This is a genomic window from Phytoactinopolyspora halophila, assembly GCF_003287285.1.
GTDB lineage: Bacteria > Actinomycetota > Actinomycetes > Jiangellales > Jiangellaceae > Phytoactinopolyspora_A > Phytoactinopolyspora_A halophila.
On sequence record NZ_QMIG01000006.1, the window covers coordinates 112537 to 170207 of the forward strand.

A 57671-nucleotide genomic window follows, 5' to 3' on the forward strand; every position below is an offset into this window, starting at 1 on the left:
CTGGTCAATCCGCCCGACGACGGCTCCATATAAGACGACGAGCAGCCGACGAGGAGCCATCAGCTTTCCTTCCGAGCCGCGAGAGCAGCCAGCAGTGCCGCCTCGCCTTCGGACGTCTTGGGCGTGGCGAGCTCGAGAGCAAGCCCGAGCGCCCGCAACACCAGGAAGACCTGCTCGACACTGGCTGCAGGATGGCCGGCCTCGAACCTTGCGAGCCAGGCGCGAGACACTCCGGCATGCGCAGCGAACGACACCTGCGACATCCCGCGTCGCTTGCGTTCAGCACGCACTGCAGCGCCAAGTTGCCGCGCATCCGTGATACTCGCCATCGACGCCTCCTGTCTGCGTACGCAGACATTCAAAATTGTCCACGTACGTAGATACTACTAAATGCCTGCGTTCGTAGACAATCGTCGAAGTTGAGGTAGCGGGATCGAACAAACCCCCGCGAACTCGACCTACTCAACCAGGCCTGACCACTGGCATCACTCCAAGCCAACCTGCTCGAACTAGCCCGCCACCACGGGCAAATCGAACACCGCGCCAAGACCAACCACGTCTATCCCAGCCGACGCAAGATACCCACCAACACCCGGGCATCTTGACGTCAGGCAACAGGGCCAGATCAAGCCGCCACCGCCGTGGCTCGAATACCGGTACGATCAACAGCGCGAAGATAGACTGTCCCGAGCGGCGTTGCTCACAACGTCGAAGCAGGTCTCCTGCCCGACCACCCGCGCCTACGTCGAGCGCCGCACCGCTGAAGGTCGCACCAAGCCGGAGATCCGCCGCTGCCTGAAACGGCACATCGCACGCCAGCTCTTGTGACAGATGTGCGCTGGCGGCTTGACACGAGCCATAGAAGCGTCACTATGAGGGACTCAACTACGCACCGCGCCGGTTCTCAATGTGCGCCGTGACGAGCTCCGAGATCCGCGTCGGGCACTCCAGATCGCATCGTGCCGGTAAACGCCCGCTCTGCATCCGTGCGAGAGTCGCCCAGCGGTCCATCACTTAGTTCGGCTCGTCGACGCCGACGGCGGAATTCGTCGTCCCACTTCGTCGAGCTTCTCGTGTGCCGCACTGACGAGATCGACGTCAAGAACTGCAGCCAGACGAACGAGGTAGTTGGTGACATCCGCGAGTTCCGAGCGGATCCGCGCCGCTCTTGCGGGGTCGTGGGACATGACGGCGATCGACTCATCGGGTGTGAGCCACTGGAACTCGGCCAACACCTCTCCGGCCTCTCCGGCAAGCGCCATGGCCAGGTTTTTCGGTGTGTGGAATTGTTCCCAATCCCGCTCGGCGGCGAACGCCTCTAGTCGCTCAGCGAGTTCGGTGAGGCGGTCAGCTGCTGCACCGCCGCCAGAGGTCGCAGGATCTTCTTCACGTTTCCCGTCCACCGTCCATTCCTACCAGCTGCCCCTTTCGAGTCCAGCCAACGATTCCGAGACCTCAGTCATGATCCCGTCGCGGAAGCACGATCACGCCGACGCGGGCCTGCGCACGCCTTCAATGAGCTCAGCCAGAAACTCGCGCGTATGCCGATCGGTCGCATAGACGACTGTGCCGACCATGCCACGCGTGAGGAGCACCTTGTAGACGTTACGGACGTTCCGATCGAACTCCGCGTCGCTCACAGAGTTGCGGTTCCGGAATGCCGGATCGCGGTTCTCACTTCGCACTGAAGTCAGCTCACCGTCTCGGGCCACCAGGTCAGGACCAATGATGACGCCAGACCAGTCGTATTCGAATCCTTGAGCCGTATAGATGCAGCCCACTTGGCCGAATCCCGCCGGGTCAGTCGCCCAGTAAGAACGACCCGGCGCCCCGCCAACGGAGCGCTCGCTCTTGACGTTCCACGGGCGTGCCCAGTCCCCGATCTGCACGTCAGCAACGAGCGAACCGTCGGGTCGCGGGTTACTCCACGGCCAGCAGAAGCCGGCGGACATCCTCGCCGAATAGCCTTCATCCCGCTTGGTGGCCAGGATGGCCTCGAGATCAGACGGCGAATCCGCGACTTGTACCTCGAATCGCTCGTCCCCCTCCCACGGAGCCGGGCCACCTGGCTCAAGGCCAAGCAGGCGCTTCACCCAGCGCTCATACACCGCGCTGCCGCCGCATCTGAACTGTCCCTCGAGATCAACAGGGATCACTTCAAGACCGCGACGCGCTGCGGCCTCCTCAATGGCTTCGTAGGTCCCGATCTCACCTGGCTTGACGACCTGGTGCTCGTCGAGCAGGAACACTGGCACACTCGCGACGGAGATGAGTTCCTCCACCTGAGGTCGTCCGGTACGGTCCGAGGCCTTGGTGAATCTGTTCTCTGACGTTGCCCTGATGCGATGCGCCTCGTCGGCGATGAGCACATCGAGGCTGTTCGCCGACTCCTTCATGAAGCTGTTGAAGTACCTGAACAGGTTCTTGAGCCGCGTCGACCCCTTGCCCGCGTACTTGCGCAGCGTCTCAGTGAATGATTTCGAGCCCGTCGCGTGCACGACGGTGCGGCCTCGGCGAGAAAGCTCGCCGAGGATCGAGAGTGCGATGACGCTCTTCCCGCTACCAGGGCCGCCCTTCACGACGATGACGCGCTTGCTGTCCTGCTCATGTGCATGCTCAACGGCGTGGAGGACATGCTCATAGGCCACCCTCTGCTCGTCCAGAAGCGTGAACCGTTCCCGCTCCTTGATCTCCTCCGCCGCGACAGCCAACAGTTGCCGGCTGGGGCGGATCGCACTGGAGAGAAACCGGTCCGCCGCGGGCGCACCCGGCGCAGGAGAAAGGTGTGTCTGCAGGTAATCCAAGAACTCACCCCGACGCTGAGCGGTGAACACTCGACTGTGTTCGTCCTGGCTCTGGTCAAGCACATCCCTGACCGCATGGTCGGTGGCGTTGTGGAGATAGGCCACGCCCTTCACGACATCAGAACGACCACGCAGCGACGCCGTGAAGTCCGCGATGAGCTCACAATAGCCGTGCACCTGAGTAGCGGGATTTAAACGTGGTCCCCGATGCCGGCCTTCAACGAGTACGAGTTCGTCATTGTCCTCCCAAGCTTCAGCACTGCTCCACTGCTTCAGTTCGACTACGACGTACGAGTCCTCGCCAGTCCGTGGATGGACACCCGCCACGATGGCGTCAACGCGCTTACTCGTAAGAGGAAGCCGGTGCTCGACAAGGATCTCCACCGAGCCAAGACCAGCGTCGACGAGATCGCGAGCGAGTACCGGCAAGCTACGTTCCCAGGACCGCATCTCCGCATCCGACGCCCGCGCTCCTGTTGCGTATCGGACATGCTCAGCGATCCGAACCGGCAATGTACTCTCCAGCGCCAACGCAGCCAAGCTTTCGGCGGATGCGCGAAACGCCGACATCGGCGACAGAACCCCCAGGGCAGCACGAAGTCACTCGTGCGGGTGGGGGCATGTCCGCCAGAGGCAGAAGCCCGTCGGGCCGCATCATGTACGGATTCGACCTTAGCGAACCGCGTGATCAGATCAGACATCTGCGTCAGCACGGCCAGTCTCCGGAAGCCGCCAATCGACGGTCAATCGGTGACAGTTCTGTACGGAGTGGCTTCTACGGTGTCGCGATCCAGCAACGAAAGGTGCTGTTTCACCCGTCGCCGTGTCGTTCACAGGACTATCGACTTCTGTCCGGCGTTTCATGAAACGATCTTCTATTCGGTCGGATGATTGCCGAAAGCTCAGCGCCCCTTATGAAAGCTAAAGTTAGCCCCCCTGCACGTTTCTGCTGGTCACAGGATTATCTTCTTTTATGCGGCGTGGTGCACGAGCACGGTGCTTGCCGTAAAGAGCTAGATGCTCATGCCTGCGTTGTCTCTAGCCACGTCGGGCGAACCGCCAGTCACGACCATGCTGGTGCGCGCCTCAGGCAACGATCAGCTCATCTGGACCGCGTTCAAGCCGGCCGGAGCTGAGGCCCAGCTCGATAGCTCGGTCCAAGCGCTCACTGACGCGTTCAGTCATCCGACGCCCACCGAAGATGTTCATTGCCTCGCGTTTCAGCTCCGGTTCGAGCATGCCAGCTGACTGGGTACACAGCGCTGCCATCGCGTTGATCATTTCGCGCAGGCTGACGTGATCGAACTTGCGCTCGTCACCGTCAACACTGGCGCGGAAGCCGGTCCAGGTCCGATAATCCAGTGAACCCGGCCACGCTACACTCTCCGCCGAGTCCGGCATATATCTCTTCGGAAGCTGCTGAAGGATCGCATCGCGACGGCTGGCGTGGACCTTGCTGAGCCCGAACGCGCTCGCCACCAGCTTCACAAGGCGGTCGATGTGCACCGGACCCTCGGCCTCGATCACCTGCTCAAGGACCGCTGCGACAGCGTTGTTGCTCGCCGCGGACCGACCAAGCCCGTCGAGAGTCTCGACCGTGCCGAGGATGCGCGGTGTCCATGGCACGTATGTGGACTGTCCGGGGAGCGCACCAGGTTCAGCTGGCAAGGACGACCGCGGCTCAGAATCAACGACGGCGGCGGACGCGATCGGGCTGGCGATCGCTGGCTCAGCCTCGGCGCGCCATTCTACAGCCTCGTCGACCACGTTGAACTCGTTCGTGGAAGGACGGGCTGGCTCCGGGTTCGCAGGTGCCGAAGGCTCGGCAGGACCGAACGAGTTCTCATCGTTGTCATTACTCTCCCGCCGCGTGCCGGACAGTACGTCGTCCACAGCACGCACGAGACGGTCAACGACGGCATCCGGGCCGTCGAGCCACGCTGGAAGCCACACCCGCTCCACGGCAGGCCAGTGCAGCAGCTGGACCAGCACCTCCGACGGCAGCCCGTCCCGGTCACCCACGGTCCGTCGGGCGGCCCACGCCGGCCCGTCCAACAACACCGCGAGAAGCGCATGCTCCGGCGCGTCCGCACTCGCCACGCTAATGTCCACCTTGAAGTCCGAAAGACCGACGTTGGTGATCACCGCCAGACCACGGTCGCGCAGGCGGGCCGCGATGTCCTCGGCGTGCCGGTCCGCCACCGTCGCCGCGTACGGGTTGTTCGGCAACGTCGCCGTTCCCTGTTCCGCCATGTCCAGGTATGCGCGCAGGTGCTTGATCCCGACCGACGACGTCTCCTCCGCGCGCAGCTGCGACGGGTCGAACGACGAGAACACGATCACCCGGCGGCGCGCTCGGGTTATGGCCACGTTGAGCCTCCGTTCCCCGCCGGCCCGGTTCAGCGGTCCGAAGTTCAGCGGCAGGACACCACGGTCGTTCACGCTGAACGCCGTGGAGAAGAGAATCACATCTCGCTCGTCGCCCTGGACATTCTCCAGGTTCTTGACGAACAGCCCTTCCTCGTCAGATCCGTCCAATGCCTCCGCCAGGCGCGGATCGTCGCTGTCCCGGATCAACGCCTCGATGTATGCACGCTGCTGCTGGTTGAACGTCACCACACCCACCGACGGGGCCGCGTCGGACGATGCGTCGAACCGTCGCTGGATCTCGGCCACAACGGCCTCGGCCTCCACCGGGTTGGTCCGAAGCAGCTTGCCCTTCCCGGTGCGGTGGAAGTGACCGTCCACGCGCTCAAGAGTGACACCGTGGTCCGCGCTTCCCAGCGCAGACGGCGCTGGGAAGGTCGACAGCTTGTTCTCGTAGTACTGGTGGTTGCTAAACGCGATCAGCGACTCGTCCTGGCTGCGATAGTGCCATGAGAGCCACTGCTGCGTGACGCGCGCCTGCACGCACTCGGAGAGAATGCTCTCTTCGTCCTCCACCGCGCCTTCAGCCATGCTCTCGTCATCGTCCCCGGGCGTCGACGGCTCGGCGAACGACGTCGGCGGCATCTGCTTGCTGTCACCCACCACGACGACGGACTTAGCCCGCCCGATGGCACCGATCGCGTCCGCGACTCGGATCTGTGACGCCTCGTCGAACACCACCAGGTCGAACTGCGCTGCCCTCGGCGGGAAGAACCGGGCCAACGAATCCGGACTCACCAGCACGCACGGCATCGCTCCGGCGACCAGGTCCCCGTACTTCTCCATAAGCTTGCGGACGCTCAGTCCGCGCCTTTGCTTTCCGATCTCCCGCCGCAACTCACCAACGCGTCCTAGGCTCGTCTCCGGGTCGAACGGACGCGCTCGGATAACGTGTGCCGGGGTCGCGTCGCTCATGGCGTTGCGGACGGCGCCGGCTGCCGTGGTGAAACGGCTGATCGCCCGCTCATGTCCGTGCGCGTCGAAGTCCACCAGGCCGGTGGCTGCCCTACGCTCTTCGACCGACGACTCGGCGATCCCGCGCTCGAAGGCCTGCACTGCGTCATCGGCGTCCACTGCACCGGATAGCAAGGCCCGCCGCGCGTCCATCATCCCGGTGACGCGCAGCGGCTCGACGTGGGCCAGCAGGTCGAGCCACCGGCGCAGGCTCCACATCTCCGGCGACGCCGTGTCACGCCCGTCGCGTGTCTGCTGCCACCGTGCGACGAGTCCATCACCGCCGGACCAGGCCGCGAGACCTGAATCTTCGATGAGGCAGACATCCGCCAGGCGCGAGGTGGCATCCCGGAGGCGAACCGCGAGCTCGGACTCGGCGGAGGAGAAGGGATTCGACTTCAGCGCCTGCCTCAACGCCAGGATGAACTCGCCCGAGGGATCGCCGTCCGCACGCTCACGGATGGCACCACCTACCCACCGCAGCCAGTTCAGCTGCTCATCGACCAGGTCACGACCTTCGTCGGTCAACGGATTCCATGTCGCGGGCAGCAAGATCCCGGGTACGGTCGCTGCGTCGGCCGCCAGGCCCTGCACGGCGGCCTGCACGCGCAGGAGCGCTTCTGTCAGTGCAGGCAGTTGCTTCGGCTTCACCGAGCCGCCACGCCGCATGACCCCCTCGAGCTCGTCTCGCACGGCGACCAGCCGCTTCTTGCGTCCGAAGAAACCGGAGGCCGCCGCAGCCTGCGCCCGCGCATGAATATCCGGCAACGGCAGGTCGAGCGCTGCTGCTGTCACCGGGCCTAGCGCCGGCGTGTGTGTCGCGGCGAACTGCGCCAGCTGCTGTGTGAAGGCGGCCGCGGCCGACTCCCACTGGGGAGACGGCACCTGGTCGAGCACCTCCAGCGACCTGTGCGGCGCGGATGCAAAGGCGGCTAGGACGACGAGGTCGTCCATGGTACGAACGGCGCGCACCACGTCAGCCAACGGACCCGTAGCCGGTATGGAGTCGACCGCAGCGTCCAGCTCGAGCACCGCGTCCCGGACCGCCGCGACGTCGATCGATCCGGCCTGCGGGCTGTCGATGAACCCCCATGGATGGTGTGGCCGTGGACGCGCCACATCGGCCACCTCCGGCAGCCCGTTCAGCACATGCCGTATTTCGGCCACCGTGTCTGCAGCCGACGATGTCAGCAGCTCACGCGGCACGTGCAGCGCTGGAACGGAGGAGTCCATGGCCAGGCGCTGGGTGTGCGCGCTGTAGAGCGACAGCCCTGCCGCGTTCTCCTCGTGCAGGTATCGCGCGTAGCGGTCCAATGTCCGCCGCGCCGAACGCAATTCTTGCTCGCGGGCGGACAGACCCTGCCAGTCGACCGCCACCGAGTGTTCCAGCGCCTGCTTGATCTGTGCCCGAACTGCCGCCGGTTTGCTTCCCTTGTCGTGCAGGTCGAGTGAGAACGACGTCATGCCCACACGGTCCAGACGCCCTTTGACGACGTCGAGCGCGGCCCGCTTCTCGGCGACGAACAGCACCCTCTTGCCCTCCGCGACGGCGCGGATGAGGAGGTTCGTGATCGTTTGCGACTTGCCCGTTCCCGGTGGGCCTTCCAGCACGAACGTCGCCCCGCCGACGGCTGTCGCCACCGCCTCGAGTTGGGACGCGTCGCCGGGAACGGGACAACGCTCGGCGACCTGGTCCAGGTCGACCTGTTCCGCATCGAACGCGCACGGATCCTCGAAGGGATCCATCGGCGATTTGACCAGGTGCGAGACGAGCGGACTCTTCGACAGCTCCTGCCAGTGCTCGTCCAGGTCCTTCCAGAGCCTGAACTTCGAGAACTGCAGGATGGCCAGGTGAGCGGTGGGTTCCACGTGGAATGGGAGTCGCCGTTCGGCCAGGGCCACCCGCATCGCGTCGAACGCGGCGTCCAGATCGATTCCGGCGCCGTCCTCACTCGGCTCGGCGAGGCCGGGGATTTCCATACCGTGCCGCTGGCGCAACTTCTCCAGCAGGCAGTAGTTAGGTGTGCTGGTGCCACTGTCATCCAGCTCGATCCGGTAGACGGTCTGGCGCGACAGGGTCGTCAGCCTGACCGGCACAAGCACCAGCGGTGAGCGCAGGTCCCGGCCGTCCAGCGTCCACACGAGCGAGCCCAGCGCGAGGTAGAGGTTGTTTGCGCCGGTCTCCTCGATGATGGTTCTGGCCTTGTACGCGAGGTTGCGCATTCTGGTCCGGTACGCGGCCGAGCTCACGTCGGTGTACGTGGCTCGCTTGGCCGAGAGCATTCCGGCGAGATGGTCGGCGGGCAGGTCGCGACCTGCCCGGGCCCCGCGCTCGTAGTGGATGCTGTCGAACTGGTCGCTCGGGAGAAGCTGGACGGCCGTGCCTTCGTGCAGCATGTCCTCGACCATCGGCAGGTGGCCATCGGGAACGGCGAGTTCCAGGGCCGTCCGCTCGGTGAAGTTGATCAACCGGTTCCGCAGGCTCAGGTCCAGCAGCGAGTTCTTCCACGCCTGAATCCGCTGCGGCACGGCCGGACCCGTGGATGTGCTCTGCTCCGGCCGCTGCTCTGCCCGCGCCGGTGCCGGAGTCGCGTGTTCGGCGGCACGGTACTCGACGACGGTGACCGACCCACCGGCGTCACGCACGCGGGCGGGCAACGGGACGATCCCCGCCAGGCGCGCCTGCCGCACGTCGGTGATCCCGATGACACTGGAGAGATCACCAGTGAGGTACGTCGCGGCAGGTGTTTGGTGCGTTGCGGCGAACGGCACCGCACCGTCGCTCGCGGTCACGGCCGTCGTCTCGACTAGGCGGATCATGCCGAGATGCATGAGGTTGACAGCGTCTCCGGCATCGGCGGAGGCGGCACCATCCAGCGCGTGCTCCTCGCGCCAGTAGCCGAGGAACGCATGCCCGTCGACGATCCACAACAGCGGGCGGACGCCCGCCTGCTCGAGCGCCGCTGCCATGACGACGACCAGGTCAAGGCAGGTGCCGACCCGATCCTCCAGAACCTCGCTCGGCGTCCGAATCTTCTGACCGACGTCCGACCAGCTCGCCGGCGGCTCGCTGTACCGGATGCCGCGGGCCTGCATCGCCTCGTAGATGGCTTGAGCGATCGCGTCGACCCGTTCCGGACCGCCTTGGTAGCCGTCGACCGATGCCCGGCCGGTCCGCCGTTCCAGGATGTCCGACGCCTCGGAGACCAGCTGCGCCACGGCGGGATGGTTGGGCATGACGAACGCGGCGAGCATTTCGAGCGCCAGGGAAACCGGTTCGGTGCGCCACTGGTGTGCGGCCAGCATGGTGACCTGGATCTGTCGTTCCGCCAGTGGCGACCCGTCGTCGTACAGCGCCAGCCGGATGGCGGCGGGACGCTGTTCTTCCACCTGGAGCATGGCCGCCGGATCGACTGTCAGATCGAGATCCGTGAGCACCGACGGCCCGGAGGCGTCGAGGTCGACCAGCCTGTCCTGCGATGTTCCGAGTACGCCGTCGGCGTCACGGATCTCCATCCGCATCTTTGCCCCGCGGATCGTCGTCGTCGCGCCGCTTACGGTGACCCGGTTCACCACCGGAACCTGGTTGTGAGCCATGGGGTAGCTCAGAATGGACGCGGCTTCGGCGTCGATCGTGATCAAGCTTTGTGGTTCCACCCGTTCTTCATCCGCCAGGGGATCGGGGAGGCCGGATGCCACACTGATCTCGTCGGGCGATCCACTGAGTCTGCGCTCCAGCATCCGCGCAAACGTTGCTTCGTCGATGATCGGTACCCCCAGCTCCCGTGCTCGCCGCGCCTTCCCTGACATCGTGTCGGTATCGGCAGCCACCATCATCGTTGTACTGGAAGTGACTGCATCCTCCGGACGCAGGCCGTGAAGAGCGGCGCGCCGCTTCCATTCGTCGCGACTCAACTCCATCTGACCGGTGAAGACAACACCATCGCCGGGTCGCAGCTCGAAACGCCCGTGCCCGGATTCCGGCTCGGCCATGTCCCGAGCGGCCGATAGGGCGTCGTCCACGGACGCGTCTGCTAGCCCCAGCAACCACGCGACCGCGACCAGGTCCTCTCGCTCGTTATCGGTCACGACACCGTCGGCCAGTGCGGCCCTCGCCAGGTCCGTGAGATACACGTCGTGCAGCTGCTCGACGGCGGCACGAGACAGCTCGAGTTCTGCCGCCACGTCCAGCAGAGCGTCGGCCTCGGTGACGGAGATATGTCGATCGAGCAGAGCTTGGTCCAGAACGGTCAGATAGGCGTCGGCGTTGGGCATCTCAGCATGGCGTGGCAGATGCTCGGAAATGCGAGCAAGGAAGTGCTTGGCGGCGTGTTTCGAAGCCGCTCCACGCTTGACCGGCTGAACCGGCGCGCCATCGATCGCAGGCCATGCGTGCGGAATACCGCCCAGCTCGCCGTTGCCGTTGCTTCGGCCAAGGCGGATGTAATGGGAAAGGAGCAGGGCCGCGGCGAGCGCGTCGGCCTCGGCAGCGTGCCAGGGCGCAGGCTCGATGCCCGCTGCGGCACAGCAGTCAGCCAACGTCCGACCGCTTCCCGGCAGGTACGTCCCGGCTAGCTCCATGGTGCAGAGACCGTGCTGGCGCGGTACTGGAACGGTGTACCCGATCCGCCCGTACTCGGCGTGCATGAATCCCAGGTCGAACGTGATGTTGTGCGCCACAAAGATCCGCGACGAGAGCATGTCCGAGACGTGTCCGGCCACCTGCGAGAAGGTCGGCGCGTAGAGAACATCACTCGCCGAGATTCCGTGAATGTGCTGCGCACCGAGATCGCGTTCAGGGTTGAGCAGGGTGCACCATCGCCGCTCGATTTCGCCATGCTTGTCGACGAGAACGATCGCTAGTTCGACGATGCGGTTTCGCTGCGGAGAAAGCCCCGTTGTCTCCAGATCAACGACTGCGTACACACCGATACACCCCCTGCCAGCACGGAACACTATCCTGTGCCTGCTAACTCCCCCTCGACCTATTCCACCCTGCGCCCTGAATCACCTCGGAACGGCCCGACGCAGAATATCGGCCACCCACGACACATGGAATACGTTCGTGCGCTTCACTCAGCTATTCGCTTGTCGGACATATCCCAGCCAAAGGCGCCGAATAGTCCAGCACAACACTGACGGTCGGTGCATCGCGGCATGTCATGACCGCCCCTCGAGGATGATCGTCAGGCCGTTGTCCGGGTGATAGCTCCACGACGCGGCCACGTCGTCCCAGGACGCATCAAGAGTGCCGTCCAAGGCGCGCGTCGACGTCATGCGCGACACCGTGGACTCCGGCACCGCGAGCTCGTCCAGCACGCAGAAGACCTCGTCCAGCGTCGCACCCGGGCGTTCCTCTCCCGCACCGAGGACCTCCAGCGCTGATCCGTCGTCAAGCACAGTGATGTACGACGACTCCGCCGCACACGCATCTTTGGCAGCTTCGAACCTGCTCGACTCCGCTGCAGTGTCGTCCGCGGACTCGGCTACTGCGAGGTCACCCTCCGTATCGGAGTCGAACGCCGTCGCACCGATAACCAGCCCGATCCCGATGCCGACCACCATGACGGCACAGGTAACCGCGATCAGCGCCTGCTGCGTCACCCGCCCGTCGCCGGCCGGCTCGCCCGCCGTCCTACCTGTCTGGTCATGCTCATCCATGGCCAGCTCCCCTCGCCGTCGTAACTCGCCGCAACGTCCACACGCCCGCGCGGCATCCTTCGACGGCGAGCATGGCACCAACCCCGGACACAAACGCTCCGCATAGCCATCCGGATCACGCACAACAGTGACGCCATCCAGATACCAACCCCATCTCGCATTCAGTCTTGATACACAGTCGACGGAGTACTCGAACTAAATGCTGTGTTTATTATCGATACATGCTTGACGGCGCAATGGCCGACGATGGCACGGCTGGAGACGATCATCCACCGGGCCCGCGCAGTCTGGCGCACTGGCCCATTGCTCATGACCAGCATGGGTGACCACCGAAAGGGCTGCCGACCTACCCCCTGCGACCGCGCGACACAGCAGCGGTCGCAGGGACCATCCCCCGTCAACATGCAGATCCCTACTGGGATATGAGCAACAGAGCCCCTGCTATGGTGTGCCGATGTCATCGATCAAGCAGTTCCAGGTCACCTTCGACTGCGCAGAACCTGAGCGTGTCTCGTTTTTGGTGCGAGGTGTTGGGGTACGTCGTACCGCCGCCACCGGAGGGGTTTGCTACGTGGGACGATTTCAATCGCTCGCTGCCGCCTGAGCGTCGGGATTCAGCGTTCGCCTGCATGGATCCCTCAAGTGTGGGCCCACGATTATTCTTCCAACGCGTTCCCGAAGGCAAGGTCGCCAAGAATCGGCTGCATCTTGACGTGCGGGTCGGTACCGGGCTCGTGGGTGAAGAGCGCCTCGCCACACTCGAGGCGGAGTGCGAACGACTGGTCGCGCTCGGCGCGGTACGCGTGCGACTGCTACCTGCCGATGGCCAGAACGAGTCGTGCATCGTGATGCAGGACATCGAGGGCAACGAGTTCTGTCTCGACTGAGCATCCTCCTTCCAAACTGGTAGTTCGATCTGGCCGCGTTCGCAGCGGTGGAGATGATCAGGCCGGTGTCCCGATAGCCGCCGTCCGCGATGACCGTGGTCCGGCCGACTGCGACCTTCCCACCGGACAGTTCCCACGCCTTGCAGCCGTTGCGGTTTCCGGCGACCGGCTGGCGGACGGCCCACGACGAGTCGGGTATGGGCGTCGATGACGACCTGGTGGCTGGTCGACACCACCGAACGGCTCATTGAACGGCATGTACCACGAGTCCCAGTCATATGACTGGGACGACAGAGTACGGTCGCGAGGTCGCGTCGGCACAGACCGTACTCGACCGCTCTCGAGGGGCGCACGAACAGCAGCACGCTGCAGCTCACCCGCTCTCCACTCGCGTCGGCAACGGCCCGCGCGTACACCTCCAGCTGCGTTCCATGCGCTGCGATCGCTTCGGCACCGGTCGACGCGGCCGTCTTGAAATCACGATCACCAGCCCCACGTCGCGGAACATCAGATCGGCGTAGCCCTCGACCAGCACGCCGTCCACAAGCGTCCGGACATATGCCTTCCGCCAGCGCAGCGAACCGGCGGCCGCACCGGTGGCGATCCGTACGGCGAGCTCGATCTTGATCGGCTCAGTGTTCTGCAACTCATCGAGAAGCAACCGTTGATACCGCCTGATCAGGCGATCCCGCGTTTCCGCGTCGCTTCCGACCAGCCGCCGGGCGGGCACCAGCAGATCATGGAAATGCAGTGCTCCGTCAGCCACTCTGCGCTCGGCCGCGTCGAGCGTGGCCAGCGACCACCGCAGAACGTTATCCACGAATTCCGCGCGGATACGGGCGACCATCTCGGTGAGTTCGACGAAGACTGTACGGATCTCGGCCACGGGACACACAGGTCGGCGTCGTCCTCGCCCAGACGTGCCACCCCCATAGCCGATCGCCATGTCACCTGTCAGCGATACGAATAAATGGCCGATGGGTATCGACTTCGACCCAGGCCCCATGGCATGATCGCTCTTTCTTATTAATCATCAGGGGAGAGCGCCACGGTGTCCATGTCGAGCATGCTCACCGGCCAGCCATCTACGCCGGATCCTCAGCTTGTAGACGCACTGACAAAGGGAACCTTCGCGGCCGTCGACTTCGAGACAGCCACGTACGCAAGAGCCTCCGCATGCTCCTTGGCAGTTGTCACCGTCGACGACGGTCAGATTACTAGCGAGCAGAGTTGGTTCATCCGACCTCCAGACAACCGCTATTACTCTTTCAATACCGCCCTTCACGGCATCGGTCCCGCTAACACGGAAAGTTCCCCACCATTCGACCAGGTATTTCCGGAAGCATATGAACACATCGCAGGTCGTCCGGTCATCGCTCACAACGCAGCTTTCGATATCGGTGTCATCCGAGACGAACACGTGCGAATTGGGGCGTCGTGGCCGGAAATGCGGATCGGATGCACGCTCGTGCTTTCCAGGCGTGCTTGGAGAGGGCTGTCCTCCTATGCGCTGCCGTCCGTCGCACATTTCCTAGGGCTCGACAACTTTGCCCATCACGACGCTGCAGCGGATGCAAGGACGTGTGCGCACATTGCCCGATACCTCATCGCCGTAACCGAAGCTCCTGACCTGGACGAAGTTGCCCGTACGCTGGGCGTGAATCTCGGCATGCTCGATCCCGCCGACTACCGCTCCTGCCATGCGAAAGGCTACGGCACGAACGGATGGGGTCTTCTTGCGCCGGACCCTGCCGAGATCGACCCTGATCATCCGTTCGCTGGAGCGAAGGTCGCGTTTACGGGTTCCCTATCGTCCATGACGAGGCAAGAGGCAGCCCAACTCCTAGTAAACGCAGGCGGCGAGTTCACGCAAGGTATTTCTCGGTTTACTAGATACCTGGTGTTCGGCCAGCAGGATTTTTCAAAGTTCGTCGATGGCCAGAAGTCCGCGAAGACGCGCAGGGCAGAGGCCATCATTTCAAACGGTCACACGCTCCAAATCATCAGCGAAGATGATTTCTTGCGAATGCTGGGCTGATGGCTGAGCCACCAGGTCGTTCTTCTCGCCCCGGTTGAACAATTCGACCACTCTGTAACCCCCATCCGGCGCGGCAGAACGACACCTTCCATCTTGCCTTTACTTGTACGTGACGAACCTCGACGCCACCGCCGAATTCGTCATCAACGCCTACCACGGGCTCTTCCAGATCGAGAAGTCCTTCCGAATGTCCAAGCACGACCTACGCGCGCCCGTTCGACCACCGTAAACGTGGTTCGATCGAGGCACACCTGACCATAGTGTTCGCCATACTCGCCGTGAACAGATCGATCGAACACGCAACCGGCTGGTCAATCAAGAGTTTCGTGCGCACCGCACGTCGCTACCGCACTATCCAGATCCAAGCCGGTGCCCGGACCCTCACCACCGCCGACCGCTACCAGACGATCGCCGCGACGCACTCGAGCAGATCAACCGGCACTCAAGTACGCACCAAATGATAACGTCGGGTCACTTTTCGCCCGAGTAGACCGGCAGGCGACGCTTGTGCGTGGCATACGACGGCGGATCCACACCGGCCTCGTCCCAGAACCCGCAGGTCGTCCTGCTTGCTCGTCGACTCGATGATCCGAGCCAGCACCGACGCCCGGAACACCTCGTCCCTGTCGGTCGCGCGGTCGAAGACGAGTACCTCATACACCGAGGCCAGCGCGTCAACCTTGCGACCACACGATCTTCCGGTCCGAGCTTGGCCATGACGAACACATTTCGAGCATGAGTCAAACCCGCCGAAATAATCACAACCTGATCACGAGGCCAGATTAACGGCTCCCGGGGTGGTGACGTCGAATGCGGCCACGGTCTAGCCTTTCTGAAATCCACGCTGGTGGCCCATATCCGCCGAGCGTCGACGTCATACCCATGGACGGCGGCGCCCAGGAGACCGACCGATCTCCGAGACGAACAGGGAGGGCGAACATGCGTATCACGAAACTACTGGCGCCGTCGCTCGTCGTACCGGCATTATTCCTTGCCGCATGCACCGACGACGGCGGCGGCGACAACGGCGAGCCCGCCCTCCCGGATGACGAGATGGTCGAGGGAGCCGACGAGGACGCTCCTGGGAACGAGGACGGGGACGATGCCGGTTCCTCCGGGGGCACGCTCGCAGAGGTCCGCGACCGGGGCGTTCTCAACTGCGGCATCAACGGCGCCGTACCCGGCTTCGGGTTTGTGACACCGGAGGGCGAATACGAGGGATTCGACGTCGAATTCTGCCGCGTCGTTGCGGCAGCTGTCCTCGGTGACGCCGACGCGGTTGACTACACGGAGCTGACCGCAGAGACTCGCTTCGCCGCGCTCCAGGCCCGTGAGATTGACGTGCTGATCCGCAACACAACGTGGACCTCGTCGCGGGACGGCAGCGAGAGCGGCAGCTTCACCACCACGACGTTCTACGACGGCCAGGGCATGATGGTCCGCGCCGACGACGGCTTCGAGTCGCTCGACGATATGGATGGCACGGCCATCTGCACGCTGTCCGGAACCACTACCGAGTTGAATCTCGAATCCGCCTTCTCCGCCCGGGGCCTCGATTACGAGCCACTCACCTTCGAGGACAACGACACCCTCCGCGAGGCGTTCCTGGCCGAGCGGTGCGACGGGTGGACGTCGGACAAGTCGCAGCTCGCGGCCTTCCGGGCTGAATGGCCCGAAGAGGAAGGTGGCTCCGAGGCGTTGACTGTCCTGGACGAGACCATGTCGAAGGAACCGCTCGGTCCCGTGACGCTCGACGGCGACGACGAGTGGCACGACGCCGTGCACTGGGCCGTCATCGCCACCATCCAGGCCTGGGAGTTCGGGATCGATTCGTCGAACGTGGAGGACTTTCTCGACGCCGACCCCGAGGAGGACCCCGAGATCGCGCGTTTCCTCGGTATCGACGACTTCGACCCGGGCCTCGGGCTCGATCCGGATTTCGCGGTGAACATCCTGGAGCAGGTCGGCAACTACCAGGAGATCTACGAGCGGACCGTCGGCCCGGACACCGCGCTCGGCCTGGAGCCCGGGCTGAACAACCTGTGGACTGAGGGTGGCCTGCTGTATCCGCCGCCGTACCGGTAGACATACCGAACCCGGGAGGTCAAGAATCCGGATCACCGTCGTGTGATCTGCTCCTGCGGGGCGGCTCCCTGCCGCCCCGCAGGGCGAAGCGAGGCGGGCCGCGTCCCTGAGGAGGCAGGGTGAGCGAGGAACGGCAGGTGACGACCACGAGGACGAGACCGCCGCCGTGGCGAGACGAGCGCGTGCTGCGGATCGCCGCTCAGGTGATCTTCCTTGCTGCCGTGGCCGCACTGCTCTGGGCGCTGGGCAACAACCTCGTGCGCAACATGCAGGCACAGGGCATGCGCACCGATTTCGGCTTCCTCGAGCAGAACGCCGGGTTCACGCTCACCGGTTCTGAGTTCTCCTCCAGGGATTCCATCGGCGACGCCCTGCTGGTGGGCTTGCAGAACACGATCACGGTTTCCATCTGGGGCATCCTGCTGGCGACGGTGATCGGGGTGATCGTCGGGATCGCCCGGCTGAGCACCAACTGGCTGGTACGCAAATGCGCCGCCGCATACGTCGAAGCGTTGCGCAATGTCCCGCTCATCGTGTTCCTGATGTTCTTGTACCTGGCCGTGCTGCAGCAGCTTCCCCGCATCAGCGACGCCATCGATTTCGGCGGATTCGTCTTCTCGAATCGCGGCCTGTACACGCCGTGGATCGAGGTGGCCGAGGACAGCGGGCTCTTTCTCGCGATCTGCGCCGCAGCGGCGGTGCTCGCCGTCGTCGTGGGAGTCGTGCGGACGAGGCGCTTCGACGCGACCGGCGAGCCGCACCACCGGGTGCTGTGGGGCGGCGGGATCTTCCTGCTCATCGCCGGTGTCGCCTGGGCACTGCTGGGGCGCCCGGTGAGCGGCACGCTCCCGACGCTGGACGGGCGCAACGTCAGCGGGGGCTACGAGCTGTCCGTCGAGTACGGCGCCCTGCTGCTGGGACTGGTGCTGTACATGGCGACGTTCATCGCCGAGATCGTGCGTGGCAGCATCCTGGCGGTCCCGAAGGGCCAGTCCGAGGCGTCGAACGCGCTCGGGCTCAGCGGGTTCCAGCGCTACCGCTACATCGTGCTGCCGCAAGCATTGCGGATCGCCGTGCCCCCGACCGGCAACGAGTTCATCAACCTGGCCAAGAACTCCGCGCTCGGCCTCGCGATCGCCTTCCCGGAGCTGCTCCGCGTGACGCGCCTGTCCATCAGCCAGGGCCAGCCGGCGCCGCAGCTCATCGGGATCATGATGCTCATGTACTTGGCGATCAGCCTCCTCCTGTCGCTGCTCATGAACATGATCAATCGCCGGCTCGGGCTGAAGGGGGCACAGTGAGCGATACCAACGTCCCTACATCCGAGTACCGGCCGCAAGCCTCCGAGCAGCCACCGACGCGCACCACATCGCCCCGCGAATGGGTGCGACTGAACCTGTTCAACACCTGGTACAACTCCCTGCTGACCGTCGTGCTGGCGCCGCTCGTCGGCTACGTCATCTACCGCGCCCTCCGGTTCGTCTTCGTCACCGCACGCTGGGAGATCATCGAGGTCAACCTCACCAATTTCATGGTGGGCACCTTCCCGCGAGGCGAGCTGTGGCGGGTGTGGGGCGCCATCATCATCCTGGGGCTCGTCATCGGGCTGGGCCTCGGCGTTACCTCCCGTGCCAGCGCGGAAACGGCCAGGGCACGCGGCGTCGCCGCCGGCACGTCGTGGTCGCTGGTTGCCCGGCGTGCCGCTCCGGCCCTGCTACTCCTGGTCGCGCTCGTGGTCTTCGTGCGCACGGCCACGCCTCTGCTGCTCCTTGCCGCCGCCCTGGCCGTGGCTGCCGGCGGCTACGTCGCCGGCCGGTGGATCCCGCCGCAGCATCGACGATGGATGCATATCGCCGTGGTGGCAGGGCTGGCCGGCTCCTACGTCGTCATGACCCAGTTCGGCGGCGTCAACCTGGCGCATTGGGGCGGGTTGATGCTCACCGTGTTCCTCGCGGTTGGCGGGATCGCGCTGGCGTTCCCGGTCGGCATCATCGTCGCACTCGGGCGACGCTCCAAATTGCCAGCCATCCGTGTGGTATCGATGCTCTACATCGAGCTGATCCGTGGCCTACCACTCATCGCGCTGCTATACATGGGCTGGCTCATCCTCCCGTTCCTGCTCCCGATCGGCTTTCCCACACCCGGGCGGACCTGGCGAGCGCTGATCGTCCTGCTCGTGTTCACCGCCGCCTACGTCGCCGAGATAGTCCGCGGCGGCCTGCAGAGCATCCCGAAGGGCCAATACGAGGCCGCGCAGGCCCTTGGCCTGCCGGCGTGGAAGATGATGCGGCTGGTCATCCTGCCTCAGGCGCTGCGCAACGTGATCCCGGCGCTGGTCGGCCAGTTCATCAGCCTGTTCAAGGACACCTCGCTGGTCCTGCTCATCGCGCTGACCGATCTGCTGGGAGTTGCCCGCCGGGTCACCCAGCAGCCCGAATTCCTCGGGCAGGGCCTGCATGCCGAGAGCCTGCTGTTCGTATCGTTCATCTACTGGGTGGGCTCGTATTGGATGTCGCGCGAGAGCCAGCGGATGGAGCAACGACTCGGTCTCGGTGAGCGCTAGATGCACGAGGAGGATTCCCCATGACGGACACCAGCACGTCGCTCATCCGCGATGCCTGGAAGGCGGGCGGCACCGGTGAGGAGATGATTCGCTGCGAGACCGTGGACAAGTGGTTCGGCGCCTTCCAGGCGCTTCGCCAGATCGACCTCGTCGTCGGCCGGCAGGAAGTCGTCGTGGTGTGCGGGCCGTCCGGCTCGGGCAAGTCGACACTCATCCGGTGCATCAACCGGCTCGAGAAACACGACGCCGGCACCATCGTCGTCGACGGGATCGAACTCAGCGACGACGTCCGCAACATCCAGGAGGTCCGTCGCGAGGTCGGCATGGTGTTCCAGCAGTTCAACCTGTTCCCGCATCTGACGATCTTGGAGAACATCACGCTGGCCCCGCGCCAGGTCCGCCGCCTCCCGAAGGACGAGACTGACAGCCACGCGATGGAGCTCCTCGAACGTGTGAAGATCCCGGAGCAGGCGCACAAGTACCCGGCGCAACTGTCTGGCGGGCAGCAACAACGCGTCGCGATCGCCCGTGCGCTAGCGATGAAGCCGAAGGTCATGCTCTTCGACGAGCCGACATCGGCCCTGGACCCGGAAATGATCAAAGAGGTGCTGGACGCCATGGTGGAGCTCGCCGAGTCCGGCATGACGATGATCGTGGTCAGTCACGAGATGGGTTTCGCCCGGGCGGTGGCGGACCGGATCGTGTTCATGGCAGACAGCGAGATCGTCGAGGTGGGAACGCCAGAGCACTTCTTCACCGATCCGCAGGAAGAACGCACCAAGCTCTTCCTGTCGCAGATTCTGTAACGCACGCCAGCGCAGACATCCGCCGCATCTGCTGGAGCAATGGGCGCGAGAAGCCGCGAACTCCGGGCAGCCCAGCCCGCGCACCACGACATTCGCCAGGACCGACGTCGGCAGCCACTACACCTCAGGGCGTGCGAGTCTCGAAGAGGTCGCTGGCCGTGACGAGTGCGACGCCGTCGCGCTCGGCACGCTCGCGGAGTCGATCGGTGAAACCATGCCTGGCGAACAGGGCGAGTTTCGCTCGGGCGGCCTTGGGACCGATCTGGTCACGCGCCTCGTCGAGCTGGTCGAGGACCCGCTCGTCAACGGTGGCCTTCCACTTGACCGAGCCCAAGAACGTGTAGCGGTTGTCGCGATGCGCGGCGATGTCGACTTCGCTCTGGCCGTCTCGGGTCCACCATGCTCCGATCCCGTCGAACGGGCCAAGGATGTCGGCGGGCGCGTACTTCGCCACCCACGTCCGGCAGCAGTCCTCAAACACGAAGCCCATGTGATTGTCCAGGTCTTCGACTATCTCGTCAGCAACCTCCCGCACGCGTCCGAGCTCGAGACGGCTGCGGTTCGGAAAGACGTATCGGTACCAGAACCGGAAGTATGGATCGGCGATCCGGTAGATACCGCGTTTCTCTTTCGCCTGGGGATCACTAGGAACGCAGAACTCGACATATCCAGCTTCGATCAGCCTCTCCAAACGCTGAGCCAAACCCGCCGCATTGGCACCAGTACGGTTGGCAATCTGGTTGAACCTCGTGTCACCCCGCGCGATCGACCAGAGCACGGACAAGTAGGAACCCGGTGAGCGGATCGCTTCACCTTCTCGCAGGAGATGTAGTGGGTCGTCATAGAGCGGCACCCCACGCGTGAGGATTCGATCGCTGACGATCTCCTCGAGCGGTCGATCCCCCGCCCACACCTGATACTGCGGAGTACCGCCGAGGACCGCGAAACGCCTGAGCAAGGATTCCGGATCAGACATGCTGGAGAATTTCGCCGCTTGCCGATAGTCGAGCGGTTCGAGCAGCGGCCGGTACGTCGCCCGGCCATAAAGCGGCGAGCTATGTTCGAGTAGACCTTCCATGAACGACAGCGCGCTGCCCGCGAGAGCAACCACGATCGGCACATTGTCACGCTGCCAACGATCCCAGTGCCGTTGCACGATCGACGGCAACGCCGGCTGCGCCCGACACAGCCACTGGAACTCGTCGAGCACCAGGCACAGTGGCTCTGCCCTGGCCTGGGCGTCGACAAACCGCAACGCCTCATCCCACGAGTCCAGGGCCAACGACGGTGTACCCGGAAGCAGGCGTGAGGCCTCCCGCGCGAAAAGATCGAGATGGGCCGGCTCGTCCTGCTCATCTGCCTGCAACGCAAGGACGCGCTCGTTGGCGAACGCCTGCGCGAGAAGGAAGCTCTTGCCCACCCGGCGACGTCCCCGCAGGACGACCAACGCTGGGCGCTCATTCAGCGCGGCATTCAGTCCAGCTAGCTCGTCTGCTCGGTCAACGACCGACTGCCGGATCGCTCCCATGTGCACTCCATCCTCATCACTATGCTGTAGCAAACTACAATATAGTTTAGTTAACTACAGTATAGTTATTAGGTATCCGGTGCAGCGCGTCACTGACAGCAAGACCGCGCTCTTCCGGTCGCTGGCCAGCGAGCTCGCAACGCACCTCGACCGGCTACTCATCGACCGGATAACCGGGCACCACGACTCCGCAGCACACATGTTCCGTTCGTGCGTGACAACACTCCGAGAATCCCGCCGTCGTCTCGAACAGCCCGTCACGATGCCAGACGGTCGTTGCGCCTCAGAGTGTCGCAGCCTCGATGTAGTGTGTATTACACTTCTTCGTATGTAATACACACAGGAAGGGCAAGGCGTGCCAGCCAGGGATGAGGAGTACAACGGTGTTCGCTACGAGGACATGATTTTCGATGACGTCGACTGGTCCGAGGTCGGCGAGCACGATCCAGCGCGGCGAGCACAACGTAAGGGAGCTCCCGAGGAGAACATCCTCACCGGCTGGGCCGATGAAGCCGTGCGCGACGAACGACGCTGGGTCCGTTCGGCCGGTAGCAGGTCAGGAATCACGGTGAAGGTGACGGGCTACAGCCCTACCGCTGGCCTCATCATCACCGTCATCGTGGCGCCCAAGGATCAGCCGCCCCGATGGCGCTGGTGGGGCGCAACAGCATGGAAAGCGAAGAAGGCTGAGCGCGAGAGCTACGAAGGAGAGAGATGAACGACACAGTGCGAGAGCAACTCGCTCGTGAAGCCGATGAAGCCGAGGCACGTGCCGAGGCGGAAGACCGTGGCACGGTAGAGGCGGCCCCTGGTCAACGTCCCCGGCCGAAAAGCCAGGGAGAAGGCTCGCAAGTCTACAGCGTGCGCCTGCCTGCCGAGGCTATCCGGGAACTTCGGGCGCTCGCCGGACACTTTGACGAACCGCCCACTGCTTTGCTGCGCCGCTTCGCGATGGAGCGCCTCTCCGAAGAGGAGGAAGCGCACAGCCCCAAGGACCCGATCAGCTCCGTCGTCGACGGTTTGATGCCGCTGCTCAGACAGCGGTTGGTGGAGCAGCTATCGCGATCCGAGTGCACAGAACGGCCGCACGCGACGAGCGCTCCCGTTGACGCGGCTTCCGACCAGCAGGACGACTCTCCCTACCTCGGCCACCCGCGGCGTCTGCGTCGTGCACCGAAGGACGAAAAGGAGGCGGTGGGATGAGTCGATACCTACCCGTACTGAAGGGCAGACAAGCCGAGCTCGACGCGTTGCGCGACGCCCAGCCGACGACGGTGGCCAGCATTCTGCCGCTCGTAGAGATCGTTCCGACTCACGACGTTCAGGACCAGAGCAGCATCGCGGCAGACTGTCGAGACACCATGGCGCGGCTTGCCGATGCCTGGCCGTCCGGGCGGCCGGTTCTCGTCGATGGTGGGCTACTCGATCTGTCCGTTGATTTGCACGGCAACGCTCGGGGGGCCTTGTGGGAGCTCATCGCGCAAGCACGGGACAAGGAGGTCGAGGCGATTCCTGTATTACACCTCGGCGACGACGCCCAAGCACTGTCGGATGTCGCTGCAGTCTGCGAGCAGGAGGACAGCGGCATATGCGTCCGGCTAAATACAGATGATCTCGACGATACGCCAAGCGACCTCGAAAGCATGCTCGGACAACTCATGTCCGAAGTCGGCGTTGAAGCTGGCCGCACGGATCTCGTTTTCGACATCGGATACGTCGACGGAGACGTCACCGTCAGGCACGGCGTACGTCTGGTGCAGGAGGCGTTGGATGAACTACCGGACATCGACGGCTGGCGAACGATCACGGTCTTGAGTGGCGCGTCACCCGCGGACCTTTCCGCCGTCACGCCTTGGGAGATCGTACGGCATCGGCGCTACGACGCAATCTTGTATGACCGCGTCGTGAACAGGAGCCAGCACAGACCACTGTTGTATGGCGACTACACCACGGCCCATCCAACGCTATGCGCGGGCACCCCCTTCCGAACTCCACCTCATCTTCGATACGCGACCACCGAGGACTGGCTCGTCATCAAAGGCCAACGCAATAGCCAGCGAGGAGACGATCAGTTCTACGAGATCTGCGATGTGGTCAGCGAGCATCACGAGTTCGCGGGCGCCAGTCTCGGACATGCTGACGAACGCATCGCAAACGCGCGAGCATACGAGCCGGAAACGGAGGTGACCTGGCAACAGCTCGGAATGACACACCACCTCGACTTCGTCGCCAGCCGATTCGCCACCTTCGACGAACCGTGAACTGTCACCATGGTTGAGCGCGCCTCGACGTGACGCCCGACATCGTGGGCTCCGGCACCGCGAACTCGTCCTGTACGCAGAAGACCTCGTCCAACGTCACACCCGGGCTCTCCTCTCCCGTATCGAGGGCCTGCAGCGCTGATCCGTCGTCAAGCGCAACGTCCACACCCCGGGCGCGGCTGCGACCACCGACCGCTCTCGTCACCGGCACCTGGGCACAACAAGCGTGACGGCCATCTCGGCACGAACAGCCGACCGGAGATGCCAAGGCAATTCGATGTTCCGGCCGAAATACCTGAAGGATAGTTGTACGATAGTTCAATTAGTACGATTGTCCAACTATCTGAAAGGAATCGACTGGTGGTATGGGTGCTGCTCGTCGCGGCGATCGCGGCGGAAGTCGTCGGCACGTTGGCCACGGGCCTGTCGGACGGGTTCACCCGTCCATTGCCGACGGGCGTGGTCGTCGTGGGCGTCGTGGGCGCGTATTTCCTGTTGTCGCTCGTCACGGCCCGAGGCGTGGCCATCGGCGTGGCCTATGCGATCTGGTCCGGCCTCGGCGTCACCGCCGTGGCCGTGCTCGGTGCCGTCATCTTCGACGACACGCTCACGTGGGGACAGGTCGCAGGGATGGTGCTCGTCGTTGGCGGCGTGGCCGCCCTGGAAATGGGAACGGCTCCCGAACTTGCCGGTGAGGGCGGGACGGCAAGCGAGGCTCACCGATGATCGCGGCGCTCTTTCTCGCCGCTGCGATCAGTTCCGAGGTGGCTGGCGCGATCGCCACTCGCATGTCGAACGGCTTCCGCCGGCCGGGGCCGACCACCGTCGCCGTCACGGGCGTGCTCGGGGCATACTTCTTCCTCTCCCAATCGCTCGTGCGCGGCATGAACATCGGCGTGGCCTACGCTATCTGGGCCGGTTCGGGCGTGGCCGCCGTGGCGCTGATCGGTGCATGGGCACTCGGTGACCGGCTCACCCGCGTGCAAGTGGCCGGCGTCGTGCTCGTCGTCGGAGGCGTTGCCACGTTGCAGCTCGCGTAGCGCTCCGCAGTGCAGCCCGCAAGAGAGGTAGCCTGATCTCGAATCGAACAGGCTGGAGCGGATCCGAACCGTGCAGGACGCGACAAGCACCGACCCCCCGAGCGCCACCCGCGACGGCCGGCGGGCTCGCGGCGAACGGCGCCGCGCCGAGATCATCGCGGCGACTCTCCGCGTGGTCGAACGTGACGGGGCCGCAGGTGTCACGCACCGCAGTGTCGCACGCGAAGCAGAGGTTCCCACCAGCCTGACGACGTACTACTTCGCCACGCTGGACGAGCTGCTGGTTGCCGCCCTGACGGCGGTTGCCGATGATTACGAGCGGCAATTGCGGGAGATCGTCGACAGCGCCGGGAACGCCCTCGATGGCCTGGCAGAGCTCATCGTGTCCGCCGCGAACGAGGGACACCGCCGGGCGGTGGCCGAGCGCGAGCTGGTCACTCTGGCCGCACGGCGACCCGCGATGCGGGACGTGGCCAACTACTGGCGACGAGCGGTCGCCGAGATCGCGCGGCAATATACCGACGATCCCGTGGCCGTCGAGACGGCTGTTGCCGCTGCGGACGGGTTGTGCACGCGGATCCTGCTGGACGGCCAGTCCCTCTCGCGACGTGACGTCCGGGCCGTCCTGGAGCGTGCACTGGGTGTCAGCCTGCCGGGCTGATCACCGCTGATCGACGGACGTTCCGGGTCGAGCCGGAGGAGGCGCCTGAACTACGCTCCAAGAGGCGCCGGACGACACATGGTTGGCAGCGTTCATTCGGCCGGATCGGAGATGCTCGTGACCGACACGCGACTCACATTGCCAGAGGAGCTGATCCTGCTCGGTTGGGACGACGGGCGGGGACGTAACCGCTACACACAGAACCTGCCCATGCTGGTAGCGGGGGCAAGCGTCCTGGAGCTCGTACTGCGCGACGCTCTCACCATTGAGAAGGATCGAGTGCACGCCTCCAATACCCGGCTCGACCACCACGCCCTCGATCGAGTATTGCAAGAGATCAGAGAAGACTCGAAGCAGCGCAGCATCAAGAACTGGGTGCAGCGCCTCGGACATAGCCGGTGGCTACGAGGCATGCTGCTCGAACAGCTCACCGAACGAGGGATCGTGCGGGACGAGTCGAGCCGGGTGCTCGGCTTGTTCCCGTGGTCGCGCCATCCAGTGGCTGACAGCGCGACGGTCACAGCGTTGCGCGAACGCATGGCGCGCGCACTCACGCAGGAGGAGCCCGTCTCCGACGCCCGGGACGCGGCGCTGGGCGGCCTGGCACATTCCGCGGGTGGATCGTTGATCCGTCGACTCGTACCCCGCGAGCAACGCCAGGCTGCACGCCGGCGCGCCAAAGCCCTGTCCAAGGGCGAGGCCGTCAGCGCGGATGTCGCGAAAGCGATCGGCGAGACGAACGCCGGAGTCATGGCCGCAGCCGCAGCAGCTGTAGCGGCAGCTTCCGCTTCGGCCGGCGGCGGTTCGTGATTCCGGCCCCGTCACAGGCATAGGGCTCCCCTGGATTTACACCACACCCACGGGTGTGCGATATTCACACTATGGCTGCGGTCGAGACATGGGAACAGGTGGGCACACGGGTGCGCGAGGCACGCGTGTCCGCTGGGCTTAGTCAGGGCAAGCTGGCCGAACGCCTCGGCATCGACCGCTCGGCACTGGTGCGCATCGAAGGCGGTCAACGACAGCTCACGGCGCTGGAGCTGTTCCGGCTGTCCGACATCCTCGACGTGCCGGTGACACACTTCGTCAGCACTCCGCCACCTGCGATCGTCTCTCAACGGTCTGATCTCGACGAGGACGCACAGCCCGCGACGCGCAACCGATTCCAGTTTGACGCCGCTCTCGAGGCGCATTCACGAGACGCCGAGTTCCTGCATTCTCATGGTTACCTCGACGCCTCCCGCGCGACGCTGGCCGAAATTCGAGTGACTGACCACGATGCAGCACGCGCGCTCGCACATGCTGCTCGTCGCGCTTCAGAGACAGGAGATGCCCCTCTCGCCAGTTTGACCGACGTCAGCGAAACGTTCGGCCTGTACCTCCTCGTACTCGATCTACCTGGCGACGGCGCTTCCCTGCAACTCGAACAAGGACTCGGAGTCGGCGTCATCGGCCAGGCCACTCCAGGAAGACGTCGCTTCGCTGCGGCCCATGAGCTTGGCCATCATCTGCTAGGCGATGAGTACCAGTCCGACATCGGTGTCGCTGTCAGCCGCTCGGAACGCGAAGACCTTATCGACACGTTTGCCCGTGAGTTCCTGTTGCCCTCCGATGTCGTATACCACGAATGGGCAAGCATGCACGGCGGGAACCGTGAGCGACTCATCAGGCTCGCCGCCAGGTATCGCGTGTCCTGGCGGGTCGCCGTCAACACCGCTCGGCGGGTAGACGTCATCAGCGACGAGGAGGCGCGCACGCTCCGCGCGGACACGCCTCAACGCGGTGACCTACTAGCGGTCTGCGGATACGAACCAGTCGAGGACCTTCTCCCTTCACAAACCGGCCCGGCATGGCGTCGTGCAGTGCTTGCCGCCTATCGCGACGCCACGATCACACCTGCCCGAACCATCGAATTACTGCACAGCGCGATCGACGAACAAGATCTGCCGAATCGTCAAGTGCAGGATCGTCCATGACCCAAGTACCAGGAGTGGACATCAGATCCCAAACTCGTGCTCGATCACGGAGAACGAAGCGCCCGTACCGACGACGCGGACACCGCCGCCAGGGCACGCCCCGCCAGCTCACGACATTCGCCCAGATCGAGTTCCCGCACGGCCTGTTTCACCTCCGGCACGGCGTACGGGCCGACGCTGAGCTCGTCCACACCCAACCCCAGCAGCAGCGGCGCCGCCACCGGGTCCGAGGCGATCTCGCCGCACACCGCCACCCGCACATCGCTGCCGGACACCGCCCGGCACACGGCGCTCACCAGCTGCAACACGCCGGGATCCAGCGGATCAGCCAGGGACGCCAGCGCGTCGTTGCCCCGCTCGGCCGCCAGCGCGTACTGGGTGAGGTCGTTGGTCCCGATGCTGAAGAAGTCGACGTACGGCGCGAACGACGCGGCCTTGAGGGCCGCCGACGGAACCTCGATCATCATCCCGACCTCGAGCCCGGGTAGCGATCGGGCCCCGTCGGTATCTCCGTGACCGCCCCCGACGACGCGCTCCTCGCGCAACACGTCGTCCAGTATCCGCCGGGCGGCCAGCACCTCGTCCACCTGGCTGACCATGGGGAACATGATGCTCACCGGGTGGTCGACAGCAACCCGGCAGAGAGCGCGCAGCTGGTCACGCAGCAGTTCCGGGCGTGCGAGCGCCAGCCGCAGCCCGCGCACGCCGAGGAACGGGTTCAGCTCCGCCGGTTGCGCCACGTAGGGCAATGGCTTGTCGCCTCCGACGTCAAGGGTGCGCACCACGGCACGCCGCCCGTCTAGTGCCTCGACCACCGCCCGGTATGAGGTTTCCTGTTCATCCACCGACGGCGCGGAGTCGCGCTCCAGGAACAGGAATTCGGTGCGCACTAGCCCGGCCAGGTCGGCCCCGTGCGCGGCAGCCGCCTCGGCATCGGTCACGCTGCCGACGTTCGCCGCCACGTGCACCTCGACGCCGTCACGGGTGACGGCGGGCTGGCGGGCTACCTGCAGGGCCTCTTCGAGCCGCCGCTCCCGCTCGGCCGCCTCGGTCTTGAACTCGACGAGCGTGTCCGGATCGGGGTCGATGACCAGCCGTCCGGTGTCGCCGTCGAACGCCACCGTCGTCCCATCGGGCACGGCCAGCACGTCCTCTCCGGCACCGACGACGGCTGGGATGCCGCGCGAGCGGGCGAGGATGGCGCTGTGCGAGGTGGGGCTGCCGTACGCGAGGACGATGCCGACGACGACGTCCCGGTGCAGCGCCGCCGCCTGGGCCGGGGTGAGGTCGCTGGCGACGAGCACGCCGTCCCGGGCTTCGAACTCTGACGAGCGTCCCAGCAGCACCGAGAGCACCTGGTCGTGTACCGCCCGGACGTCGGCCGCACGCGCGCGCAGGTAGTCGTCGCCCAGCGCATCCAGCTCCGCGGCAACGGCTCGAACCGCACCCGACCACGCCGCTGGAGCGGACTCGCCCGCCTCCACCCGGCGCCGGACCTCGTCAAGCAGTTCCTCGTCGTCGAGCAGCATCAGGTGTGCGTCGAACACGCTGGCGTCGGACTCGCCCAGCTCCCTCGCCGTGCGCGCCCGGGTGTGCACGATCTCCCGTCGTGCCGCCGCCACGGCGCCGGGCACGCGGCGCCATTCCACCGCCGGCTCGGCACCAGGGACCAGATCGTCGTCGGATAGTTCGAGCGCCGCGAGACCCGGTGACCACGACGGCCCGATACCGATACCCGGCGATGCGGGGTACGGCCCGCCATTCGCGTCCGGCGTCTCGCCCGCCTCGGAACGGCCGGTGCCGGAAAGAGGCACGGCGCTGGGATCCGCCCGGCCTGACCCGTCCACCGGGCTGGCCGTGCTCGTGACGGCATCGTCTTCGACCTCGTCGAACGTGCGGGCCGCGAGAGCGACGATGTGGTCCACGGCCTCGCGAGCCTGGCTGCCGGTGGCGGCGACCTCCACCTCGTGCCCGGCCAGCGCACCCAGGGTGGCGACCCGGCTCAGGCTGGACCCCGGCACCGCCGACGATCCGGTGGTGACGTTGCGCAGCAGCACCCGGGCATCGAGGGTGCGCACCTCCGCAGCCAATCGTGCGGCCGGGCGCGCGTGCAGCCCGTGCGTGTTGGTGACTGTGAACGTGGCCCGCACCTCCGGCTCGCCAGCGGCCACCGGCGCTTCGGTTTCCACAGCAGAATCGGTTCCGGGGTGCAGGTGTGCCTGCTTTCCGGCGAGCGCCGCCAGCGCCTCGGATTCAACGTCCGCCAGCGACGCGCCACCGGCTGCGGCAACCGCGGCCGCGACCAGCCCTTCCACCAGCGGCGCCGCGCACAACCGGACCCGGCTGGAGATCTCCGGATCGAGCAGATCCAGGGCAAGCTCGGCCGAGAGTACGGCGCTGCCCAGGTCCATCAGGACCAGCACCCCGCCCGGGCCGTCCACCTGCTCGACGGCCTCCTGCACCTTCACGGCGTCGGTGCCGAATGTGGTCTCGTCGAGACCAGCGGCGATCGCGATGTCGACGCCGCGCCCGTGCAGCATCTCCCGCGCGATCTCGACGGCCGATCGGGCCAGGACATGACTGTGAGAGACGACAACGATTCCGACCATCAGCTCACCCCAGCGCCGACGCCGCAGCCCGCATCAGCAATGCGGCACTGGTCGCGCCCGGGTCCTGGTGGCCGACGCTGCGCTCGCCCAGGTACGACGCGCGTCCCTTGCGGGCCAGCATGGGTGTGGTGGCGTCCCGCCCCGATTCGGCGGCTCCAGCCGCAGCCCGCAATGCTGCGCGCAGCTCGGAACCGGACGCGATCGCGTCGTCCAACGCGTCGACGGCCGGGGCGAGCGCGTCGTACATGGTCTTGTCACCGGCCTCGGCCTTGCCCCGGGCAACGACGCCGTCGAGCCCGGCGCGCATCGCCTTGGCGAAGCCCTCCGGGTCGACCTCGGCGGCGTCTCCACATGCCGCTCCGAACCGCAGGAAGAACGTGCCGTACAGGGGTCCGCTCGCGCCGCCGACGGAGCTGACCAGCGTCATTCCGATCTTCTTGAACAGCGCGGCGTTGGACGGGAACTCCTCACCGTCCAACGCCGCGAGCACTGCGGCCATCCCGCGGTCCATGTTGATGCCGTGATCCGCGTCGCCGATCGCGGAGTCGAGCTGGGTCAGCTCGTCCTTGTGCGTATCGATCAGGGCCCCGAACTCGCGGACCCAGGCGGTCAGGGCGGACAGTGTGATGGCGTTCGACATGGTCAGACTCCCCATCGCAAGGCTGGCGTGTTCACCGGAGCATCCCACAGGTCCAGCATGTCGTCGCTCACCTTGACCACGGTGACCGAGCAGCCGGCCATCTCCAGTGACGTGATGTACGGACCGACGAGCGAACGGGCGATCTCGATGCCGCGCCCGTTCATGATCCGGGCCACCTCGTTGTACATGAGATACAGCTCGATCAGCGGCGTGCCGCCCATGCCATTGACGAAGGCGATGACCGCATCGCCCCGGTTGAACGGCAGGTCTTCGAGAATCGGCTCGACAAGCATCGCCGCCACCTCGCGCGCCGCGGCGAGCGGCACCCGTTTGCGGCCGGGTTCGCCGTGGATGCCGATGCCGATCTCCATCTCGTCGTCGCCGAGCTCGAACGTCGGCTGTCCCGCTGCCGGGACGGTGCAGGACGTGAGCGCCATGCCCATGCTGCGGCCGTTGGCATTGACCGCCTTCACGACGTCCGCCACGTCGGACAGGGGACGGCCCTGCTCGGCGGCTGCCCCGGCGAGCTTCTCCGCGATCACGGTGGTTCCGACGCCACGACGTCCCGCCGTAAACAGGCTGTCCTGCACGGCAACATCGTCGTCGATGACCACCGAGGCCACGTCGACACCGGTCTCGGCGGCGGCGAGATCGGCAGCCATCTCGAAATTCATCACGTCGCCGGTGTAGTTCTTCACGATGTGCAACACGCCGACGCCGCCGTCGACGGCCTTGGTGGCCGCGAGCATCTGATCCGGCACCGGCGAGGTAAAGATCTCGCCCGCGCAGGCGGCGTCCAGCATGCCGGGACCGACGAATCCGCCGTGCAGGGGCTCGTGTCCGGAGCCGCCGCCGGAGACGAGCGCGACCTTCCCGGAGACCGGCGCGTCGGCGCGATAGACAACCTTGGTGGTGTGATCGACCGCGAGATCCGGATGCGCGGCCTCGATTCCGAGCAACGCCTCACCGATGACGTCGCCGGGGTCGTTGATGAGCTTCTTCATGGTCTCTCCCCTGTCTCGGCTGTGCCCGATCAGGCCGATGCGGCTTCGGATTCGGGTGTGGTGGGTCTCGTCGAGGAGCTGGACGCGTCGCCGGACACGGCCGGAACACGTTCCGGGACGTCCCGCACGCGGGTGATGGTCAGGTAGACGGCCGCTGCCGCGATACCGGCAGCGAGCTCGGCAGCCAGGTAGACCGGCGCCTGTCCCCACTCGACCTCACCGCCCCAGAGCTGCTGGACGACCATCGGTCCCAGCGTGCGAGCCGGGTTGATGGCCGCACCGGTGGCCGGGGCGACGGGAATGATCGCGGCGAAGACCACGAGGCCGATCGCCAGGCCGCCGAACCCGGGCGGCGCGTTGCGGTGAATCACCATGAGGACGGTGAGCACCAGGATGAACGTCCCGATGAACTCGGCCGTGAACGCCTGGCCGGCACCCACCCCGTCGCTGTAGGCGGCGACGCCGAGGCCGAGGTCGCTGGCCTGGCTGCCCAGCACACCGATGATCGCCAGCGCGCCGACGATGCCGCCGGCCACCTGCGCGGCGATGTACTCGGGCACCCTGCGCCACGGGAACTGTCCCGACACGGCCAGTCCGAGCGTCACGGCGGGGTTGATGTGGTTGCCGGAGACGTGCCCGAACGCGTACACGGTGGCGATGACGATCGTGCCGAACGCGAACGAGATGATCCCCAGGTCAGCCATCGTCATGGGGCTGTCCCCGTTGACGATGAGCGTCGCCGGCACTGCGCCGACACCGATGAACACGAGGAACGCCGTGCCGAGCACCTCTGCCGCGAGTTTCTGCGGCGTCCGTAATCCTTCCATCCGGACCTCCATCGGTATGCTGAAGCCGAATATGATTCGGCATTATCGAATAATGCTCGAACATTACGTCTATGTTTCACTTGTGACAAGAGGTAGGCGAGAATGAATCTGCGAGGCTTCAGGTGATCCAGTCGGTCGACCGTTCCATCCGTATCCTCACCGCGCTCCAGGGCGCGCGACGGATGAGCCTGTCCGAGATCGCCGAGCGGCTGGAGCTCCCGCCACCGACCGTCCACGGCATCGTCCGTACCCTCGTGGCCCACGGCATGGTCGTGCAGGACCACACGTCGGGCCGCTACCAGCTCGGTCCCGCCGTACTCCGGCTCGGCAACGTCTACCTGGACACCCTCGAACTGCGTTCTCGCGCGGTGACCTGGGCTGAAGAGCTCGGCCGCAGGACCGGTTTTGCCGTGCGCGTCGGCGTCCCGCTAGCCGAAGACGTCATCATCATCCACCACGAGCCGCGCCCCGACGGCACCCGGCAGATGCCCGAGGTCGGCATCGTCATCCCCACCAACGCCAGCGCCCTGGGCAAGGCCATGCTCGCGTTCTTGCCCGACGCGGCGGACCAGCTACTGGCCGGGCCGTCGTTGCGCAGCATGACCGGCGAAACCATCACGGATCCCGGCGAGTTCCGCAAGCAGCTCGACGACGTCCGCGCCAGCGGTCTGGCCTTCGAATGTGACGAGGCGGTACTCGGCGAGTCGTCCGTTGCCGGCACGGTCTTCGACGGCACCGACCTCGCCGTCGGAGCCGTGGCCATCGTCGTACCGACCAGCGAGTGGCCGGTGGACGACGGCACGGTCGACGCCGTGCGCACCACGGCCCGCACCGTTTCCCGCGAGCTCGGCGCCTCTCGCTGGCCCGCTGGCTGAGGCCACCGACGGATCCACGTCCACTGGCATCGGCACTTCGATACCGAGACGTGCGTCAAAGCACCCGTGTGGCCGAGTTAGCGCACGTTTGAACATCGAAGTCAGCCAGCCGGAGCCCGTTCGCGTGCTTGGGGCCGGGGATCCACCTCGCACGCTGACGGGCGCTACGTTCCCTGCGCCTCCGCTACTCGACGCATCCAGTAGCGGAACCAGCTCTGACCGTACGGAGCATAGATCCGGACAGTGTGGCCCCGGGTGACGAGTGCCCGGGCGTCGTCCTCCCGCACGCCCAGCAGCATCTCGACCGCCGCCGACGGCACGGCCGCGAGGAGCGCCTCGCGAATCACCGGGTCGTGGGTGGCGAGGACCAGGCCGGCACCTCCGGCGTGAACCTGGTGCGCCAGGTGCAGATATGCGGTGTCGGTCGGCTCGCCCCACGGGTGGGCCACCTCAGACGTCTCGAGGTAGGCTCCCTTCACCAGGCGCACCGGAACTCCCGCCTCGAGCAGCCGCTCGACGTCGGCCGGGCTCCGTTTCAGGTTCGCCTGCACCGTCGCCACAAGGGGTGCGCCATCACCGGCGAGAGCGAGCGTAAGATCCATGATGCGTGGTGTCCGCCAACTCTCCTCGGCGCTGACCTCCAGGCGCGATCCCGTTGGCAGCAGTTCGACGAGCCGCTCGACATGCCGCCGGCACACGTCGACGCCCAGGTCGAGCCCGAGGTTCGACGGCACGATCTCCAGATAGACATCGCCACCGGTGCCGGACAACGCCGCGGCAGCCTCCTCGTATCCGGCGACGACGCGGCGCACGCCCTCCTCGTCGTCGTTGCCCTCACCGAACAGGTCGAGGCATACCCCGAAACCCGACTCGGCCAGCCGTCGTACCGTCTCCACTGTCTCGTCGAGCGTGCGTCCGGCCACGTAGCGCTTGGCCGCACGATAGGCGAGATCCTCAGTGTATCCGGTTGCCTTGACTAGCGATTCGAACCGGGAACTGGTCGCCAGGCCGTAGAGGGCGCGGCGCGATACCGAAGAGATCATGGGCAGAAAATACCAGGAAGCTCGCGGGCAGCACGAAGCCCGAACGCCGGGCGCCAGTCGGTTACGGTCGGGCAATGACGTACTCGATCATCGCGCGCGAGCCGGAGACGGGATACATGGGCGTGGCCACCCAGTCTCAGGCGTTCGCCGTGGGCAGCAGCGTGCCGTGGACGACGCCGGGCTACGGGCTCGTCGCCACCCAGTCGATGGGCGAGCCCATGTACGGCGAGCTGGGACTCGACGCGCTACGGGCCGGGCTCACCGCGGCGGAAGCCTTGAAGGCGTTGACCAGTGTCGATCCCCATCCCGAACGGCGGCAGGTGGGTATGGTCGACGCCTACGGCCACATCGAGGTCTACACCGGCGACGCGTGTGTCAGTTCCGCCGGGCATCTCGTCGGCGATACCTGTGCCTCTCTGGCGAACATGGTGCGCAGTCCCCACGTCTGGGAGTCCATGGTGGACGCCTACGAGCGCTCGACCGCGCGGTGGCTGCCGCGTCGCCTGGTGGCCGCCTTGCAGGCTGCCGAGGATGCCGGGGGCGACGAGCGGGGCCGGCGTTCGGCGGCGATCCTGGTGGTCCGGGCCGAGCGCAGCGGCCGTCCGTGGCGCGACACCGTCACCGACCTGCGCATCGACGATCACTCCGATCCCATCGGCGAGATCCACCGGATGGTCGAGCACAACTGGCGCTATCACCGGACGGTGACGGCGTTCGAATATGCCCTGGACGGCAACGTGGACGAGGCGATAGCGCAGTTGCCGCACTACACCGACAGCACGGAGCTCGATCCCGATCTCGTCCTCTGGCGCGCCATTATCCTCGCCGCGGCCGGTCGCATGGAGGAGGCGCGCGCACTTGGCGCGGATCTCGGCAACCGGACGCCGGAGATGGTCACCGTGGCGCGCCGCTTCGGCGACGTGGGTCTCGTCGACCCCGCCGTCCTCGCCCGCATCTTTCCCGACCCCGACGACCGGTGATCATCGACGATATGGCCAGTCCGGACACACGCGCTCGTCGATGATCACTGGGTGGTGTGGGTCTCGATCAAGCGCTGGGTCAGGTCCCACATCGCGGCGGTGTCCCGGGCGGCACCACGTGCCGTCGAGCGGATCCCGGCGCCGGCCGTCACCGACGCGTGGAAGGCCTCCAATTCGACGTCGAACCCGGTACGCGGCTCGCCACGCATCCTGTTCGTCGACCGCTCCAGCCCGTCCATCCGCTCCACATCCAGCACTGCGCGAGCATTCAGCGTGTACGGAGCTGGAAGGTGCAGGTACAGGCTCCCGGAGTCTCCGAACACGGCGAGCTCCTCCCCGTACTCCGGATGGCCGGAGAGCCAGTTCCAGGAGAGCATCAGCTGCGCCTCGCCGACGGTTCCCAGCGCCTGCACCTGGGGCGGTTCCTTCAGTTGCTCGCCGACGGTCGCGGTGCCCACCTGTGCCGCGGAGAATGCCACCGGCATGTCGTCGAGCAGGCCGCGCAGCAGGGAGAACTCGTGGCACACCGAGGCCTGTAGCACGTCACTGTAGATCGAGCGGAACGGCTCGTCCAGATCGCCGACGGCCGCGTCGAGTCGTCGTCTCTCCTCCTCGACGGCGGCGGCGACGGCGTCCGGGTCGGCATCGTCGTATCGCAGGTGCCGCACGTGCGAGGTCTGCTGTTCTTGCGTGGGATGCAAGACCGTCACCCGGACCAGCCGGATCCGGCCCAACCTCGCCAGTTCCACCCGGGCGCGGTCGAGCATCGGTTCGTACATCTTCATGTAGCCGACCTGCAGCACCAGGCCCCGATCCTGCGCGAGGTCGGCACAGCTCTCGGCCTCGGCCACCGAGTAGGCGAACGGCTTCTCGGCCAGCACGTGCTTGCCCGCACGCAGTGCCTGTTCGGTGAGAGCGGAGTGCGTTCCCGGTGTCAGCAGGAGCACGGCGTCCACGTCCGGGTCGGCGAACACCTCGGCCGGATCAGTCGATGTGCGCACCGGACCGCCCCATTCCCGAGCCAGCTGGTCGGTCAGCGTGGGCGAGAGGTCGCACATGTGCACGACGTCGAAGATGTCCCGCAGGGTGCGAAGGTTGGGCAGGTGGACGGCTTGGGCGATCAAGCCGAGGCCGACGACGCCCAGCCGGACACGCGAGTCGGTGGTCATCTGGGTGCACGCTCCCGTCGAGTACCGGATCGGTGTCGAGCGTACCGCTCACCCCACCCCATGATCATGAACAGATAGCGACCTATGAGGTACACGAGTGCACATGATCACGGGAGCGGGGATCCCAGGGGCGTTCGCGTAGCAGGGCCGGCACGGCCAGCCCATATTTATCCCGCACGGCCCGGGCGGTCTCAGCGGCGCTCCCTTCCCCCACGAGCGCGCGCACGTCCAGGACCGTGGCCTGCACCCGCGGATCCGGGCTACCCGTGGCGGCGGCCTCGGCCTCCTCAGCGGCAGCACGGGCATCCACACTGTGCGCGCCCGCGAGCACCACGACCCGCGCCAGCGACTCCACCGCCTCGACGGGCAGGCCAGCGTCGAGCAGCCGGCGCGCGGCGCTGCGGTGCAGGTCAGCCGCGTCGTCCGCCCGTCCATCGTACTCCGCCAGCACCGCGCGGCACTGCCGGATGCGGCCCGCTGCGTCACTGAGCCGCCCGATGATACCCCCTTCCAGCATTTCCACCAGGTTCCGCGCCGTGGACACGTCGCCCGCGAACAGCGTGGCCCGGGCGAGTGCCACCCGGGCTGGCGCCGCGGCCTCGGCCAGCTCCAGGCCGTCGATGAACGCCACGGCCTCCCGAAGCAGCTGTGCGGCACCAGCATGATCCCCGTAGGCTCCACGCACGATCGCCCGGCGCAGCGCCGAGCGCTGCTGGCCCCACTGGTCCTGGCATGCCCGATACAGATCACCGGCCTCGACGAACTGAGCCTCGGCCTCGGCGAGGCGTCCCCGCACGAGCGCGCCCAGGCCCTTGACCATGGCACAGCCCGCCCGGGTCCAGGCATCACCGTCCGCGACCGCTACCTGCCGCGCTTCCGACAGCTGCGCGTCGCCTTCGGCCCACCTGCCGAGCCGGTGCAGGGCGTGCGCGCGGGCCAGCATGGCGAAGGCCACGTCAGGCGTGCAGCAGCCGGGATGGGCCGCCGCCAGCTCGCTGGCTTGTTCGCCGTAGTCTACCGCTTCGGCGGCATGGCCGAAGATCGATCCCAGGTGGGTAGCCCAGGCCAGGGCAGGGATCCGCACCTGCGGATCCGTCGCCGGCAGGCGCAGCGAACGGACGATGAGATCCCACCCCGGGGCACGCCCCTCCCGCATCCAGGCGATGTATCCGAGCGCGCCGACCATGGTCTGGGCGACGTCACCCAGACCGACATCGATCGCGTGACCGTGCGCCGTGCGGATGTTGGCGTCCTCACGCATCAGCGTCGCCACCGCCCGTGCCTGGCGCGCTGTTTTCAGCGCGCCCATCTGCTCGCGCGCGAACTGCGCGTAGACGCGCGCGTGCGTGATGACCGCCTGCCGTTCCCGGCCGGATTCCGAGAGTTTCTCCGCCGCATATGCCCGCATGGTTTCGAGAAGCCGGAACCGGTTCTCGCCGTCCCGGTCGGCTTCGGCCTGCACCATCGAGCGGGCGACGAGCGACTCGACGCTGTCCAGAGCCTGCCGCTCAGTACCACCCAGCCGTACCCAGAGATCCTGCACCTGGCGCAACGCGAACGATCCGCGGAACACCGACAACGCCTCGAATACGCGGCGGTCCTGCTCCTCGAGAAGCTCGTAGCTCCAGTCGACGACGGCTTGCAGGGTGCGGTGGCGCTCGGCAGCCGTGCGCGCGCCGTACCGGAGGAAGGCGAACCGGTCATCCAGGAGGCGGTCCACCTCGTCCACGCCGAGCACCCGGATACGCACCGCCGCCAGTTCGAGGGCCAGCGGCAGCCCGTCGAGGCGCTGGCAGATGTCCGCGACCGTGCGTATCCGTTCCGTATCCAGCTCGATTCCCGGCTGCGAGGCACGTACCCGGTCGAGAAAGAGCCGCACGGCCGGCGCCTCACCCACGTCGGCGTCCGCGCCACTTGCCGATCCGAGCGATTCGGGAACGGGCAACGGGTCGACGACGTAGACGACCTCGCCGGGCACGTTCAGGGCCTCGCGGCTCGTGGCGAGCACGCTGATCGCCGTCGTGCGCGACAGCAACTCCGCAGCCAGCGCCGCGGTGTCGTCGGTCAGGTGCTCGCAATTGTCCATGATCAGCAACAGCCGCCGGTCGGAGAGCACGTCGCACAGCACGTCCACCGACCGCCGCGCGCCGCGGCCAATACCCACGGAGCTCGACGACGGCACGACCGGCCCGAGCGCGTCCAACACGGCCGCGGCGAGGTCGTCGCCGCGGCGGTAGCCGATGAGGTCGACGACGGTGACACCGTGCGCGGCCACCGGCGAGCATCCGTCGACGAGTTCCTGTGCTGCCTCCAGCGCGAGCCGGGTCTTGCCGACGCCGCCGGCGCCGGTCAGCGTGAGCATGCGGGTGCTCCGCAGCAGGCCGGTCACCCGGTCCAGATCGCCCTGGCGGCCGACGAACGACGTGGCCGGTCGCGCTATCCGGGCCGGGCCGAGGAAGCGCAGGCCACCGTCGCGGGGATCCTTCTGGTGCAACACCATGGCTTCCAGCTCGCGCAGCCGGGGGCTGGGGTCCAGGCCGAAGCGCTCGCGCAGCTGGCGACGTGCCTCGACGTACACGGCCATGGCCTCGGCCTGGCGGCCCTGGCCATAGAGCCCGAGCATGCGCAGCGCCCACAGCTCCTCGACACCGGGGTGGCGCCGGGTGGCGTCGACGAGCGTGTCCGCGACCTGGTCATAGCGGCCCTGTTCGACCTCCAGGGCCAGGCTTTCCTGCAAGACCTGGAGCCGCAGCTCACCGAGCCGGTCGGCCTCTTCGACCAGCGCAGCGACGTGTTGAAGGTCGACGTAGGCGCGCTCGCCATGCCACTGCCCGAGCGCCTCCGCGTAGGCGGCGCTGGCCCGCTCGACCGCACTGGCGGCGCGCAGCTCCCGTGCCTCGCGCACGGCGGTCTCGAAGCGCACGGCGTCGACGGCGTCCGGTGGCACGTCGAGCACGTAACCCGTGTCGGTGGCGCGTAGCAGGTGTGAACCGAGCGCGCGCCGCAACGCCGAGATCCGTGCCTGCACGGCGTTGCGCGCCGTCTCGCCAGGTGCCTCTGACGACGTCTCGTCCCAGACCTGCTGCAAGACCTCGCTGGTGCATACGGGCTGGCCAGGACGCCGCGCCAGGAGCGCCAGCAGGCCACGCGTCCTCCGTCCCGCCAACCGGATCGGCTGCCCGCCGACGGTCACGTCGAGCGATCCGAGCACCCGGATGTCGACCGCAGGACGGTCCGGTTCCGGGTGCGCCACCGTGACCTCCTTCAGGTTCCGACCACGTCCTCCCAGGGGACCTGATCCCGGATGGCCTTACTGTAAAGCGCGAGCCGCCGCGCGGCGTTGACGCACAGCGCCCCGCGCAGGACACCGTCCCTGCCGAACAACGCGACGAGCGATGTGTCCCCCGTCTGCTCCACGTGAACCCGGTCGGCCGCGTTGGACCGGCCCACGAAACGCATCTTCGCATCGAATTGGTCCGACCAAAAGTATGGAACCGGCGCATATGCCTCGTCGGCACCCAGCAGGGTCAGCGCGGCCCTGCGGCCCTGCTCCACCGCGTTCGTCCACTGCTCGATCCGCATCTCCTCGTCGAACAGCGGGTTGTACCAGCGGACGACGTCGCCAGCCGCGACCACGCGCGGCAGCGATGTCCGCAGGCTCTTGTCACACCGGACACCGTCGGACAGCTCGATCCCGCTGCCTTCCAGCCAGCCCGTCGCCGGTGTCACGCCGACGCCTGCCACGACCACGTCCGCGGAGAGGACGGTGCCGTCCCGTAGCCGGATCTTGCTTCCACGGGGGCCGGGTTCGATGCCGTCGAGGACCTTCCCGCAATGCAGGCTGACACCGTGTTCTTCCTGGTAGGCACGAAACCAGGAACCCACCTCGTCCCCGAGGACCCTGGTCAGCGGCACGGGCGCGAGTTCCACGACCGATACGTCCACACCCATTTCGCGGGCGGTGGCCGCGACCTCCAGCCCGATGAACCCGGCGCCCAGCACCACGAGATGCTCGCCGGGGACCAGCCGCTGGTGGATGGCCACCGAGTCCTCCACGGTACGCAGCATGTGCACCGGACCCACCTCCTCGAACGCACCGATGGTGCGCGGGGTGGACCCGGTGGCGATCACCAGCCCGTCGTACTCCACGTCCTCGTCGCCATCGAGCGCGACGGCCTGTGCTCCCGGCTTCAGCTCCGTGGCCCGCCGTCCGAGCCGCAGCTCGACGCCGTGCTCGTCGTACCAGCCGGGCTCGCGCAGCAGCACGCGCTGGAGATCGGGGCCATGGTGCAACGCTTCCTTCGACAGGGGAGGCCGATCATAAGGGAGGTGCGGCTCGGCGCCGACCAGGACGATCTCACCCTCGTACCCGTGGCCTCGCAACGCCTCGATCGCATGGACCGACGCGAGCGAGGCCCCGACCACGACGACGCGGCGCACAGCTCAGCCGTTCTCGAGCGAGATGGCCCGAGCGGGGCAGTTGCGAACGGCGGCTTCGACCTGTTCGCGCCGCTCCTCGGGCGGCGCCTCCTCCAGGACGGTCGCCTTTCCGGCGGACTCGTCCAGATCGAACACCTCGGGCGCTTCGATCATGCAACAGGCGTAGCCCTGACATGCCTCCAGGTCCACGATCACCTTCATGGACATGCCGTGTCCTCCTCCATATCGTCAGCGGTCAGTGCGGTGGTAACGGGCCGTCCGGCTCAATGAGCCCCCTCCAGGTGCGGCAGTTCCGGCGAGACCGTGGCCTGGCGCGCGGCAGCCGGCGTGTTCCGGCTGCGCAATGCCCGCACCGAGCCGGCGGTCACGACGGCGCTGATACCCGGCAGGTCTCCGATACGCAGCGCGCCCAACGCGTCGGTCGCGGTCGACCCCCACGGCGCATCCATGACGATCAGGTCGGCCGCCGCACCCGGCCGGACGAAGCCGGAGGGCAGTCCCCAGGTCCGCGCGTTGGACCCGGTGGCCGCCGCCCACACCATGGCGGGATCGAGCTCGCCCAACGACGACAGCTCGGCCACGGTCTTGAGGACCCCGAGCGGCATGACACCGGTTCCCGTCGGGGTATCCGATCCGATGACGACGCGGTGGAACTGCCCGGTGTCCAGGGCCTTGTGAAGGATGCGCACGGCCGAGCGGACGTTGCCGGCCTGGACCAGCTGCAACGCCATCGACGTCTCCTCGATGACGGCGTCGACACCGGCCTCGTCCAGCGACGTCGGTCCGCCATTGATGTGCCCGCAGACGTCCGGTGCCAGCTCGCGGAGGTGCTCCGGCGTGATCGGCTTGCTGCCCGGGATGCTCGCGCCACCGGAGTGGCACATGACCGTGATGCCATGCTGCTGGGCCCATCGCACCTGGTCCACGCCATCCGACGGATCGGCGTAGCGGCCGAAACCGAACTTGGCCAGGTGCACGCCGGCCCGTTGCAGCTCGGCGAAGTCGTCGCGGCCCAGGGTCGGCTCCAGGACGACGGCACCCGCATGTACGCGCATCCCTCCGGGCCGCAGGTTCTCGAAGCATGCCCGGGCGGCGATGGCGAGCGCCTTGACTCCGGCGGCGTCGTGTGGACGGCCCGGCGCGTGAATCTCACCGGGCGACACGACGCTGGTGATGCCGCCGTGCACGTAGCTGGCGAGGAAGTCCACCGTCTTCTGCCGGGGCGTGTAGTCACCGAGAACCACGTGGCAGTGCGAGTCGATCAGACCGGGAGCGATCGTCGTGCCCCGGGCGTCGACGACGGTGCCGGCGTCGGCGATTTCCGCGTCCAGATCGTCCCGGGTGCCGACGGCGGTGATCAGCCCGTCGTCACAGATGATCGTGTCGGTGCCGGGCAGCAGCGGCGCGGCGTGATCGCCGGACAGCACCGTCGCAGCTCCAACGATGGCCAGCCGGGAACTCACGACGACCCACCCGCACGAGCCTCGTCGACGCTCAGGCCGCCGACACGCGCGTTGATCCGGCCGCGGTTGGCCACCGCCGCGATGATGACGATCTCCTCCGGAAGCGGGGCATCCGGGATGCGTACTTCCATCGCGTCGTAGTGGCTGCGCACCCAGATCTCGTCCTTGAACGCCAGCGGCACGTCCACGACCGCACCCGGCGCGCAGACCTTGGTCGCCGAGGTGATCCACGCCGTGCCGCCGCCGATCGCCTGCCGGAAGGCGTCACCGAAAACCGAGGTGAGAGCTGCGTTGACATGTTCCTGTTCCCCGGCCGTCCCGGCCAGGCCGCCCTTGCCGTAGCTCTCCACGGGCTCGCCGAGCAGGCGAGCCGCCTCGGCCCCCAGGAACGAGCCGATCTTTCCGGACGGCTCGATCAGCGGGGACAGGTCCGCGACGTAGCCCTGCCCGGCGAGGGGGTTCGTACACACCGCGCACACCGCCACCTTGCGCAGCGGCCCTCCGGTATCGGTGGCACCAGCCGCTTGTCGTACCTCTTCGACCTGGGAGAAGGTCTTGCGGATCGGCAGTTCGGGCATGGTCACGGGTGTCCTCCACGGGTCTGTTCGAATGGGGATGCGGCGGGCCGCTCCTGGCTCGACGACTTGTCGACCATCTGGTTGACCAGCTCGGCGACGCCGAGCCGTACGGCGGTTCGGGGCGAAACGGTGGCGGCCACATCGATGAACGACGTGATGGCTCGCACGACGTCGGGGTCGTATCGCGCGAGATCGCCGGCCAGGATCGCCACGGTCTGGTCGACTCCCACGTCGTCGACCACCCGGGAGACGAGGCCGAGACGCTGCGCCTCGGAGGCGTCCACCTCGCGTCCCGTGAGGAGCAGGTCGAGCAGTGCGGTGCGGCCGATCCGATGGACGAAGTACGACGCCACGACGGTCGGGGCGATCCCGTTCGGGACCTCGGGGAAGGCCAGGCGCGCGCTGGCGGCGGCGAGCACGAGGTCGCAGCGCCCGGCGAGGCTCGCCCCCGCACCGAACACCCGCCCGTGCACGGCCGAGACGGTGATGCCGGGAAAGTCCTCGACCAGTTCGTTCACTCCCTGGACCCGGGCGAATTCCGCGTTCAGCACTGCTGGCGTCGGCGGCGCGTCGAGCTGCGGTCCCTGCCGGCCCAGGCAGAAGTCCGGCCCGGCAGCTCGCAGCACGAGCACCCGGGCATCGGCATCCCGCGCCCGGGTGATGCCGCCGGCGAGCGCGTCCAGCATCGTGGCGTCGAGCTTGTTGCCCGTCTCCGGGCGGTTCAGGGTGCATGTCGTCACCGGACCCGCCTGCTGGATATCGACGGGCTGCCCAGAGCCGATCCGATCCACGGGCCGATCCACACCCGGCCGGTTCATGCCGACCACCTCACTCCCGCACGCGCGGCCGCGGTGCGCACCGCGTCACGGGTGGCCACCTCCAGCAAGTGCCGCCGGTACTCGGGCGGCGCGTGCAGGTCGCCAAGGGGTTCGATGCCCTCCGATGCCACGGTGGCGCTCTCGGACAGCGCGGCCGGGTCTGCCCGGCAACCGGTCAGCGCGCGTTCGACGTTCGAGAGCCGGCTCGGCATCGCCGTCACACCGGTCATCGCCACCCGTGCCCGGCGCACCGTCCCGGCCTCCACCGTCAGCACGGCAGCGACCCCGCAGAGCGCGAAGTGACTCGCGGGCTGCTCGAACTTCGTGTACGCGCCTCCCGAACCCTCCGGCGGCTCGGAAGCCTCGACGGCCGTGAGGACCTCGTCGTCGCGCAAGTCGGTGGCGAACACCCCGGTGATGAAGTCGCTAAGCGCCAGCCGCCGCTCGGCCTGCCGCGAGTGCAGGTCCACGGACGCGTCCAGCGCGAGCAAGATTGCCGGGAGATCAGCCGTGGGATCGGCATGCGCGAGCGCGCCACCGACGGTCCCACGGGCGCGGACCTGCTGATCCGCGATCACCTCCAGCGCACCGGCCAGGCCGGGCAGCAAGGCGAGGGTGCGCGGGCTGCGTTGCAGTTCCCGGTACGTGGTCGCCGCGCCGATGCGCACTCCTTGCTCGGTACGCCATTGGCCGCGAAGCTCTCGCGCACCACCGATATCCACGACGACGTCCGGCGTGGCCAAGCGCAACTTCATCATCGGTAGCAGGCTCTGGCCTCCGGCGATGAGCTTGGCCCCGTCGCCGTGCTGGGCCAGGGCAGTGTAGAGACCATCCAGGTCCGGCGGGCGGAGGTAGGCGAACTCGGCCGGGTACATGCTCAGCTCACCTCCCCGGCTGGCGCGGTGGATGTCGCGGACGGGTCGGCCCGCGAGCTTCGTCGTGTCCCCGTTGACGTTCGAGCCGCGGAACGGGCCGCGGCCACGATGTTCTGGTAACCCGTGCACCGGCACAGATTGCCGCTGATGCCGTGCCGGATCTCGTCGTTGGTCGGTACCGGGGTGTCGCGCAGGAGCTGGCGGATCGCCATGACCATCCCCGGCGTGCAGAATCCACACTGCAGGCCGTGCTCGTCCCAGAACGCCTGCTGTACGGGGTCCAGCCCGTCACCATCCCCGGGCGCCACGCCCTCGATCGTGGTGATCTCACATCCGCCGGCTTGCGCGGCAAGCATCGTGCACGATTTGACCGCGACGCCGTCCACCTCCACCGTGCACGCACCACATTGCGTGGTGTCGCATCCGACGTGCGTGCCGGTGAGCCCCAGCCGGTCCCGCACAAAGTGCACCAGCAACGTGCGCGCCGGCACGGTACGTGTCTCGTGCCGGCCATTGACCTTGAGGTCGACGGTCACGTCCGTGCCGTTCGCGGCGGGATCCATCGTGCCTCCGATGCTCGTTTCGTTGCGGTGGTTCGTCACGCTACGGAAATCGCCGGGCAGGGCTCGTCCCCCCGACGGGTCAATTCGCCCGGCCTTCCTGGTCGGTGGCTCCGGGGCTGGGGTCGATGCCCTCGGCGCCGACCACCTCGCGCCACACGTCGAACCCGTGCTGGAACGCCACGACACCCGCCTCTGGCAGCGCGATCTCGATCGCTTCCAAGATTTCTTGCGCGCTCACGCCATGGCGCAACGCCACCCGGATGTGGCTGGTGATGTGGTGCCGCTCGGCCCGCATCACCGTCAGGCTGAGGATGAACAGCAACTCCTTGGTCCGCCGATCCAACAAGCGCTGGTCGAGGTAGGCGGCCGAGACCAGCCCGTCCGTCGCCTTGAGCACCGGCAGGTCGTGCGCGGCCATGACCCGGTGGTAGTCCAGGACGTACCCGCGTCGGCGCACCATCTCGTCGACGTACTCTTGTCGCTCGTCGGTCATACGTGCTCCAACCTTCCTGTCGTGTCCTTCCCGGGCAGCCGTGATCACGCCGGCACGCACCGGATCAACCCGTGATCACCAGACCTGGAACGGCAATGAACAGCGCTATCGCCAGCGCGTACGGAATGAAGAAGACGAACACGCCCTTGGAAACCGCGATCACATCGAGGTCTTTGTCCAGCGCACTGACGATGTACAGGTTCACTCCGACGGGTGGCGTCACGGCGCCGATCGTCGTGACGAGGGTGACGATGATCGTGAACCACACCGGGTCGAAACCGAGGGATTCCGCGAGCGGGAAGAAGATCGGAATACTGATCACCAGGAACCCCAGGGCGTCCATGAAGGCCCCGCCGCTGAGGTAGATCAGCACGATGAGCAGCAAGATGGCGGTCGGCGGGATCGCCAGCCCTCCGACCCACTCGGCGAGATCGAAAGGCAACCGGGTGAGGCTGAGAAAGCGCCCGAACACGACGGCGCCGGTGACGAGGAGCACCACCATTGCCGAGATCCGCAAGCTCTCCACAACTGCCCGCCAGAACTCCGGAGCCGACAGGCTCCGCCGGGCCAGCGCGACGATGATCGCCCCGAAGGCACCGACGGCCGCGGCCTCGGTGGGAGTGAACCAGCCGAGGTATAGACCCCCGATGACCAGGGCGAAGAGTGCTAGAGCCTCGGCCACGCCGGTGAGCGAGCGTAGCCGCTCGCCCCAGGCGACCTTCGGCCCGGGCGGGCCGAGTGCGGGCCGACGCCAGCACAGCACGAGCACGGTCGCGACCAGCAACACGCCGACGACCAGCCCCGGAACGAGCGCGGCCACGAAGAGCTGGGCGATGGATTGCTCGGACTGGATGGCGATGATGATCAGCGCCGTCGACGGCGGGATGAGCACCCCGAGCGTGCCGCCGATGGCCACACTGCCACCGGTCAACGCGGGGTCGTACCGGTATTTCTTCATCTCCGGCAACGCGACAGCGCCCATCGTCGCCGTCGTCGCCGAATTGGAACCGGAGAAGGTGGAAAAGCCGATGCTCCCGAGGATCGTCGTTGCGGCGACCCCACCGGGAAGCGATCCGACCCACTTGTACGCCGCAGCGTAGAGCCGCTCGCTGATCCCTGCCCGGAACGCGATCTGTCCCATCAGCACGAACAGCGGGATCACCGACAACCCGTACGAGGTGAACTGCCGGTACGTGTCCGACGCCAGCAGCTGGATCGCCGACTCCATGCCGATCATGTACGAGGTGCCGAGAAGGCCAGCCAGCATGAGCGCGAACGCCACCGGCATGCGCAGCATCATGATCCCGAGCATGAGCGCGATGCCAATAAGCGCGACGAGCGTGAAGCTCAACAGAAACTCCCCGGTCTAGCTGGCATGAGGCGGACGGACACGGAATATCTGAGCCGCGCGCAGGCGGCGAGGACCAGTGGGCGGCTCACCAGATGCTCTCCGGCGTCGACGATCGAAGGCTCCGCCGGATCGCTCCGAGATCGTTCAGCAAGGCCAGGGCCAGCCCGGCCACGCCGGCCGCCAACGCGAGCGAGAACGGCCAATACGGCAGCCGCAAGGACTCGGTCACAGCGCCCTGATCTCGCAGGTTCATCCCGTAGCTCACGAGCTGCTGCGCCAGCAGCCCGAACAGTACGACGCTGACCGCCGTGACCAGTGCGCCCACATATAACTGGAGCCGCATCGACAACCGGCTCATCACCAGATCGATCGCGATGTGGGACTTGCTCCGTTGCGCCTCGGCGAGCGCGAACCCGTTCACGATGACGGCCAGCAAGCCGACGATCTCGAAGGTGCCGTGGTATGGGCTCGCGACCAGCCGGAGCCCGATGTTGCCGACGGTCAGGACGAGCATGAGCAGGAGGACCACGCCGGCTATGGCAGCCAGTGACCGCGTGACCGTGTCCACACCCCTGGTGACCGTGCTTGCTGGCATGACGTCCGTGGTCACTGGCTCGCCTCCTTCGTCGCGCGTGGCCGGTGCTCAGGACCCGAGCTCGGCGGTGTACTGCTCGCGCAGCTCGTTCATCCGGTCGAAGACTTCCTGCGGGTCGAAGCCATGACCCTCGGCCTCTTCGAACCAGTCGTCGATGAGGCCCTCCAGGGCACCGTCCCAGGCCTCGCGCTCGCCATCGTCGAGTTCGACGACCTCCACGCCGTGCTCCGATTCCGCCCACTCCAGCGCGTCGCCGACGTTCTGATCGTCGTGATACTCCGAGGCGAACTCGGTCATCTCCGGGCGCAGCTCGACGATCGCTTCCTGCACGTCGGCAGGCAGGTTGTCGTATTCGGACTGGTCCATCACCGCCACGAACGTGTTGGAGATGCCGAAGGCGTAGTCCGTCACGTAGTTCACCTGCTCGGCCAGGCCGAAGTCCTGCAACACCTCGCGGGAGGACATGTAACCGTCGAGAACACCCGTTTGCAGCCCCTCGGCCACCTCCGGCATCGGCATCCCGACCGGCGACGCCCCCAGTGCCTGCAGTGCCGGCACGCCGGCACCGGCGCTGCGCATCTCCAGCCCGTCCAGGTCGTCCCGGCTCGTCACCGGTTCTTCACTCTGGATGTAGGCGGGTTCCGTCGTGAACGCGGTGATGATCTCGTAGTCGGCGAATTCCTCCGGTTCGAATTCCTCGAGAAGATCGAGCATGGTCCGGCTGGCGACCTGCGAATTGGGGAAATCGACGGGCAGCGCCATGACGGAACTCAGCGGGAACCGGCCGACATCGTAAGCTGGAGAATCCATCCCCACCTCCGCGATACCACCGCTCACCCCGTCGAAGATGTCACCGGATTCGAGTAGCGTTCCCCCGGGAAATAGTTCGACCGAAACGCGCCCATCGGTACGTTCATTCAAACGTTCGGCCCATTCCTCCATCTGCACCGCCGGAAAGGATGCGGCGGGCGCGAAGAATGCGTACCGGAGCGAAATTTCCGCCTCTTCGTCGCCGACGGATTCGCCGTCGGCGTCCTCGGCGTCGGCGACGGCACCCTCTCCACACGCGGCGAGCATGGCTGCCGCAGCGGCCATGCCCACCACCGACCGGCCACGAACCATTGTCGAGCGTCTCATTCTCTGCCCCCAGATAGTGTTGGTCAGGCGGATCGTGTTGGCGCCTTTAGCCCGGGGACGCTACCGGGTGTTCACGCATTCGTGTTTCACCCGATCGGGTACAAGTACCACACCGAAACACCGTGGCAACACCAACCGCTGACGTATCGCTGACGTTTGACGTGAATCCGCTCGGGTAGGCATTGACCTGCGACGTCGGACACGGGCATCCTGCCGGGAACCCTCTCCGCATCCGCAGAACTCATCGAAACGACGCCACGGTGGTCATCCATGAATTCCGGTACAGGCGCAACCCAGGATGCTCGGCACAGATTTGCCGCCGCTCTGCAATCAGCGCTCACGTTCGGTGAGGTCGAGAACGCCTTTTTCGACGCTGTCGGCGACGTCATTCCCGCCGGTGGTTTCGGTCTTTACCGTCTCGATTCGGAATCGGGCGACGTCGTGGGGATGCGTGCCGAGGTCGGGCGGGATTTCCTCGACGATTACGAGGACTACGGCCGGGCAGACGACCCCGTGCTGGACTTCGTCGTCGAGCAGCAGCGCCCGATCGATTCCTCGCGCGTCGTGTCACCGGAACGCTGGCAGGCGTGCGGTGCCCGCAACGCGCTCGGTGTGGGCGGCTACCACCACTCGCTCGAAGCGCCCGTCGTCGCTTCGGGAACGTTCTTCGGCACGATCAACTTCGCGCGCACTCCGGATCAGCCACCGTTCGACGAGCAGGATCTGATCGCAGCCCGGTTCGCCAGCGAACAACTCGGACTCGCCACCGAACGGGCGCTGCGCTACGAGAACACGGGCCAGCGAGCCTCCATGCTGGAGCACGTGCTCGACCGCGTCCCCCAGGCGCTCATCGTCACCGACCTCGACGCGCACGTGCTCTTCCGCAACCGCACCGCCCGCAAGGAACCGTGGCTGACCGGCCAGTCAGGGTGTGCCGGATCTCCGGGCCAGCTCGAACAGCCGGGCCAGTCGAGCCATGCCGGCCATGCCAGCCATCCCGGACAACCCGGACCGGTGGAGCGAGCCGGGCCAGCGGAGCGAGCGGGGCCAGTGGATCGGAGCATCACCGAGGCCATGGCCGAGTTCCGCCAGCACGGCAAGCGGGTGCACACCGACAGCCTGCGAGACCAGAAATCCGGCCGCCAGGTGATCGTGAAGTCCTACCGGCTGGCCGATCACGACGACGCCGCCGTCACACTGATCTTCGACTGTGGTCAGGACGAGGCCGATCGCCTGCCCGTGTGGGACGTCCTCACCCGTCGTGAACAGGAGATCGCCGAGCTGGTGAGCCACGGGCTGACCACCAAACAGATCGCCGAGCAGGCGTTCGTCAGCGAGAACACTGTCAAGCAGCATCTCAAGCGCGTCTTCGCCAAGACCGACGTACGCAACCGCGCCGAGCTCGTCCAGCTCATCTGGTCGTCCGGCCGCCGCGACGAGCCCGGTGCCACCGCCTCCTGACGGTCGTCCGGGGTCGCCCGGCGAGCCTCGGGCATCGTGAGCGTCAATGAGGGCGACTTCGATGGCCAGACGTGCGCAAACTCCGCCATATCGGCCAGTAAACGCACGTTTCGGCATCGAAGTCGGGGCCAGAAACGCCTCAACGCCTCAATGGCCCCGGAAATCTTGCTCGGCCCAGTAGCCGACCACCCCTGGATCGATCTTGGCGTCCACGACCATCGGACCGGCCGGACCGTCCAGCCAGCTCGCTACTGGCCCGAGATCGGCGACGTCGCGCACGGTGACGCCAGCCGCACCCGCACCCCTGGCAACGGCGGCGATGTCCGTTGCCGGGAAGCGCACGAGATCCAGCCCTCCGGCGTCGCCGGAACCCCCAGATTCACCGGGCACCGTCACACCACCGCCGCCACCCACGTGCGGGCTGAAATGGTGAACCTCCGCGCCGTAAGCCGCGTCGTCGTACACGATCACCAGCAGCGGAAGGCCGAGCCGCACGAGCGTCTCCAGCTCGGAGAGGCTCATCAGGAAGCCGCCGTCACCCGCCGCCAGCACCGTCAGCCGGTCCGGTCGCGCGAGATGAGCACCGATCGCGCCCGCCAGGCCCAGCCCGATCGACTGGAAGCCGGAGCTGGTGAACACGAAGCCTGCCGGATCCGGAACGGACCAGCAGGTCACCGGCCAGCCCAGGAAATGGCCGCCGTCGACCACGACGGTACGCTCCGCCGGCATGAGCGCCTCCAGTTCGAGGGACAGCTCCTGCGGGTGCACCCACTCCGGCGACGTGGACCGTCCTCCGGCGAGCCCGGCTACTCCGGACGGCACCGCAGTGTGGTGATCGTGGATCCGCGCCGCGGCCTCCTCCGAACGCCATCCCGCATCTCCCCGGTACTCGGCCAGGTCCGCGAGGATCGCGTCCGCGGTCTCGTGCACGTCGCCGACGACGCCGATGTCGACCCTCGGGTTCAGTCCCAGTGCGTTCGCGTCGCTGTCCACCTGGATGACGGTGGCGTCGGGCGCGAACAGCCGGCCGTGCCGCGTCGTCCATGACGTGAAGGAACAACCGAAGCCCACCACCAGGTCGGCCTGCCCCATCAGCTCCGCCGCCTCGTCCGAGGCGAACCCGCCGACGATACCGAGCGTCCACGGATCGTCCCGGAAGAAGCCACTGGCGACGGCGGTGTTCGCCAGCAACGCACCCGCGCGTTCTCCCAGCCGGGTCAGGGAGTCCCGGGCACCCGAAACGACCGCGCCCCGGCCCGCGATGAGCAGCGGGCGCTCGGCCACGCTCAGCCGTTTCGCGAGCTGGCTGACCACGTCGCGCGACGGACACGTCCGGCGCACGAGGCCCGCTCCGGTTTCGAGTGCGCCGCCGTCGTCGCCGTCGGGCGAGAGAGCCGGGCGAACCCGCACGCTCGCGGCGTCGCCACGCTTCACCTGGGCGGCCTGGATGTCGAGTGGCATCTGCAGGACGACGGGGCGGCGCTCCGAACAGGCCCGGCGATACGCGCGCACCGTGTCCTCCACGGCCGACTCGGGCCGGTACAGCTGTTCGGAGATCGCTCCGGCCCGCTCGACCAGGCCCACCTGGTCCACGGAGAAGTTCGAGCGGGTCGCGCCGGCGGACGTCTGTCCAGCCAGGACCAGGATCGGTGTGCGGCTCTTCGCGGCGTCAACGAGTCCGGTGATCGTGTTGGTCAGCCCGGGCCCCTGGTGCACGCTGCATACGGCAAGCTCCCCGGACACGCGCGTGTAGCCATCCGCCATGGTGATCGCCGCACCTTCGTGCCGTGCCGCGGTGTAGCGCGCACCCGCACCGGCCAGCGCCGCGGTCGGCATGAAATTGCCACTACCGACCACGCCGAAGACCTGCCGGACGCCCAGCTCCCACAGCGTCTCGCCCACCAGCTGCGCGACGGACGTCTCGGCGCTCCGGACGGCACCGCTCTCAGGTCCGGTCGTCGCCTCGGCCGGTCTGGTCATCTGGTCCTCCTGGATCGATATTCATGCCGCTTCGCCGCCCGCCATCGCTGGTCACCGGGCGTTCAGGCGGCGGCCAACGCGGGCAGCCGCTCGGCGGTGTTGTCGTGGATGTGCTGCGCCAGCCGCTCGGCCAGGGCCATGATCGTCAGCGACGGATTGAACGTCAGCGTGCGCGAGATGGCCGATGCGTCCCCGACATAGAGCCCGTCGACGTCCCACAACTGCTGGTTCGGGTCGCAGGCCGAGCGCTCCGGATCGCCGCCCATGCGCACGCTGCCCTGCATGTGCGACGTGAGATAGCCGGTGGGCACGACGTCCCTCGCTCCGGCCGCCCGCAGCACCTCGTGGCAGAAGGCGAAGGCGTCATCGAGGCGGCGCTGGTCCTCGTCGGGAATGGGAACCTCGAACTCGCCCACCAGGTCCTCGGTGGCGCGGACGACGCCGACGTTGGAGTCGTTGGTCATCATGAACACCGCGGCCAGGTACCGGTAGTTGTTCATCACCCGGCTCAGCGGCTCGCCCCACAGGGGGCGGAAGTCAGTGTCGACGAGGTTGCTGGCCAGGGCGATCGGATCGAGTAGCGTGGTCGCTTCGACGACGAATCCCCCGGCGGTGTCGTCTGCGAAGTCCTTGCAGTGCGCGGTGATCGGATACACCACGTGGGCGTCCATGATCTGGTCGAATACGCCGTGTACCATGCGCGAGGTGTGGGTGCCGAGGGTGGTTCCGATCAGCGACGACGCGGGGGTGCCCAGCCGATCCAGGCCGGATAGTTGTAGCAGCTGCGGGGTGACCATGGCACCGGCCGCGACGACCACCACCGGCGCCTCGACCACCACGTGCTGCCCATCCGGGTCGACGTACTCCACACCGCTCGCCTCCCGGCGCCCACCCGCGGTCGGCACCGTCCGGATCTCTCGAACCTCGCTGTCCGCTGCCACCTCAAGCTGGCCACGGACCACGGCTCCGTGAATGTAGCGGTTCAACGTCGTACCGCCCGCGTTCGTCGGGCACCCTGCGGTGCAGGAACCGCAGCTCTCGCAGTCTTCGTTCGTGTAGGACATTACGGGGTGCAGCTCGTGCCCGAGAGCGCGGAATCCGCGCTCCACCACCCGCACGCTGTGGGACCAATCCGCGCGGCGACGCACCTGCATCCGCTGCTCCACCCGGTCGAACCACGGGTCGAGGTCGGCCGCTCCGAACGGCCGGCCGTTCGCACCGGTCAGGCCGGCCGCCTCGTACCACTTGCGGTAGTCCTGCGGCTGGGCGCGGATACCCACCTTGGTGTTGATGTTCGTCGATCCGCCCACGCTCTTGCCCGAGACCATGACGATCGGGCGGCTGCCATCCTCACGAGTACGCGCGAACCGCGGCGGATTCCATAACTGGCGCGACGCCCGCAGTTCCCACCGGTTGTACGAGCCGGCCAGGTGGTACCCACCGCTCTCGATCAGCAGTACCCGGCGCCCTTCCTCGGCCAGCCGGGTGGCCACGATCCCGCCTCCGGCTCCCGAACCCACCACGACGACATCCCGGTACTCGGCCATCTCACTCCCCCTCCTCCCGGAAACACCGCAGGTAGCTCCAGTCCTGTTTCGCCATCGCCGCCATGGGGGCGCTGGTGAAGCCGATCACCGACCACGCTCCCGGGCCGGTGTATCCGGGTTGCCGGAAGTCGCTGTAGTACGCCTCGATGCACAGGGCACGTAGCCAGCCGAAATGGTCCCGGGCCGCGACGTCCTCCCACGAGCCGCCGGTGCCCAGCACGGTACCCACGTCGTCGAGGCATCCCAGGAGCGCAGCGCGCTGCTCGTCGGGCATGTCGGCGGCGACGCTGTCGAGGTAGACGGCCGGACCGGCCGGAGAACTCCCGGGCACGATGGCCTCGCACAGCTGCTCTGCCACGTGTCGTTGCGAGGCGTCGAAGCAAAACGACCTCGATGGCGCCGTCTCCGCGTTCGAGCTGCTCATCAGTACGTCACCCCTCCACCGTCGATGTTGAGAACCTGCCCGGAGACCATCGACGCACCCGGCGAGCACAGGTAGAGCACGCCCTCCGTGAGGTCGTCGGCCTCCAACGGCCTCTTGATCATCTGGCTGTCGACGACCTGCTTGAAGAATGGCGCGACGTCCCCGTTCAGCGCCGCAGGCGTGGCTGTCAGCCCGGGCGTGACGACGTTTGCCGTGATGCCGTCCGGAGCCACCTCGGCCGCGACACTGCGCACGAAGCCGATGAGCGCCGCCTTGGTCGCCGCGTACGGCGCGAACCCCGGCACCGCCATGTGCACCGCCGACGAGGAGATCACGACGATGCGCCCGGCATCGGATGCACGCAAGTAGGGCAGACTTGCCTGTACGGCAGTGAACACGCCACCGACGTTGAGCTGCCACAACTCGCCGAACTGGTCCAGCGTCCACTCCTCCAGTGGCCGGTTGGGAAACTGGCCTGCCGCCAGCACCAGCACATCCAGCGTGCCGCCAGCGCCCGCAGCGGTTTCCAGCGCGCGGGTCACCTGACCCGGATCTGTGACATCACAGGTCATCGACACCACGGAACCGTCCCCGGTGCGCTTGCCCTCCCCAGCGGTCGTCGCCACGTCCAGGCCGTGGACAAGCGCGCCCGCGCCGGCCAGGGCCTGCGCGACAGCCGAGCCGATTCCACCAGCCGAGCCGGTCACCACCGCCCGGCGTCCAGCCAGCATGCCGGTCGTTGCCTCAGATTGACCCTGAGCCGTGGTCATGGCACTCACCCCTTCTGCAAGGCCGCCCACACCCGCTCGGGAGTGAAGGGCATGTCCAGGTCCCGGACTCCTGCCGGGCGCAGCGCGTCGAGGACCGCGTTCGCGACCGCCGGCGTCGATCCGATGGCGCCGCTCTCCCCGATTCCTTTGACCCCGATCGGGTTCACGGGAGACGCCGAGACGGCGCGCGCGGTACGCAACTCCGGGGTCTGGGCCGCCGTCGGGACCGTGTAATCCATCAGCGACGACGTCATCGGCTGGCCGTCGGCGTCGTAGACGATCCGCTCGTACAGGGCTTGCGAGATGCCCTGGGCGACGCCGCCGTGGATCTGCCCGTCGGCGACGAGCGGGTTGATGACGGTGCCGCAGTCGTCGACGGCGACGAAATCGCTCACCTCGACGCGGCCCGTCAGCGGGTCCACCTCGACGACACACGCGTGGGTTCCGGAGGAGAACGTGTAGTTGGGCGGGTCGAAGTAGGCGATCGCGTCCAGCCCGGGTTCCTCGCCGTCGGCCAGCGGTTTCATCAGCATGAGCGTCTTCGACGCCAGGTCGGCGAAGCGGATCCGGCTCGTGGGAACGCCGCTCACCTGGTAGGCACCGTCCACCTGCTCGATGTCGCGCTCGTCGGCTTCCAGCAGCTCGGCGGCCCACCGCCGCGCCTTGGTGACCACCTTTTCGCACGCGCGCAGCACCGCCGTGCCGCCGACGGCCGCGCTGCGCGAGCCAAACGTGCCGAACCCGAACGGCGACGTCTCGGTGTTGCCGTACGCGATGGTGATGTCGTCGTAGGGAATGCGCAGCGTGTCCGCCGCGATCTGGGCAAACGTCGTCTCGTGGCCCTGGCCGTGCCCGCAGGTGCCCATCGAGATGTTCACCTTGCCGGAGGGATGCACCGTCACCGCGGCGCTCTCCCACAGGCCGGGCGAGCCCTCCATGGCCGCCACCGACGACGGGGTGACACCCCCGATCTCCACGTAGGATGCGATGCCCACGCCGATGAGGCGCCCGTCGTCGGTCCCGTTGCGTTGCAAGGCGCGCACGCCGTCGTAGTCGATCTCGTCGAGAGCGGTCTGCAGGGCAGCGGCGTAATCACCGCTGTCGTATTCCAGGCCCGTCGGGGTCTGCCACGGAAACTCGCCGGCCGGGATGTAGTTGCGCCGGCGCACTTCGGCGGGGTCGAGGCCGAGCTCGGCGGCCACCTCGTCGATCAGGCGCTCGGTGTAGTACGTCGCCTCGGGCCGTCCCGCACCGCGATAGGGACCGGTGGGTGTGGTGTTGGTGAACACGCCGACGATCTCGACGTCGATCGAGTCGAAGGCGTAGCTCTGCGGCAGCAGGGGCCCCGTGCGTCCGATGATCGTGCCGGACGAGTTCGGATAGAGGTAGGCACCCATGTTGCCGAGGATCCGTCCGCGCATCGCGGAGATGACGCCGTCGCCGTCGAACGCGACCTCGAGATCGGCCACGTGGTCCCGGCCGTGCGTCGTCGCCAGGAAGCTCTCGGCCCGTTCTTCCACCCACTTCACCGGGCGGCCCAGCGCCCGGGCGGCGAACGCGACCGCCGCTTCGTCGGGATACATGGGTTCCTTGGCGCCGAATGCACCGCCGACGTCTCCCGCATCGACCCGGATCAGGTGTTCGGGCATGTCCAGCACCTGGCCGATGAACCACCGGGTGTGGTGCGGCCGCTGGGTGGTGATCCAGACGTCCATTGCCTGCTCGTACCGGTCGTAGGCGGCGATCATGCCGCGGGGCTCCATGACGAACGGAGCGACCCGGTGGTTGACCATGCGACGACGCACCCGGTGCGTGGCCGTGGCAAAGGCGCCCTCCGCGTCACCTCCGGTGTACGACGTGCGAAAACAGCAGTTGTCGTCGAATCCCTCGTGCAGCGTCGGCGCGTCGTCGGCGATCGCATCCTCGACGAGGCAGACGGCCGGCAGGGGGTCGTAGGACACCTGCACCGCTTCGGCTCCGTCGGCGGCAGCCTCCGGCGACTCCGCCAGAACCACCGCCACCGGCTCTCCGACCCAGCGCACCGTGCCCGACGCGAGCGTGCGCAGCTCGGGCAGCGGCACGCCCGGGTCCGGTGGCTGGCGGATCAGCGGGATCGGCCGCACGCCCTCCAGGTCGTCAGCGGTGAACACGGCGACGACTCCCGGCACGGACCGCGCTTCGGCAGTGTCGATGCCGGTGATCCGGGCGTGCGCCACGGACGCGCGCACGAAGTGCGCGTACACCTGCCCGGCGAGGTTGCGGTCCTCCAGGAAACGTCCCCGGCCGGTGAGGAACCGCGGATCTTCCTTGCGGCGTACGGCCTTGCCGACGAACCGTT

At 66.9% G+C, this 57671-nt stretch carries 49 protein-coding genes and 4 pseudogenes (2 of these 53 only partly in view); 19 read left to right on the forward strand and 34 right to left on the reverse strand.

The annotated features are described in order from the left end of the window. Together DPM12_RS09220 and DPM12_RS09225 are read right to left on the reverse strand one after the other, a co-directional pair. On the reverse strand, nt 1-60 hold the 5' portion of the coding sequence (locus DPM12_RS09220; RefSeq protein ID WP_112258020.1) for a type II toxin-antitoxin system HipA family toxin. It extends 1239 nt beyond the left edge of the window; only the first 60 of its 1299 coding nucleotides appear in the window; its start codon is at nt 58-60; its stop codon lies beyond the left edge, outside the window. After that, nucleotides 60-329, reverse strand: coding sequence for a helix-turn-helix domain-containing protein (locus tag DPM12_RS09225; RefSeq protein WP_112258021.1), 270 nt, complete (start codon nt 327-329; stop codon nt 60-62). The genes DPM12_RS09220 and DPM12_RS09225 overlap by 1 nt, the downstream gene beginning before the upstream one ends. Before the next feature lie 367 nt (nt 330-696). On the opposite strand from DPM12_RS09225, the gene DPM12_RS24110 reads away from it, so the two are divergent. Then, nucleotides 697-828: a hypothetical protein gene (locus DPM12_RS24110; protein ID WP_281269644.1), complete on the forward strand. Its 132-nt coding sequence runs from the start codon at nt 697-699 to the stop codon at nt 826-828. 182 nt (nt 829-1010) lie between these two features. Here the strand turns inward: DPM12_RS24110 and DPM12_RS09230 are convergent, their stop codons facing one another. From DPM12_RS09230 to DPM12_RS09245, 4 genes are all read right to left on the reverse strand, one after another. Next, a complete protein-coding gene (locus DPM12_RS09230) occupies nt 1011-1403 on the reverse strand; it encodes a nucleotide pyrophosphohydrolase (RefSeq protein ID WP_112258022.1) in 393 nt (130 codons plus the stop codon). A gap of 81 nt (nt 1404-1484) precedes the next feature. Next, nucleotides 1485-3374 carry a DUF2075 domain-containing protein gene (locus DPM12_RS09235; protein ID WP_112258023.1) on the reverse strand — a complete coding sequence of 630 codons (1890 nt, stop codon included), beginning with the start codon at nt 3372-3374 and terminating at the stop codon, nt 1485-1487. 516 nt (nt 3375-3890) lie between these two features. After that, a complete protein-coding gene (locus DPM12_RS09240) occupies nt 3891-11111 on the reverse strand; it encodes a DUF3320 domain-containing protein (RefSeq protein ID WP_123788606.1) in 7221 nt (2406 codons plus the stop codon). 234 nt (nt 11112-11345) lie between these two features. Then, a complete protein-coding gene (locus DPM12_RS09245; RefSeq protein ID WP_112258025.1) occupies nt 11346-11846 on the reverse strand; it encodes a hypothetical protein in 501 nt (166 codons plus the stop codon). Nucleotides 11847-12300: 454 nt separating this feature from the next. Between DPM12_RS09245 and DPM12_RS09250 the strand changes: the two are divergent. Continuing rightward, a pseudogene (locus tag DPM12_RS09250) lies at nt 12301-12733 on the forward strand (VOC family protein). Between the two features lie 2 nt (nt 12734-12735). Here DPM12_RS09250 and DPM12_RS23850 read toward each other — a convergent pair. Both DPM12_RS23850 and DPM12_RS09260 read right to left on the reverse strand, forming a co-directional pair. Then, nucleotides 12736-12963: pseudogene (locus DPM12_RS23850) on the reverse strand (transposase); the annotation flags it as partial. A gap of 143 nt (nt 12964-13106) precedes the next feature. Further along, nucleotides 13107-13619, reverse strand: coding sequence for a UvrD-helicase domain-containing protein (locus tag DPM12_RS09260; protein WP_112258026.1), 513 nt, complete (start codon nt 13617-13619; stop codon nt 13107-13109). Between the two features lie 171 nt (nt 13620-13790). Between DPM12_RS09260 and DPM12_RS09265 the strand changes: the two genes are divergently transcribed. Together DPM12_RS09265 and DPM12_RS23855 are read left to right on the forward strand one after the other, a co-directional pair. Continuing rightward, the gene (locus tag DPM12_RS09265) at nt 13791-14771 is read left to right on the forward strand and encodes an exonuclease domain-containing protein (protein WP_112258027.1); all 981 of its coding nucleotides are present in this window, start codon (nt 13791-13793) and stop codon (nt 14769-14771) included. Between the two features lie 106 nt (nt 14772-14877). Next, nucleotides 14878-15261: pseudogene (locus DPM12_RS23855) on the forward strand (IS1634 family transposase); the annotation flags it as partial. Here the strand turns inward: DPM12_RS23855 and DPM12_RS24480 are convergent. Then, nucleotides 15252-15447: pseudogene (locus tag DPM12_RS24480) on the reverse strand (IS1634 family transposase); the annotation flags it as partial. The pseudogenes DPM12_RS23855 and DPM12_RS24480 overlap by 10 nt on opposite strands. 263 nt (nt 15448-15710) lie before the next feature. Between DPM12_RS24480 and DPM12_RS09275 the strand changes: the two are divergent. The 4 genes from DPM12_RS09275 (at nt 15711) to DPM12_RS09290 (ending at nt 20225) form a co-directional block, all read left to right on the forward strand. Continuing rightward, nucleotides 15711-16856 carry an amino acid ABC transporter substrate-binding protein gene (locus tag DPM12_RS09275; RefSeq protein WP_112258028.1) on the forward strand — a complete coding sequence of 382 codons (1146 nt, stop codon included), beginning with the start codon at nt 15711-15713 and terminating at the stop codon, nt 16854-16856. 119 nt (nt 16857-16975) lie between these two features. After that, nucleotides 16976-18157: an amino acid ABC transporter permease gene (locus DPM12_RS09280; protein ID WP_123788608.1), complete on the forward strand. Its 1182-nt coding sequence runs from the start codon at nt 16976-16978 to the stop codon at nt 18155-18157. After that, on the forward strand, nt 18154-19419 hold the full coding sequence (locus tag DPM12_RS09285; RefSeq protein WP_112258030.1) for an amino acid ABC transporter permease: 1266 nt from the start codon (nt 18154-18156) through the stop codon (nt 19417-19419). The genes DPM12_RS09280 and DPM12_RS09285 overlap by 4 nt, the downstream gene beginning before the upstream one ends. A gap of 20 nt (nt 19420-19439) precedes the next feature. After that, the gene (locus DPM12_RS09290; protein ID WP_112258031.1) at nt 19440-20225 is read left to right on the forward strand and encodes an amino acid ABC transporter ATP-binding protein; all 786 of its coding nucleotides are present in this window, start codon (nt 19440-19442) and stop codon (nt 20223-20225) included. Nucleotides 20226-20349: 124 nt separating this feature from the next. Here the strand turns inward: DPM12_RS09290 and DPM12_RS09295 are convergent, their stop codons facing one another. Beyond that, entirely contained in the window at nt 20350-21753 is a 1404-nt protein-coding gene (locus DPM12_RS09295) for an ATP-binding protein (RefSeq protein ID WP_112258032.1), read from the reverse strand. Between the two features lie 355 nt (nt 21754-22108). Here DPM12_RS09295 and DPM12_RS09300 point away from each other — a divergent pair, with 355 nt between their 5' ends. Genes DPM12_RS09300 through DPM12_RS09310 form a run of 3 tightly spaced genes read left to right on the forward strand, consistent with a single transcriptional unit; the run spans nt 22109 to nt 24014 of the window. Then, nucleotides 22109-22471, forward strand: a complete 363-nt coding sequence (locus DPM12_RS09300; protein WP_112258033.1) for a hypothetical protein — start codon at nt 22109-22111, stop codon at nt 22469-22471. Further along, a complete protein-coding gene (locus tag DPM12_RS09305; protein WP_112258034.1) occupies nt 22468-22956 on the forward strand; it encodes a hypothetical protein in 489 nt (162 codons plus the stop codon). The genes DPM12_RS09300 and DPM12_RS09305 overlap by 4 nt, the downstream gene beginning before the upstream one ends. Then, a complete protein-coding gene (locus DPM12_RS09310) occupies nt 22953-24014 on the forward strand; it encodes a beta family protein (RefSeq protein WP_112258035.1) in 1062 nt (353 codons plus the stop codon). Before DPM12_RS09305 ends, DPM12_RS09310 begins: the two co-directional genes overlap by 4 nt. Nucleotides 24015-24018: 4 nt before the next feature. Here the strand turns inward: DPM12_RS09310 and DPM12_RS22805 are convergent, their stop codons facing one another. Then, a complete protein-coding gene (locus DPM12_RS22805; protein ID WP_123788609.1) occupies nt 24019-24219 on the reverse strand; it encodes a hypothetical protein in 201 nt (66 codons plus the stop codon). Between the two features lie 155 nt (nt 24220-24374). On the opposite strand from DPM12_RS22805, the gene DPM12_RS09315 reads away from it, so the two are divergent. The 5 genes from DPM12_RS09315 to DPM12_RS09335 all read left to right on the forward strand — a co-directional run bounded on the left by DPM12_RS09315 (nt 24375) and on the right by DPM12_RS09335 (nt 27691). Beyond that, nucleotides 24375-24740, forward strand: coding sequence for a DMT family transporter (locus DPM12_RS09315; protein ID WP_112258036.1), 366 nt, complete (start codon nt 24375-24377; stop codon nt 24738-24740). Further along, the gene (locus DPM12_RS09320; protein WP_211658722.1) at nt 24737-25054 is read left to right on the forward strand and encodes a DMT family transporter; all 318 of its coding nucleotides are present in this window, start codon (nt 24737-24739) and stop codon (nt 25052-25054) included. The genes DPM12_RS09315 and DPM12_RS09320 overlap by 4 nt, the downstream gene beginning before the upstream one ends. Nucleotides 25055-25124: 70 nt before the next feature. Continuing rightward, the gene (locus DPM12_RS09325) at nt 25125-25715 is read left to right on the forward strand and encodes a TetR/AcrR family transcriptional regulator (RefSeq protein ID WP_112258037.1); all 591 of its coding nucleotides are present in this window, start codon (nt 25125-25127) and stop codon (nt 25713-25715) included. Between the two features lie 117 nt (nt 25716-25832). Then, nucleotides 25833-26525 carry a GOLPH3/VPS74 family protein gene (locus DPM12_RS09330; protein ID WP_158542833.1) on the forward strand — a complete coding sequence of 231 codons (693 nt, stop codon included), beginning with the start codon at nt 25833-25835 and terminating at the stop codon, nt 26523-26525. Nucleotides 26526-26596: 71 nt separating this feature from the next. Further along, entirely contained in the window at nt 26597-27691 is a 1095-nt protein-coding gene (locus DPM12_RS09335; protein ID WP_112258039.1) for a helix-turn-helix domain-containing protein, read from the forward strand. Nucleotides 27692-27735: 44 nt separating this feature from the next. On the opposite strand, the gene ptsP is transcribed toward DPM12_RS09335, so the two are convergent. Genes ptsP through DPM12_RS09355 form a run of 4 tightly spaced genes read right to left on the reverse strand, consistent with a single transcriptional unit; the run spans nt 27736 to nt 32771 of the window. Then, entirely contained in the window at nt 27736-30300 is a 2565-nt protein-coding gene (gene ptsP / locus DPM12_RS09340) for a phosphoenolpyruvate--protein phosphotransferase (RefSeq protein ID WP_170313684.1), read from the reverse strand. 4 nt (nt 30301-30304) lie between these two features. Continuing rightward, nucleotides 30305-30940, reverse strand: coding sequence for a dihydroxyacetone kinase subunit DhaL (dhaL, locus tag DPM12_RS09345; RefSeq protein ID WP_112258041.1), 636 nt, complete (start codon nt 30938-30940; stop codon nt 30305-30307). A gap of 2 nt (nt 30941-30942) precedes the next feature. Then, nucleotides 30943-31944, reverse strand: coding sequence for a dihydroxyacetone kinase subunit DhaK (dhaK, locus tag DPM12_RS09350; protein WP_112258042.1), 1002 nt, complete (start codon nt 31942-31944; stop codon nt 30943-30945). 29 nt (nt 31945-31973) lie between these two features. Then, complete coding sequence (locus DPM12_RS09355) at nt 31974-32771, reverse strand: MIP/aquaporin family protein (RefSeq protein ID WP_112258043.1); 798 nt, start codon at nt 32769-32771, stop codon at nt 31974-31976. Nucleotides 32772-32893: 122 nt separating this feature from the next. Here DPM12_RS09355 and DPM12_RS09360 point away from each other — a divergent pair, with 122 nt between their 5' ends. Further along, a complete protein-coding gene (locus DPM12_RS09360) occupies nt 32894-33646 on the forward strand; it encodes an IclR family transcriptional regulator (protein WP_112258044.1) in 753 nt (250 codons plus the stop codon). Nucleotides 33647-33810: 164 nt separating this feature from the next. Here DPM12_RS09360 and DPM12_RS09365 read toward each other — a convergent pair whose 3' ends face one another. Continuing rightward, on the reverse strand, nt 33811-34689 hold the full coding sequence (locus DPM12_RS09365; RefSeq protein ID WP_112258045.1) for a proline dehydrogenase family protein: 879 nt from the start codon (nt 34687-34689) through the stop codon (nt 33811-33813). Nucleotides 34690-34763: 74 nt separating this feature from the next. Here DPM12_RS09365 and DPM12_RS09370 point away from each other — a divergent pair, with 74 nt between their 5' ends. Beyond that, entirely contained in the window at nt 34764-35669 is a 906-nt protein-coding gene (locus tag DPM12_RS09370; RefSeq protein ID WP_112258046.1) for a DUF1028 domain-containing protein, read from the forward strand. Between the two features lie 44 nt (nt 35670-35713). Here the strand turns inward: DPM12_RS09370 and DPM12_RS09375 are convergent, their stop codons facing one another. From DPM12_RS09375 to DPM12_RS09435, 13 genes are all read right to left on the reverse strand, one after another. Then, nucleotides 35714-36838 (reverse strand): Gfo/Idh/MocA family protein, encoded by a 1125-nt coding sequence (locus DPM12_RS09375; protein ID WP_112258047.1) that lies wholly within the window; start codon nt 36836-36838, stop codon nt 35714-35716. An 82-nt stretch (nt 36839-36920) separates the two neighbouring features. Beyond that, complete coding sequence (locus DPM12_RS09380) at nt 36921-40091, reverse strand: ATP-binding protein (protein ID WP_112258048.1); 3171 nt, start codon at nt 40089-40091, stop codon at nt 36921-36923. An 11-nt stretch (nt 40092-40102) separates the two neighbouring features. Then, nucleotides 40103-41278, reverse strand: coding sequence for an NAD(P)/FAD-dependent oxidoreductase (locus tag DPM12_RS09385; RefSeq protein ID WP_112258049.1), 1176 nt, complete (start codon nt 41276-41278; stop codon nt 40103-40105). Nucleotides 41279-41281: 3 nt separating this feature from the next. After that, nucleotides 41282-41485, reverse strand: coding sequence for a ferredoxin (locus DPM12_RS09390; RefSeq protein WP_211658724.1), 204 nt, complete (start codon nt 41483-41485; stop codon nt 41282-41284). A 56-nt stretch (nt 41486-41541) separates the two neighbouring features. Continuing rightward, the gene (locus DPM12_RS09395; protein ID WP_112258050.1) at nt 41542-42741 is read right to left on the reverse strand and encodes an amidohydrolase family protein; all 1200 of its coding nucleotides are present in this window, start codon (nt 42739-42741) and stop codon (nt 41542-41544) included. Continuing rightward, nucleotides 42738-43319, reverse strand: a complete 582-nt coding sequence (locus DPM12_RS09400) for an amino acid synthesis family protein (protein WP_112258051.1) — start codon at nt 43317-43319, stop codon at nt 42738-42740. The genes DPM12_RS09395 and DPM12_RS09400 overlap by 4 nt, the downstream gene beginning before the upstream one ends. A 2-nt stretch (nt 43320-43321) precedes the next feature. After that, complete coding sequence (locus DPM12_RS09405) at nt 43322-44137, reverse strand: enoyl-CoA hydratase/isomerase family protein (protein WP_112258052.1); 816 nt, start codon at nt 44135-44137, stop codon at nt 43322-43324. Continuing rightward, nucleotides 44134-45012: an FAD binding domain-containing protein gene (locus DPM12_RS09410; protein ID WP_112258053.1), complete on the reverse strand. Its 879-nt coding sequence runs from the start codon at nt 45010-45012 to the stop codon at nt 44134-44136. The genes DPM12_RS09405 and DPM12_RS09410 overlap by 4 nt, the downstream gene beginning before the upstream one ends. 2 nt (nt 45013-45014) lie before the next feature. Beyond that, on the reverse strand, nt 45015-45575 hold the full coding sequence (locus DPM12_RS09415; protein ID WP_112258093.1) for a (2Fe-2S)-binding protein: 561 nt from the start codon (nt 45573-45575) through the stop codon (nt 45015-45017). A 79-nt stretch (nt 45576-45654) separates the two neighbouring features. After that, a complete protein-coding gene (locus DPM12_RS09420) occupies nt 45655-46068 on the reverse strand; it encodes a carboxymuconolactone decarboxylase family protein (RefSeq protein ID WP_112258054.1) in 414 nt (137 codons plus the stop codon). A 64-nt stretch (nt 46069-46132) separates the two neighbouring features. Beyond that, a complete protein-coding gene (locus DPM12_RS09425) occupies nt 46133-47419 on the reverse strand; it encodes a TRAP transporter large permease (RefSeq protein WP_112258055.1) in 1287 nt (428 codons plus the stop codon). An 85-nt stretch (nt 47420-47504) separates the two neighbouring features. After that, the gene (locus tag DPM12_RS09430; RefSeq protein ID WP_112258056.1) at nt 47505-48029 is read right to left on the reverse strand and encodes a TRAP transporter small permease; all 525 of its coding nucleotides are present in this window, start codon (nt 48027-48029) and stop codon (nt 47505-47507) included. Nucleotides 48030-48062: 33 nt separating this feature from the next. Then, complete coding sequence (locus DPM12_RS09435) at nt 48063-49151, reverse strand: TRAP transporter substrate-binding protein (RefSeq protein ID WP_112258057.1); 1089 nt, start codon at nt 49149-49151, stop codon at nt 48063-48065. A 270-nt stretch (nt 49152-49421) separates the two neighbouring features. Between DPM12_RS09435 and DPM12_RS09440 the strand changes: the two genes are divergently transcribed. Next, nucleotides 49422-50612, forward strand: coding sequence for a LuxR C-terminal-related transcriptional regulator (locus DPM12_RS09440; protein WP_112258058.1), 1191 nt, complete (start codon nt 49422-49424; stop codon nt 50610-50612). Nucleotides 50613-50759: 147 nt separating this feature from the next. On the opposite strand, the gene DPM12_RS09445 is transcribed toward DPM12_RS09440, so the two are convergent. The 5 genes from DPM12_RS09445 to DPM12_RS09465 form a co-directional block, all read right to left on the reverse strand. Then, nucleotides 50760-52592 carry a thiamine pyrophosphate-binding protein gene (locus DPM12_RS09445; RefSeq protein ID WP_112258059.1) on the reverse strand — a complete coding sequence of 611 codons (1833 nt, stop codon included), beginning with the start codon at nt 52590-52592 and terminating at the stop codon, nt 50760-50762. Between the two features lie 62 nt (nt 52593-52654). Beyond that, nucleotides 52655-54139 carry a GMC family oxidoreductase N-terminal domain-containing protein gene (locus DPM12_RS09450; protein ID WP_112258060.1) on the reverse strand — a complete coding sequence of 495 codons (1485 nt, stop codon included), beginning with the start codon at nt 54137-54139 and terminating at the stop codon, nt 52655-52657. A 1-nt stretch (nt 54140) separates the two neighbouring features. Beyond that, nucleotides 54141-54563 (reverse strand): gluconate 2-dehydrogenase subunit 3 family protein, encoded by a 423-nt coding sequence (locus DPM12_RS09455; protein WP_112258061.1) that lies wholly within the window; start codon nt 54561-54563, stop codon nt 54141-54143. Beyond that, entirely contained in the window at nt 54563-55333 is a 771-nt protein-coding gene (locus DPM12_RS09460; protein ID WP_112258062.1) for an SDR family NAD(P)-dependent oxidoreductase, read from the reverse strand. The genes DPM12_RS09455 and DPM12_RS09460 overlap by 1 nt, the downstream gene beginning before the upstream one ends. Nucleotides 55334-55338: 5 nt before the next feature. Continuing rightward, a protein-coding gene (locus tag DPM12_RS09465; RefSeq protein ID WP_112258063.1) for a xanthine dehydrogenase family protein molybdopterin-binding subunit crosses the window boundary here: on the reverse strand, nt 55339-57671 show its 3' portion. Its footprint extends 106 nt past the window's final position; the window shows 2333 of its 2439 coding nt (coding positions 107-2439); the start codon falls outside the window, past its right edge — the gene reads right to left on this strand; it ends in the stop codon at nt 55339-55341.

What these genes read in the sequence shown, in the direction of transcription:
- dhaL (WP_112258041.1), bottom strand. Translation starts at nt 30,940, where the DNA reads ATGTCGAACGCCATCACACTGTCCGCCCTGACCGCCTGGGTCCGCGAG.
- DPM12_RS09310 (WP_112258035.1), top strand. Translation starts at nt 22,953, where the DNA reads ATGAGTCGATACCTACCCGTACTGAAGGGCAGACAAGCCGAGCTCGAC.
- DPM12_RS09245 (WP_112258025.1), bottom strand. Translation starts at nt 11,846, where the DNA reads ATGGATGAGCATGACCAGACAGGTAGGACGGCGGGCGAGCCGGCCGGC.
- DPM12_RS09405 (WP_112258052.1), bottom strand. Translation starts at nt 44,137, where the DNA reads ATGAACCGGCCGGGTGTGGATCGGCCCGTGGATCGGATCGGCTCTGGG.
- DPM12_RS09225 (WP_112258021.1), bottom strand. Translation starts at nt 329, where the DNA reads ATGGCGAGTATCACGGATGCGCGGCAACTTGGCGCTGCAGTGCGTGCT.
- DPM12_RS09460 (WP_112258062.1), bottom strand. Translation starts at nt 55,333, where the DNA reads ATGACCACGGCTCAGGGTCAATCTGAGGCAACGACCGGCATGCTGGCT.
- DPM12_RS09420 (WP_112258054.1), bottom strand. Translation starts at nt 46,068, where the DNA reads ATGACCGACGAGCGACAAGAGTACGTCGACGAGATGGTGCGCCGACGC.
- ptsP (WP_170313684.1), bottom strand. Translation starts at nt 30,300, where the DNA reads ATGGTCGGAATCGTTGTCGTCTCTCACAGTCATGTCCTGGCCCGATCG.
- DPM12_RS09410 (WP_112258053.1), bottom strand. Translation starts at nt 45,012, where the DNA reads ATGTACCCGGCCGAGTTCGCCTACCTCCGCCCGCCGGACCTGGATGGT.
- DPM12_RS09290 (WP_112258031.1), top strand. Translation starts at nt 19,440, where the DNA reads ATGACGGACACCAGCACGTCGCTCATCCGCGATGCCTGGAAGGCGGGC.
- DPM12_RS09415 (WP_112258093.1), bottom strand. Translation starts at nt 45,575, where the DNA reads ATGGATCCCGCCGCGAACGGCACGGACGTGACCGTCGACCTCAAGGTC.
- DPM12_RS09295 (WP_112258032.1), bottom strand. Translation starts at nt 21,753, where the DNA reads ATGGGAGCGATCCGGCAGTCGGTCGTTGACCGAGCAGACGAGCTAGCT.
- DPM12_RS09400 (WP_112258051.1), bottom strand. Translation starts at nt 43,319, where the DNA reads ATGCCCGAACTGCCGATCCGCAAGACCTTCTCCCAGGTCGAAGAGGTA.
- DPM12_RS09370 (WP_112258046.1), top strand. Translation starts at nt 34,764, where the DNA reads ATGACGTACTCGATCATCGCGCGCGAGCCGGAGACGGGATACATGGGC.
- DPM12_RS09455 (WP_112258061.1), bottom strand. Translation starts at nt 54,563, where the DNA reads ATGAGCAGCTCGAACGCGGAGACGGCGCCATCGAGGTCGTTTTGCTTC.
- DPM12_RS09375 (WP_112258047.1), bottom strand. Translation starts at nt 36,838, where the DNA reads ATGACCACCGACTCGCGTGTCCGGCTGGGCGTCGTCGGCCTCGGCTTG.
- DPM12_RS09275 (WP_112258028.1), top strand. Translation starts at nt 15,711, where the DNA reads ATGCGTATCACGAAACTACTGGCGCCGTCGCTCGTCGTACCGGCATTA.
- DPM12_RS09265 (WP_112258027.1), top strand. Translation starts at nt 13,791, where the DNA reads ATGTCGAGCATGCTCACCGGCCAGCCATCTACGCCGGATCCTCAGCTT.
- DPM12_RS09390 (WP_211658724.1), bottom strand. Translation starts at nt 41,485, where the DNA reads ATGTCCATGAAGGTGATCGTGGACCTGGAGGCATGTCAGGGCTACGCC.
- DPM12_RS09435 (WP_112258057.1), bottom strand. Translation starts at nt 49,151, where the DNA reads ATGAGACGCTCGACAATGGTTCGTGGCCGGTCGGTGGTGGGCATGGCC.
- DPM12_RS09445 (WP_112258059.1), bottom strand. Translation starts at nt 52,592, where the DNA reads ATGACCAGACCGGCCGAGGCGACGACCGGACCTGAGAGCGGTGCCGTC.
- DPM12_RS09320 (WP_211658722.1), top strand. Translation starts at nt 24,737, where the DNA reads ATGATCGCGGCGCTCTTTCTCGCCGCTGCGATCAGTTCCGAGGTGGCT.
- DPM12_RS09365 (WP_112258045.1), bottom strand. Translation starts at nt 34,689, where the DNA reads ATGATCTCTTCGGTATCGCGCCGCGCCCTCTACGGCCTGGCGACCAGT.
- DPM12_RS09305 (WP_112258034.1), top strand. Translation starts at nt 22,468, where the DNA reads ATGAACGACACAGTGCGAGAGCAACTCGCTCGTGAAGCCGATGAAGCC.
- dhaK (WP_112258042.1), bottom strand. Translation starts at nt 31,944, where the DNA reads ATGAAGAAGCTCATCAACGACCCCGGCGACGTCATCGGTGAGGCGTTG.
- DPM12_RS09235 (WP_112258023.1), bottom strand. Translation starts at nt 3,374, where the DNA reads ATGTCGGCGTTTCGCGCATCCGCCGAAAGCTTGGCTGCGTTGGCGCTG.
- DPM12_RS09450 (WP_112258060.1), bottom strand. Translation starts at nt 54,139, where the DNA reads ATGGCCGAGTACCGGGATGTCGTCGTGGTGGGTTCGGGAGCCGGAGGC.
- DPM12_RS09440 (WP_112258058.1), top strand. Translation starts at nt 49,422, where the DNA reads ATGAATTCCGGTACAGGCGCAACCCAGGATGCTCGGCACAGATTTGCC.
- DPM12_RS09355 (WP_112258043.1), bottom strand. Translation starts at nt 32,771, where the DNA reads ATGGAAGGATTACGGACGCCGCAGAAACTCGCGGCAGAGGTGCTCGGC.
- DPM12_RS09335 (WP_112258039.1), top strand. Translation starts at nt 26,597, where the DNA reads ATGGCTGCGGTCGAGACATGGGAACAGGTGGGCACACGGGTGCGCGAG.